General features: G+C 46.6%; 46 protein-coding genes and 2 tRNA genes (2 of these 48 running past the window's edge). 24 read left to right on the forward strand and 24 right to left on the reverse strand.

Translation table 11 applies throughout. The features are described 5' to 3' along the window. The 6 genes from ABIE50_RS12045 to ABIE50_RS12070 all read left to right on the forward strand — a co-directional run. Window positions 1–398: the 3' portion of a Crp/Fnr family transcriptional regulator gene (locus tag ABIE50_RS12045; protein WP_209861304.1), read on the forward strand. The gene continues 307 nt to the left of window position 1, outside the view; the window shows 398 of its 705 coding nt (coding positions 308–705); its start codon lies beyond the left edge, outside the window; its stop codon occupies window positions 396–398. A gap of 105 nt (window positions 399–503) precedes the next feature. Further along, the gene (locus tag ABIE50_RS12050) at window positions 504–1,655 is read left to right on the forward strand and encodes an MBL fold metallo-hydrolase (protein ID WP_209861301.1); all 1,152 of its coding nucleotides are present in this window, start codon (window positions 504–506) and stop codon (window positions 1,653–1,655) included. Between the two features lie 599 nt (window positions 1,656–2,254). Next, complete coding sequence (locus tag ABIE50_RS12055; protein ID WP_209861299.1) at window positions 2,255–5,410, forward strand: SusC/RagA family TonB-linked outer membrane protein; 3,156 nt, start codon at window positions 2,255–2,257, stop codon at window positions 5,408–5,410. A 19-nt stretch (window positions 5,411–5,429) separates the two neighbouring features. Further along, window positions 5,430–6,989 (forward strand): RagB/SusD family nutrient uptake outer membrane protein, encoded by a 1,560-nt coding sequence (locus tag ABIE50_RS12060; RefSeq protein ID WP_209861290.1) that lies wholly within the window; start codon window positions 5,430–5,432, stop codon window positions 6,987–6,989. A gap of 25 nt (window positions 6,990–7,014) precedes the next feature. Then, window positions 7,015–7,689, forward strand: coding sequence for a fasciclin domain-containing protein (locus ABIE50_RS12065; RefSeq protein WP_209861288.1), 675 nt, complete (start codon window positions 7,015–7,017; stop codon window positions 7,687–7,689). A gap of 23 nt (window positions 7,690–7,712) precedes the next feature. After that, on the forward strand, window positions 7,713–8,702 hold the full coding sequence (locus ABIE50_RS12070; RefSeq protein ID WP_209861286.1) for a DUF5007 domain-containing protein: 990 nt from the start codon (window positions 7,713–7,715) through the stop codon (window positions 8,700–8,702). Window positions 8,703–8,755: 53 nt separating this feature from the next. Here the strand turns inward: ABIE50_RS12070 and ABIE50_RS12075 are convergent, their stop codons facing one another. The 4 genes from ABIE50_RS12075 to ggt are packed head-to-tail and all read right to left on the reverse strand — an operon-like array spanning window position 8,756 to window position 12,492. Continuing rightward, window positions 8,756–9,832 (reverse strand): aminotransferase class I/II-fold pyridoxal phosphate-dependent enzyme, encoded by a 1,077-nt coding sequence (locus tag ABIE50_RS12075; protein WP_209861284.1) that lies wholly within the window; start codon window positions 9,830–9,832, stop codon window positions 8,756–8,758. After that, window positions 9,814–10,236, reverse strand: coding sequence for a hypothetical protein (locus tag ABIE50_RS12080; RefSeq protein ID WP_209861282.1), 423 nt, complete (start codon window positions 10,234–10,236; stop codon window positions 9,814–9,816). Before ABIE50_RS12080 ends, ABIE50_RS12075 begins: the two co-directional genes overlap by 19 nt. A 6-nt stretch (window positions 10,237–10,242) precedes the next feature. Beyond that, window positions 10,243–10,770: a DUF1572 family protein gene (locus ABIE50_RS12085; RefSeq protein WP_209861280.1), complete on the reverse strand. Its 528-nt coding sequence runs from the start codon at window positions 10,768–10,770 to the stop codon at window positions 10,243–10,245. A gap of 15 nt (window positions 10,771–10,785) precedes the next feature. Continuing rightward, window positions 10,786–12,492: a gamma-glutamyltransferase gene (gene ggt / locus ABIE50_RS12090; protein ID WP_209861278.1), complete on the reverse strand. Its 1,707-nt coding sequence runs from the start codon at window positions 12,490–12,492 to the stop codon at window positions 10,786–10,788. A gap of 127 nt (window positions 12,493–12,619) precedes the next feature. Between ggt and ABIE50_RS12095 the strand changes: the two genes are divergently transcribed. Beyond that, a complete protein-coding gene (locus ABIE50_RS12095) occupies window positions 12,620–15,151 on the forward strand; it encodes a M14 family metallopeptidase (RefSeq protein WP_209861276.1) in 2,532 nt (843 codons plus the stop codon). 62 nt (window positions 15,152–15,213) lie between these two features. Here the strand turns inward: ABIE50_RS12095 and ABIE50_RS12100 are convergent, their stop codons facing one another. From ABIE50_RS12100 to ABIE50_RS12145, 10 genes are all read right to left on the reverse strand, one after another. Then, the gene (locus ABIE50_RS12100; protein ID WP_209861274.1) at window positions 15,214–15,822 is read right to left on the reverse strand and encodes a redoxin family protein; all 609 of its coding nucleotides are present in this window, start codon (window positions 15,820–15,822) and stop codon (window positions 15,214–15,216) included. Between the two features lie 145 nt (window positions 15,823–15,967). Next, window positions 15,968–16,873: a YihY/virulence factor BrkB family protein gene (locus tag ABIE50_RS12105; protein WP_209861272.1), complete on the reverse strand. Its 906-nt coding sequence runs from the start codon at window positions 16,871–16,873 to the stop codon at window positions 15,968–15,970. 67 nt (window positions 16,874–16,940) lie between these two features. Beyond that, complete coding sequence (mltG, locus tag ABIE50_RS12110) at window positions 16,941–17,996, reverse strand: endolytic transglycosylase MltG (protein WP_209861270.1); 1,056 nt, start codon at window positions 17,994–17,996, stop codon at window positions 16,941–16,943. A 134-nt stretch (window positions 17,997–18,130) separates the two neighbouring features. Next, complete coding sequence (secG, locus tag ABIE50_RS12115) at window positions 18,131–18,490, reverse strand: preprotein translocase subunit SecG (RefSeq protein ID WP_209861268.1); 360 nt, start codon at window positions 18,488–18,490, stop codon at window positions 18,131–18,133. A gap of 5 nt (window positions 18,491–18,495) precedes the next feature. Further along, complete coding sequence (locus ABIE50_RS12120) at window positions 18,496–19,704, reverse strand: DUF8458 domain-containing protein (protein ID WP_209861266.1); 1,209 nt, start codon at window positions 19,702–19,704, stop codon at window positions 18,496–18,498. Window positions 19,705–19,737: 33 nt separating this feature from the next. Next, window positions 19,738–20,259, reverse strand: coding sequence for an LPS assembly lipoprotein LptE (gene lptE, locus ABIE50_RS12125; protein WP_209861264.1), 522 nt, complete (start codon window positions 20,257–20,259; stop codon window positions 19,738–19,740). Between the two features lie 24 nt (window positions 20,260–20,283). After that, complete coding sequence (locus ABIE50_RS12130; RefSeq protein ID WP_209861262.1) at window positions 20,284–21,522, reverse strand: sigma-54 interaction domain-containing protein; 1,239 nt, start codon at window positions 21,520–21,522, stop codon at window positions 20,284–20,286. 55 nt (window positions 21,523–21,577) lie between these two features. Next, window positions 21,578–22,990: a tRNA (N6-isopentenyl adenosine(37)-C2)-methylthiotransferase MiaB gene (miaB, locus tag ABIE50_RS12135; RefSeq protein WP_209861260.1), complete on the reverse strand. Its 1,413-nt coding sequence runs from the start codon at window positions 22,988–22,990 to the stop codon at window positions 21,578–21,580. 201 nt (window positions 22,991–23,191) lie between these two features. Next, a complete protein-coding gene (locus ABIE50_RS12140) occupies window positions 23,192–23,698 on the reverse strand; it encodes a hypothetical protein (protein ID WP_142682967.1) in 507 nt (168 codons plus the stop codon). 23 nt (window positions 23,699–23,721) lie between these two features. Further along, window positions 23,722–24,501, reverse strand: a complete 780-nt coding sequence (locus ABIE50_RS12145) for a (Fe-S)-binding protein (protein ID WP_142682966.1) — start codon at window positions 24,499–24,501, stop codon at window positions 23,722–23,724. Window positions 24,502–24,696: 195 nt separating this feature from the next. On the opposite strand from ABIE50_RS12145, the gene ABIE50_RS12150 reads away from it, so the two are divergent. From ABIE50_RS12150 to ABIE50_RS12200, 11 genes are all read left to right on the forward strand, one after another. Beyond that, window positions 24,697–25,275, forward strand: coding sequence for an RNA polymerase sigma factor (locus ABIE50_RS12150; protein WP_142682965.1), 579 nt, complete (start codon window positions 24,697–24,699; stop codon window positions 25,273–25,275). 108 nt (window positions 25,276–25,383) lie between these two features. Next, window positions 25,384–26,427 carry a FecR domain-containing protein gene (locus ABIE50_RS12155; protein WP_209861258.1) on the forward strand — a complete coding sequence of 348 codons (1,044 nt, stop codon included), beginning with the start codon at window positions 25,384–25,386 and terminating at the stop codon, window positions 26,425–26,427. A gap of 125 nt (window positions 26,428–26,552) precedes the next feature. Continuing rightward, the gene (locus ABIE50_RS12160) at window positions 26,553–30,032 is read left to right on the forward strand and encodes a SusC/RagA family TonB-linked outer membrane protein (RefSeq protein ID WP_209861256.1); all 3,480 of its coding nucleotides are present in this window, start codon (window positions 26,553–26,555) and stop codon (window positions 30,030–30,032) included. 10 nt (window positions 30,033–30,042) lie between these two features. Then, complete coding sequence (locus ABIE50_RS12165; protein WP_209861248.1) at window positions 30,043–31,497, forward strand: RagB/SusD family nutrient uptake outer membrane protein; 1,455 nt, start codon at window positions 30,043–30,045, stop codon at window positions 31,495–31,497. 10 nt (window positions 31,498–31,507) lie between these two features. Next, on the forward strand, window positions 31,508–32,347 hold the full coding sequence (locus ABIE50_RS12170; protein ID WP_209861240.1) for a DUF4843 domain-containing protein: 840 nt from the start codon (window positions 31,508–31,510) through the stop codon (window positions 32,345–32,347). A gap of 18 nt (window positions 32,348–32,365) precedes the next feature. Beyond that, window positions 32,366–33,772, forward strand: a complete 1,407-nt coding sequence (locus ABIE50_RS12175; RefSeq protein ID WP_209861232.1) for a PKD-like family lipoprotein — start codon at window positions 32,366–32,368, stop codon at window positions 33,770–33,772. A 377-nt stretch (window positions 33,773–34,149) separates the two neighbouring features. Next, window positions 34,150–34,590 carry a hypothetical protein gene (locus ABIE50_RS12180; protein ID WP_209861230.1) on the forward strand — a complete coding sequence of 147 codons (441 nt, stop codon included), beginning with the start codon at window positions 34,150–34,152 and terminating at the stop codon, window positions 34,588–34,590. 82 nt (window positions 34,591–34,672) lie between these two features. Continuing rightward, window positions 34,673–35,095: a hypothetical protein gene (locus tag ABIE50_RS12185; protein WP_209861228.1), complete on the forward strand. Its 423-nt coding sequence runs from the start codon at window positions 34,673–34,675 to the stop codon at window positions 35,093–35,095. 240 nt (window positions 35,096–35,335) lie between these two features. Next, the gene (locus ABIE50_RS12190) at window positions 35,336–35,764 is read left to right on the forward strand and encodes a carboxypeptidase-like regulatory domain-containing protein (protein ID WP_209861226.1); all 429 of its coding nucleotides are present in this window, start codon (window positions 35,336–35,338) and stop codon (window positions 35,762–35,764) included. A 164-nt stretch (window positions 35,765–35,928) separates the two neighbouring features. Next, window positions 35,929–36,495, forward strand: coding sequence for a hypothetical protein (locus ABIE50_RS12195; RefSeq protein WP_209861224.1), 567 nt, complete (start codon window positions 35,929–35,931; stop codon window positions 36,493–36,495). A gap of 25 nt (window positions 36,496–36,520) precedes the next feature. Further along, window positions 36,521–37,117: a hypothetical protein gene (locus ABIE50_RS12200; protein ID WP_209861221.1), complete on the forward strand. Its 597-nt coding sequence runs from the start codon at window positions 36,521–36,523 to the stop codon at window positions 37,115–37,117. 371 nt (window positions 37,118–37,488) lie between these two features. On the opposite strand, the gene ABIE50_RS12205 is transcribed toward ABIE50_RS12200, so the two are convergent. Then, window positions 37,489–38,805, reverse strand: coding sequence for a 4Fe-4S dicluster domain-containing protein (locus ABIE50_RS12205; RefSeq protein WP_209861219.1), 1,317 nt, complete (start codon window positions 38,803–38,805; stop codon window positions 37,489–37,491). Window positions 38,806–39,009: 204 nt separating this feature from the next. On the opposite strand from ABIE50_RS12205, the gene ABIE50_RS12210 reads away from it, so the two are divergent. After that, window positions 39,010–39,507, forward strand: a complete 498-nt coding sequence (locus tag ABIE50_RS12210; protein ID WP_209861217.1) for a phosphoribosyltransferase family protein — start codon at window positions 39,010–39,012, stop codon at window positions 39,505–39,507. 4 nt (window positions 39,508–39,511) lie between these two features. Here ABIE50_RS12210 and ABIE50_RS12215 read toward each other — a convergent pair whose 3' ends face one another. Both ABIE50_RS12215 and ABIE50_RS12220 read right to left on the reverse strand, forming a co-directional pair. Continuing rightward, window positions 39,512–40,507: a DUF2279 domain-containing protein gene (locus ABIE50_RS12215; protein ID WP_209861215.1), complete on the reverse strand. Its 996-nt coding sequence runs from the start codon at window positions 40,505–40,507 to the stop codon at window positions 39,512–39,514. Window positions 40,508–40,542: 35 nt separating this feature from the next. Beyond that, a complete protein-coding gene (locus ABIE50_RS12220; RefSeq protein ID WP_209861213.1) occupies window positions 40,543–42,267 on the reverse strand; it encodes a phospho-sugar mutase in 1,725 nt (574 codons plus the stop codon). 124 nt (window positions 42,268–42,391) lie between these two features. Between ABIE50_RS12220 and ABIE50_RS12225 the strand changes: the two genes are divergently transcribed. Next, window positions 42,392–43,045, forward strand: coding sequence for a protein-L-isoaspartate(D-aspartate) O-methyltransferase (locus tag ABIE50_RS12225; RefSeq protein ID WP_142682952.1), 654 nt, complete (start codon window positions 42,392–42,394; stop codon window positions 43,043–43,045). 33 nt (window positions 43,046–43,078) lie between these two features. Here the strand turns inward: ABIE50_RS12225 and ABIE50_RS12230 are convergent, their stop codons facing one another. From ABIE50_RS12230 to ABIE50_RS12250, 5 genes are all read right to left on the reverse strand, one after another. After that, window positions 43,079–45,547, reverse strand: a complete 2,469-nt coding sequence (locus tag ABIE50_RS12230; protein ID WP_209861211.1) for a TonB-dependent receptor — start codon at window positions 45,545–45,547, stop codon at window positions 43,079–43,081. A gap of 168 nt (window positions 45,548–45,715) precedes the next feature. After that, complete coding sequence (locus tag ABIE50_RS12235) at window positions 45,716–48,286, reverse strand: TonB-dependent receptor (protein WP_209861209.1); 2,571 nt, start codon at window positions 48,284–48,286, stop codon at window positions 45,716–45,718. Window positions 48,287–48,478: 192 nt separating this feature from the next. Further along, window positions 48,479–49,066 carry a DUF445 domain-containing protein gene (locus ABIE50_RS12240; RefSeq protein ID WP_209861208.1) on the reverse strand — a complete coding sequence of 196 codons (588 nt, stop codon included), beginning with the start codon at window positions 49,064–49,066 and terminating at the stop codon, window positions 48,479–48,481. Window positions 49,067–49,188: 122 nt separating this feature from the next. Next, window positions 49,189–49,262, reverse strand: a tRNA-His gene (locus tag ABIE50_RS12245). Window positions 49,263–49,389: 127 nt separating this feature from the next. Next, window positions 49,390–49,463: transfer RNA gene (locus ABIE50_RS12250), tRNA-His, on the reverse strand. Between the two features lie 424 nt (window positions 49,464–49,887). Between ABIE50_RS12250 and ABIE50_RS12255 the strand changes: the two genes are divergently transcribed. After that, the gene (locus ABIE50_RS12255) at window positions 49,888–51,093 is read left to right on the forward strand and encodes a hypothetical protein (RefSeq protein WP_142682948.1); all 1,206 of its coding nucleotides are present in this window, start codon (window positions 49,888–49,890) and stop codon (window positions 51,091–51,093) included. A gap of 227 nt (window positions 51,094–51,320) precedes the next feature. Then, complete coding sequence (locus ABIE50_RS12260) at window positions 51,321–51,863, forward strand: DUF8685 domain-containing protein (protein WP_142682947.1); 543 nt, start codon at window positions 51,321–51,323, stop codon at window positions 51,861–51,863. Here the strand turns inward: ABIE50_RS12260 and ABIE50_RS12265 are convergent. Continuing rightward, on the reverse strand, window positions 51,860–52,960 hold the full coding sequence (locus ABIE50_RS12265) for a lipase family protein (protein WP_209861206.1): 1,101 nt from the start codon (window positions 52,958–52,960) through the stop codon (window positions 51,860–51,862). The two genes, ABIE50_RS12260 and ABIE50_RS12265, sit on opposite strands and share 4 nt — an antisense overlap. Before the next feature lie 135 nt (window positions 52,961–53,095). On the opposite strand from ABIE50_RS12265, the gene aspA reads away from it, so the two are divergent. Next, a complete protein-coding gene (aspA, locus tag ABIE50_RS12270) occupies window positions 53,096–54,499 on the forward strand; it encodes an aspartate ammonia-lyase (protein ID WP_209861204.1) in 1,404 nt (467 codons plus the stop codon). Between the two features lie 222 nt (window positions 54,500–54,721). Here aspA and ABIE50_RS12275 read toward each other — a convergent pair whose 3' ends face one another. After that, complete coding sequence (locus tag ABIE50_RS12275; RefSeq protein ID WP_209861202.1) at window positions 54,722–57,181, reverse strand: MG2 domain-containing protein; 2,460 nt, start codon at window positions 57,179–57,181, stop codon at window positions 54,722–54,724. A 121-nt stretch (window positions 57,182–57,302) separates the two neighbouring features. Here ABIE50_RS12275 and ABIE50_RS12280 point away from each other — a divergent pair, with 121 nt between their 5' ends. After that, a protein-coding gene (locus tag ABIE50_RS12280; RefSeq protein WP_209861200.1) for a BaiN/RdsA family NAD(P)/FAD-dependent oxidoreductase crosses the window boundary here: on the forward strand, window positions 57,303–57,671 show its 5' portion. 876 nt of this gene lie beyond the right edge of the window; only the first 369 of its 1,245 coding nucleotides appear in the window; the start codon lies at window positions 57,303–57,305; the stop codon falls past the right edge of the window.

The raw sequence follows: 57,671 nt of genomic DNA on the forward strand, positions 1-57,671 counted from the left end.
ATGAGAAAGGCGCAGAGCATATTCTTTATTTTGCCCCGGAAAACTGGTGGTTGGCTGATATCGATAGTTTCCATAACAATGTGCCGTCTATGCTATACATTGAAGCCATCGAGGACTGCGAAATTCTGGTCATTTCTCAATCAGATAAGGAATATGCTAACCAAACATTGCCATCCATAGAAAAGCTTTTCAGAATAATGACGCAAAAAGCCTATGTAAATCTTCAACGCCGGATGATCCGCAATCTTAGCAAAACTGCAGATCACAGATACCAGGATTTCATTAAAAGCTATCCGGATCTGGCAGTTCGGTTGAACAACCTGCAAATTTCAGCTTATCTCGGCATCAGCCATGAATTTCTTAGCAAAATCAGAAAAAAAATGGTTCCCAAAAAATAACCGGGATTATTGAACTTGTTCAATTTTTATCTGAGACAGAATTTTCAATTTTGTATTGTAATTAATTTAAAAGCAATGAAAACAATGCGAAAATTCTTTCTTACTATGATTACTACAATAAGTTTGGGTGCATCGGTACAAGCCAGCGGCCTCCATCTAAAGGTGTACAATCCGGGAGCAAAAGCTATTTTTCCGGTAACATCTACTATCATCTATGGCGATAAAGATGCTATACTGATAGATGCGCAATTCCAGAAGCAATTTGCGCTGCAACTGGTACAGGAAATTACCGCGACTAAAAAAAATCTGAAAGCCATCTATATTTCACACAGCGACCCTGATTATTACTTTGGCCTGGATGTAATTAAAAAAGCTTTCCCTGATGCCCGGATTATTTCAACAGCACAAACAGCTTACCTTATCGGAGCATCCAAGGATGAAAAGTTAAAGGTATGGGCTCCCCAAATGAAAGGCGATGCACCGGGCGAACTGATAGTTCCTGCTGCAGTTAACAGTATTCCCGATTTGGAAGGTAACAAGATCGAGATTATACAAACTGCGGATGATCCTGCCCATAGCTTTCTTTATATACCTTCGCTGAGAACAGTTTTGGGCGGAATCTCGGTTGCTGAAGGCAGTCATTTATGGATGGCTGACACGCAGGATATGCAGGCGCTGAATAATTGGATCGGGCAAATAGACAAGATGAAAAGCCTGACACCGTTAAAGGTAATCCCGTCACATTTTGTGACCAGTGATTATTCGCCAAAGTCATTGGATTTTATGTACCAGTATCTTAATAATTACAAAGAAGCGGTTACAAAGAATCATACTTCGGCAGGAATTGTGTCCTTCATGGAAAAGAAATATCCCGGTTTGCCTGGCAAAGACGCTCTGGAAATGGGCGCAAAGGTTTTTACAGGAGAAATGGCCTGGGCGGTTAAATCGCCTTATCCTCCAATCGGACACAAAGTTATTGTAAATTTTGAGGGCAATGTGTTTGAGCTCACCTTCCGGGACAACAGGAAAATGTCCTTCATCGGGTTGGATGGAGCTTTCAAAGGGACTACAGACGATGTGGAGTATACAGCGGTAGAAGTTGCAAAAAATGTATTCATGGTGTACTGGCAGGAACCCAAAACAACTACCAACGTGACCCATGTGCAGAATTATAATACCCATCAGGTATGGACCAATATCGCCGGCAAAGATGGTAGTTTTGTACACCTGAACGGAACGATAAAAGTATTAGAATGACTAACCACGGGGCTAATTTTGCCTGGTTGTTTCAGGGGCTGACCGGAAGGGAGTCCCTTTCTTTTTTATTCCAGTACGTGATCATGTTTGCTCTTGTTGTTCGCCGGAGCAATGGCATGTGAAAATGCCCTGCAAGGTTTATCACGAAATTGTCGGCCCTCTTCTTTTCAAGTAATATTATATTATTATTTAGTAATGCTATTTTATCTTTGTAAGATCAGTAAATAAATTCATATCGTTTTCTTCAGTCTAATTCTCAAGCATTTAATAGGAGATATGTTTATTTTTTATAGTGTGAAAATTTCCGTCATCCTAATGTCACTAATTCTCCCTACCCCTATTAGGAAAACTTTAACATTTCTAAATTTCCTCCCAGAACAATGAAGTACGAGTGAGCAACAACAATGTAGCATTTCAGTGAACAAACATTTTTAGCAACCGGATTTATTCAACCAAATTTATAACGTACCAGCAAACAATTGCAATTCACCCGTTCCAGTAACACAGCAACAACGATTATTTCACCAGTGAACAAATTACCGTAAAACATTCAGTCGACCAGTCTGATAATTCCAGAATAATTCAATAAACCAGAATCTATGCACAAAAAGTTGCTACTACTAGTGCTGATGGGATTCCTATGCCTGCAGGCATGGGCCCAGGAGCGAAAAATTTCAGGTACAGTTACAGATGATAAAGGCGGGCCTTTACCCGGCGTATCTGTAAAAGAAGTAGGTACCAATAACGGTGCAGCCACCAGTCCCAACGGCGAATTTACGCTTACCCTGAAAGGCAATTCCAACAAACTGTCTATTTCATTTATAGGTTTTGAAACGCAAACGTTGGTGTTGTCGGGGAAAGCATCTTACACTATTTCCCTGAAACCGGATGCCAAAAGCCTGAAAGATGTGGTGGTGATCGGCTACCAGGAGGTACGGCGTAAAACGGTAACGGCAGCGGTTTCCAGCGTAAAAGGCAAGGACATTGAAAACCTTCCTTCCCCGAGCTTCGACCAACTGCTGCAGGGCCGTGCCGCAGGTTTGAACGTACAGAACTTTACAGGCGAACCGGGAGTAAGAGGCTCCTTCGTGGTAAGGGGAAATACCTCCATCAGCCGCGATGCCAGCGCCGCCCGTACTTTGAGCTCCCCGCTGTTTGTGATAGACGATATCCCCGTATCACTGGATGATGCCGCAGCATTTGACAACACCGGTACCAACTATATCGCCGGCCTGAACCCCAACGATATTGAATCCATCGACATTCTGAAAGACGCGTCGGCTGCAGCTATTTATGGCTCCCGCGGCGCCAACGGCGTAGTGATCGTAAAAACCAAACGCGGTAAACAGGGCAAGCCGCAGGTGAACTTCTCCACCTATGCAGGGCTCACCCAGCAACCAAAATTTGAAACGGTATACGGCGGCGCGGAAGAAAGATGGTTCAAAATGAACTACCTGCAAAAGTATCTTTCCGACCAGCAGAAAGTGAATAATATTCCCATGATGCTGACAGACAGCCTCAATCCCGCTTTCAGCGGAGCAGTCGACTGGCAGGATCTTTTTTACCAGAACGGTATCATCCAGAACTACGACCTGTCTGTTTCCGGTGCATCAGAAAATACCAACTACCGCATCAGCGGCAACTATTATAATGAAGATGGAACCATTCGCGGAACCGGCTTTAAACGCTATACCATTTCCGCTGCCATGGGCGTGAAAATGTCGTCCCGTTTGAATGTTTCTTCCCTGTTCCGTTTGAGCCGTGGCGACAGATCCCGCGGCCGCGGCGTATTCCCGGGAGAGAATGTGATCCCACTTGTAAACGGCCAGTATCTTTCTTCTCTCTTCAATATCTCTGAAACAGACCGCAAAAACTTCACCGGCGACCTGGAATCCGGCCGTGATAAAAACATCAACGATGATATCACTGCCAGTCTTACCGTGAACTACGATATTTCCAAAAAGCTGCGCTTTTCCTCTATAGGCTCTGTTCAGTCCAGCATCAATACCCGCGATATTTTCAGGCCGGGAGAGCTGAACACCGCGGGCTTATCCTATGCGCAAAGCGGTAAATCGCGTTATGAAAACCTGAACCTCGATAATACTTTGAGCTATTCTACGGATGTTGTTACGAAAGATCATCATCTGAATGTGTTGCTGGGTAATACGATCAATAATATCAGGAATGAGTTTACCGGTATTGGCAGCGGCGCATTGAGCAACGACAATGTGAAAGTGGTGCAGGGGTATAATCTCAGCTATATGATGTACAGGGATGCGTATGGTAACCTCGTTTCCGGGTCCGATTACCAGTCGTCCGGTATGTTGTCTTTTTTCTCCCGCGTGAATTACAACTATAAAGAGAAATACCTGCTGTCATTTGCCTATCGTGCAGATGCCTCTTCCCGTTTTGGCCGTGCCAGCCGCTGGGGTTATTTCCCCTCCGTATCTGCCGGCTGGAACCTTTCAGACGAACCATTTATGGCGCCTTTCAAAAGCTGGGTGGAATATTTCAAGATCCGCGGCAGCTATGGCGTAACAGGAAGCTTACCAAAACAATATTATCTCCAGTATAATAACTACAGCATCAACCAGGGTACCTATGGCGGATCTACCGGCGGCACCTACAACGGTGTGAATGCCGTAACGCCTAACTTCTCTGATGGTGTGGCGCAGGACGGGCTTACCTGGGAACAGGCCATTCAATCCAATATTGGGGTAGACGCAAGTTTCTTTAGCGGAAGACTGAACGTTACTGCAGACGCGTTTAACAGGGGAACTTCCAAACTGCTGTTTAACCTGCTGCTGCCATCTACTTCCGGGTATGATAAGGTAAATACCAACGCGGTGGATGTACGCAACACCGGTGTGGAATTTACCATACAGGGCCGGATCACGCCGCCTACCAGCAAGTTCCAGTGGAATTCCACCCTGATCTTATCTTTCATCAAAAACCAGATCGTTAAATTACCCAACGGTAACCGCGACCTGATGGTGCCGGATAACAACACCGGTATGACCTACGTGCTTACCAAAGGCCGCGCTATCAACGAATTTTACCTGATTAAGAACAAAGGCGTATACGCCAGCGAAAAAGATATTCCGTTTAACCCCTACACCGGTGAAAAGCTTACCTACTGGAATGGTAACCATACCGTGCAGGCGGGCGACTTTATCTGGGAAGACCAGAACGGCGACTATGACGTGTGGGACTGGAACGATAAAGTGCGCAGCGGTAATCCTAACCCCGCCTGTACCGGCGGTTTTACCAACGCATTTTCCTATGGCCCCTGGAGCCTGCAGGTATACATGACGTTTACCCTTAAACGTGATATCTACAACAAGTATATGTCCGACAGGCTTATCGGCCTAACCAATAACTACGCAAATATTGCTGCTATAGATCCTTCTTCTATCGACAGCTGGCACAAAGAAGGAGATAACAGCAAGTATGCAGAAGTGATCCCTTACAGTGAGCATTATTACTACCAGTTCCTTCCTTTTTCATCTGCCTTTGTGGAAAATGGTTCTTACCTGCGTATCAAATACCTGAACCTTGCTTACCAGTTCAGCCCTAAGTTCCTGGAACGTACTAAGCTCAGCAAGCTGCAGATCTATGGCGTGGTAGACAATGTAAAGATGTTCCAGAAATCAAGTGTTCCCGATGCGGAAGCAGTGGACGAAAAAGGTACTTACACCGGTGGAGGTTATCCTATACCACGTAAGTTCACCCTGGGTGTAAATGTTGGTTTTTAATTTTTAAAAAGAAGAAGATATGAACTGTCTGAAAAATATATTCACGGTAATAGCTGCAGGACTGCTGTTGTCGCCGTTTGTTTCCTGTAAGAAGCTGCTGGACCAGGAGCCGATCAATTCTCCCTATAATTCTGTTTTCTGGACAAACCAGCGGGATGCGGAACAAGGGGTGGCAGGCGGTTATGCCTTACTGCGCAGGGCGTTAACTTCCAATACGGACTATGATCAGAACATGTCGCATTTTGCGTATGGTTCGTTGCCGGCATATGAGTTCTCGGACTATAACCAGTATGATGTAAGGTTCCTGGTAAAAGGTGGAGATGGTATGAATACGGCTGATTTCCTGGGCTCTTATTTGGAGAAGTATCACGACTGGTCGCCCTACTACAAAGTGATTACCCAGGCGAATATTATGATGCATAATATTCCCAATATCCCGGATGCGCAGTTCACGGATCAGCCCACCCGCACCCGTAACCGTTTCCTGGGAGAAGCCTATTTCCTGCGGGCTTTCAGCTACTTCTATATGGTGCGTATCTGGGGCGATGTGCCATTGGTGACGAAGTATGATCCTAACCCGGTAACATCGGAAAATATCCCGAGAACCAATGAAAAGATCATCCTCGATACCTGTATTGCCGATCTTAAAAAGGCCATCAGCCTCTTGCCCTGGGAATATAAGAACGGTACTGAAAGAGCCGTAAGAGCTAACAGGGGCGCTGCTTTTGGGTTACTGGCGCACGCTTACATGTGGAGGAACTTCCTGAACAAAGGACAGGTAGTATCTGATGTAACCAATGCGATTGCCGCTATTGATTCCGTAGAGAACAGCGGTCAGTACCAGTTGCTGCCGGCAGAGATGTACCCGAAGATCTTCCACGGAAAATCAATGGAAGGCATATTTGAAATCAATATGCAGGTAGCTAACGGAGAGCAACAGGTGGAGAAAGGATTTTATTATAACATCCTGAAAACGCCTTTTATCAACAACAAGGACAGTAAAATAGATGCGCCGAATATTGACCTGATCAATTTGCTGTATGAAGAAGATGGTACTGATCTGCGCCGCCATTATTACTTTACCAATCTCGACGCAGCAGGACAGTATGATGTACTGATCTGCAAATTTGCAGGCCCTAACCGGGAAAATATCAACTACCGCAACCCGGGTAATTTCACCGATGCTGCTGTAGACGCCAATATCATCCTGATGCGTTATGCCGACCTGCTGCTGCTGCGCGCTGAGGCCTATGCCGACCAGGGAAATACAGGCGCCGCCTTACAGGATATTAACCGTGTGAGGGCCCGCTCCCAGGCCAGCCCCATTTTACCCGAAGACGTAACCGATATTAAAGTGGAAGCATTCCTGGAACGCTCCCGCGAACTATATGCAGAAGGCCAGCGTTGGTACGACCTGGTGCGCACACGCATGCTGATGAATGGCGACGTGAATGCCGCTGCAGGTTTCCCGCAGGACCGCTTTGATGCCGGTGGCTGGAAATGGCCGGTAGGGCGCGCGTTGTTCCTCAACAACAGTGTGCTCAAACAAAATGATTACTGGCTCGGTAAAGTGAAATAGCATCCTGACACTTAAATGAACTGACATGAACAAACTGAAAATATTTACTGCGAAGGCTGGCTGGGGCTTCTTACTGATCTCCCTCTTATTTACCGCCTGTAAAAAAGACGATCATTTCCTGGGCGGTAGTCCTACCAATGATCATACAGATCTTACTACTTACGATTATCTCAAAGCAAATTCAAACTTTGATACGCTGATCCTGCTGATCGATAAAGCAGGGCTTAAAGAAACCATCAACAGCGATGTGACCTTTGTGGCGCCTACGGATTACTCGATCAAACAGTTCCTGGGCGTGCGGACCACGCAGCTGCAAAAGGAGTTGAATGATGAAAACGTGAAGTACACCATCGATAGCCTGAAGGCCCCCGAACTGCGCGACTCGCTGCTGGCCTATGTTTTTAGCGGGAAAATTGTACGTGCCGATCTTTCACTGGAATCGCAGGTGTATAAAAATAAAGTGAACGAGGACTTTGCTTTCAAGCTGATCAAAGCAGGCGGTTATGATGATATTTTTTCTGCCGGTGTAAAGTATATGGCGCTCACCAAAGTGATCAACGGCCTGGACCCTGATCCCCGCCCGGATGATTATCCTGAAGAAGACAGGGACATCCAGTATACCCTGCAAACCACCGGTATCATTACAAAAACAGGCGTATTGCATGTATTGCAAAACAACCATGTGTTCTACTGGAAATAGTCATCATCATTAAATTGAAAACTATGTTGCATCAATATAAAGGAAAAAAATGGCTCACCTCCGCTATGCTGCTTGGGCTGCTGATAGCGGGATGTAAAAAGATAGAAGAAGGCTTCCTGAGCGATGGCCTGTATGTGCCGGATACCCCGATTAAGGTACAACGTGGTAACGCGTTCCAGAAAACAAGCGCTATCCTTGCAGATGGCACTACCCAGCCCATGACCGTGAAGCTGCTGGACATCAGGAGAGCGGATAATAAAAAGCATGCCGATGAATTTTATAAAGAATATCCTGTTTACGTATATACGGCAGCGGTAGATCCTGCAAAGGATACTACCATTGAGCTGGTGAATAAAAAACGGGAGCTGAAAAAAATGCAGCCTTATGTATTCCTGTCCAGTGGCCAGTTTGTGTTCAACGGCGCTACGGATAGCTTACCCCTGGATGTAACTTACGAGTATGATGTGGAGGTATCCAACGTGGCCGGTTCAAAAGTGTACAAGAACATTGGTACGCTCACTACCGTTGATCCGCCACTGGTTACTGAAACCACCGCCAACTGTAACTTCTTCCCGGATGATGGTTCTCCTACCGTGCCAATGGGCGCGCCGGTAATGACAATTACCAGGGTCAATGAAAGCGGGGCTTCCGTGATCCTGAAAATAACGGATAAAGATGGTAAGCCATTCAATCCGAAAAAGGGAGAGATCATTAAGCGTGGCGACCGTCCCATTTTTGAAAACTATGCCAGGTTCCATCCTATTGAATATACGGATACGGCTATGATCTGTAATTTCGAGATTGCACCGTTCCCGCTGAGCCGTTACTCCAGCGGCGGTACCAACTGGAACTACCTGATGTATTACCGCATTCCTTCTGCCTTTGTATCGGTAGATAAAAACGTATCGGCCAAAGTAGGTAGTGTAAATCCTTTGTTTGCCTTCCGGTTGATGAAAGCCGGTACCTATGTGGTGGAGCTGAGGATGCCTAAAACAGTGAAAGTAACGCCTTAACTGGCAGGTATAACAAGAGAAAACGGGAGGGCAACTTCCCGTTTTTTTATGGCCTATACTTTCGTGATCCCAAATTCCTGCAGGAACTGGTGCAGCGTTGCAATATCTTCCTGCAGATGCAGTGCAGAAACCACGGCCCTGTTGATCACCGGGCTATGCGGCTGCGGATAGGGAAAGCTGGAAATAATAACGTCCCGGTCGTGCAGGTAATGCACCAGCGCGTCGCCCGGTGGCAGGATGAACATGGGGAGGCCATGCGGGTTATGCACAGTGGTATTGGCGGTAAGATGAAGGAAGTAAGCGATGTTTTGTTGTAATGACCTGCGCATCTTTGCAGCGAGATCTCCCGAGTGCAGCCAGGCATGGGCATGCGCCGGTATCATGGGAGTACTGCCTGAAAAGACGGGCAGTTTTTTCACTGCCGTGATATCTGCAGCATGACCGGCAACAACCCCGCCGGCAACGCTGTAGGCCTTTGCCAGTGAGGCGGAGAGCAGGTATCTTACATATGGGGTTTCTGGTAAAAAGTGAATAGCGCCCTGCCCGTCTGGACCTAACACGCCGATGCCATGGGAATCATCTGCCAGTACCAGTACCTTGCGCTGCAGCTCCTGCAGCCAGTGGAAAGGATGGATGGCGCCTGTAAGAGGATTCACGGTATCAGTGATGATCACAAAATGATGATCCGGGTGTGCATTCACCTGTTCTATTGTACGGATGATCCATTCTTCCCGGCTCATATCCGGCAGCACAGGCTGCTGGTACCACAGCGAAGGGTGCGCATCCGGTGCATACAGTGGCTGCCTGTTGCTCACTGCGTATTGTACGGCGGCCTGGGAGGCCAGGTAGCCGGAAGAAAAAACGGCTGCTGATTGCTGCTTTAAATGTGTGCAAAGGGCATGCTCTGTTTCTTCGTATATAGATAGCCGTAAGTTGCCGGACCTGGAAGAGGGGAACAGTGCGCCATACTTTTCAATACCTTCTGCCAGCAGTTGTTTGAAGGCAGGCAGTTGGTGCAGCCCGAGGTAGGCAAATCCTGAAAAGAAAAGACAGCTGCGGCCTTCCTGTAAAACTGTTCTTCCGGGTGTATGATCCGTATACAACATAGCCGTTATTCTTTCTTCGTACATAAAATAAACTGGAAGTCGGTAGAGGTTACCTGCATATCGAAATAATCTTCCGTAAGCCTGGTAACCGTAACGAGGTTTTCCACTTTGCGGTCGCCGTTTTTCGCCGTAACGGAGATCATGGCGCCGTTGCTGAGAATAAAGTATTTACCGGTGTCGGACCTGCCGGCAATGGTGGCCACAAATACATTATTATCCAGGAACTGGTAATAAGCATCCCGGTAATAACCTTTCTTCAGGTCCTGTGCCTGTATGTACTGCGTATTGCTGATGGGCGATTCCGGTGGAATTTTCACATCGTATACCCGCCACTTTTTATTCATCAGCAGTTCATTGTTCTTTTTCCCCTGGCAGGCGGCGAACAGGAGGAATGCCGTAATAACGGCAAATAGGTGACGTATTTTCATGAATGATCAGTTCCCTGTTTTTGCTTTATTGAAAGCTGCCGATCCGCCTTTGGGGATGGACAGGCTTTCCCATTTATCTTTCAGGATCATTTTCCCGATATATACTATCTGGCCGACGTGATAGGGCACATGTGCCAGCTGCCGGTTGATAGCGTCTATTACAATATGAGGCTCGTTGCGGATAAATACGGTCCTGTCGAGATCTGTGTCCTGCAGGGCACGGATGGCGGCAAGCATACAATCCCAGCCCTCATCCCACAGTTGCAGGATCTGTTCATAACTGTAGTTGTCTTCCTCAAATTCCTGGTCGCGGTTACGGCCTGGCTTTTCCCCGTCTGTGGTAAGGAAATCAGTCCAGCGCGACAGCATGTTACCATGCAGGTGTTTAATGATCATGGTAATGCTGTTGGGCGCTCCTTCGGGTTGCCAGTTGAGCTGGTCTTTGTTCAGTCGCTGTATGGTTTTAAAGCCCAGCTCCCGGTGTATTTCAAAACGTTTTAGCACGCTTTGCAGATAAATAGATTGAATAGACATGTCAGTATTTTTAAATTAATATCCTGCAGCGCTGTCGTCACCGCGCTTATCACCGGAAGCTTCCAGGTAGCGGCTTTCAGGCGCTCTTTTAATAATTTCTGTACGGCCTATGGGGCCGCGTTTTACCACTTTGTAGCCCATTCCTTCCAGCGCCTGGATGGTGCTGTCGGGGAACCCGTTTTCCACGGCAATTTCATCGGGTAGCCACTGGTGATGGAACTTGGGTTCGTTGATGGCTTCTGATGGCGTGAGGCCAAATTCCAGTGTATTCATCAACGTTTGGAAAACCGAGGTAATGATGGTGGAGCCGCCGGGTGTGCCCAGGGAGTACAGCACTTCATTTTTTTGCAGTACCAGGGTTGGCGTCATGGAACTGAGCATGCGTTTGGCAGGAGCAATGGCATTGGCTTCTGTGCCCACCAGCCCGTACATATTAGGCACGCCTGGCTTAACGCTGAAGTCGTCCATTTCATTATTCAGCAGGAAGCCCGCTTTACCTGCTACTGTTCTGCTGCCGAAGTGGCCGTTGAGGGTAGTGGTTACCGCTACGGCATTACCATCGGCATCTATGATGCTGAGGTGGGTGGTTTCTTCGCTTTCAGGAAGTACCCCTGCTTTTGTTTGTTCGCTGGAACCGGCTTTGCCAGGCGTAAAGTCCTGCATGCGGGCAGCGAGATATTTTTTACTTGTGAGCTGGGAGAAAGGTACTTTCACAAAATCGGGGTCGCCGAGAAACCGGGCCCGGTCGGCATAGGCGCGTCTTTCTGCTTCCACCATCAGCTGAACGGCCTGTGGCGACTGGAAGCCCCATTGCGAGATGGGGTAGTTTTCCACCATGCCCATCAGCTGTTGCAGGCAAATGCCGCCGCTGGATGGCAAGGGCATGGTTACAATCGTATAGCCTTTATAGTTAAAGGCTATGGCGGTCCTTTCTTTTGCTTTATAATTTTTGAGATCCTGCAATGTTATGATGCCGTTGCCACGTTTCATTTCTGCTACTATGCTGGCAGCAGTTTCTCCCTGGTAAAATCCTGCGGCTCCTTTATTTCGTATAAGCGTGAGCGTATGAGCCAGTTCTTTCTGCACCAGGGTATCGCCGGCTTTCCAGGGTTGTTCTCTTACAAAGGCGGTTTTGGTGGTGTTAAGTCTTTCGAAATCGGCCCTGGCGCTATTAAGTCCTGCAGCCTCCAAGGCGGTGATCGCAAAGCCTTTTTCTGCCAGGCGTATGGCGGGATCTATCAGTTTGGAGAAAGGCAGTTTAGCATATTTCATGGCGGCAAACAAACCGGCCACAGTGCCCGGTATGCCGGCAGAGAGGTGTCCATCCAGGCTTAACCGGGTGATGGGATTACCGAGAGAGTCCAGGTACATATCCCTGTGTGCCTTTGCCGGCGCGGTTTCCCGGTAGTCGATGGCAATATTGCGCCCGTTTTTCAAATGGCCTACAAGAAAGCCGCCGCCGCCAATATTACCGGCGCCGGGATATACCACGGCCAGCGCCAGCTGGGTGGCAATGGCAGCATCTACAGCATTGCCGCCCTGTTGCAGTATAATGGCGCCTACGCGGCTTGCCAGCGGATGTGCAGATACAACTGCGCCGTGTAACACCTTAATATCTTTCTCAATACTATAGTCGTAAGGATGTAGTTCATCTGTTGTTTGCTGGGCACAGGCGGTGTGTAATGTGCATACCGTCATTCCCAGCATGATAAGGAAACGCATGGGTGTCTGTTTTTGCATCGAAATTAACGATATGGGCTGAATTATGGGAAATTTAATAATTTAAGCGGGTTAATAATTATCACCGGAAAACAATTCCTAACTTACAGTATCCAATTGCAGGCTTTATATGCGTAGATTTTTATTAATGGCTTTTGTTATGCTGGGCGTTCTTTTTGCTGAGGCCCAGGTGCCAACACCTGACCAGTTTCTCGGCTATCCCCTGGGCACCCAGTTTACGCCACATTACAAGGTGGTGGATTATTTTAAGCAGGTAGCAGCTACAGCAAAGAATGTAAAGCTGGAGCAGTATGGCACCACCTATGAGGGCAGACCGCTGCTGATGGCTATTGTAGCCTCACCTGAAAATGCCGGCCGGCTGGAGGAGATCCGGCAGCACAGCCTGGATATGTCTAACGCAAAAGGCAACAACGCCGGTAACCAACCGGTAATTGTATGGCTAAGCTATAACGTGCATGGTAATGAGGCGGTTTCCACGGAAGCTTCCATGAAAGCGCTGTACGAGCTGGTAAATAACGGGAACGCACAAACGCAGCAATGGCTGAAGAATACTGTAGTGATCATTGATCCCTGTCTTAATCCCGACGGCCGTGAAAGATACGTGAGCTTTTATAACAATACCCGCAGCGTTACGCCCAATGTAAACCGCTGGTCGAGGGAGCATAATGAGCCCTGGCCGGGCGGCAGGGCCAATCATTATTACTTTGATCTGAACCGCGACTGGGCCTGGCAAACGCAAAAGGAATCGCAGCAGCGGGTGGCAAAATACAACCAATGGATGCCGCAGCTGCACGTGGATTTCCATGAGCAGGAAATAGAGGCGCCTTATTATTTTGCGCCGGCGGCGGAACCTTTTCATGATGCCATTACTCCCTGGCAGCGGCAGCTGCAGGTGCTCATCGGGAAAAATAATGCGAAATATTTTGATGAACAGGGCTGGCTGTATTTTACCAAGGAACGTTTTGATCTTTTCTATCCCAGTTATGGTGATACCTATCCTATGTACAACGGTGCTATTGGTATGACGTACGAGCAGGGCGGGAGCGGAAGGGCCGGCGTAGCCGTACTGAAAAGGGATGGTGATACGCTTACTCTGACCGACCGGATTGCGCATCATTTTGCTACCAGCATGTCTACCGTTGAAGTGGCATCACAGCAGGCAGCAAAGATCCTCAGCGAGTATGCACAGTACTTTGAAGCCGCGCAGAAAACGCCGCAGGGCGGGTATAAATCGTACGTGGTGAAAGCCGGGGGCAATACAGAGAAGCTCAATACGCTGGCGGAGCTGCTGCGTAAAAATAATATCAGCGTTGGCTTCGGCGCCAGTACCGGCAGTGCCAGTGGATTTAATTATTTTACAGGTAAAACGGAAACGTTTACCATTGACAAGGAAGACCTGGTGATCAATGCCTATCAGCCGCATTCCAATATGCTGCGCGTGCTGTTTGAACCGGTGTCCCGCTTAACGGATTCTGTTACTTATGATATCACCGCATGGGCTTTGCCTTATGCATACGGATTAACTTCCTATGCGGTAAAACAACCGTTAACACCGGTGGCAGATGCACCGGCAGTGCGTAATAACACGCCTTTGTCGGCACAGAAACCATATGCTTATCTCGCTAAATGGAACAGTTTACGCGACGTGAAATTCTTATCGTCACTACTGCAAAATGATATTAAAGTAAGATTTACGGAAACGCCCTTCACCGCTGGGGGTAAGGATTACCCGGCGGGAACGCTTGTGATTACCCGTTCGGGAAACACTGCAAAAGGCGACCAGTTCGATCGTTTTATTACCATGCAGGCCAATCATTTCAAGATTTCACTGGATGCAGTCACCACCGGTTTTGTAGATAAAGGAATGGACTTTGGCTCCGATAAGATCCGCTTTATCCGTAAGCCGGAAGTTACGCTGCTGGCGGGAAGAGGCATCTCCTCCCTGGGTATGGGAGAAATATGGCATTTCTTTGAACAGCAGCTGGGTTTCCCCATAACGGTAGTGGATGAACGAAATGTGGAAGATATCAACTGGGATCAGACAGACGTGCTGATTTTAGCCGACGGGGATTATAAAATATTTGAAGATAAAGCCGCCACTGATAAACTGAAAGAGTGGGTGAATAACGGAGGGAAGCTGATTGCACTGGAATCAGCAGCGGTGCAGGTGGCCGGGGCCGACTGGGGCATTAAGCTGAAGAAAGAGGAAGAAAAGGATAAAGAAGCAAAAGAGAAAGCGGCTGCTGCGCGCCCGTATGAAGCCTTGAAATCGTATGCCAACAGGGAACGGGAAAGCATTAAACAGTTTATTCCCGGAGCTATCTACAAAGTGCAGCTGGATACCACGCATCCGCTGGCATTTGGTTATCCTGCATTTTATTATACGCTGAAGCAGGATGCCCATTTGTATGAGTTTATTGAAAACGGGGGCTGGAACGTAGGCGTGTTGAAGAAAGACAGCTACCTCGCGGGCTTTGTAGGCGCATCCACCCGGCAACAGTTGAAAGATGGTTTGTTGTTTGGTGTGAAGGAAATAGGCAGTGGTTCCGTCATTATACTGGCAGATAATCCTTTATTCAGAAGTTTCTGGGAAAACGGCAAACTGTTGTTCAGTAATGCAGTTTTCCTGGTAGGTCAGTAATATGCCGGTGATTTTTCAGGGAGATGGTATACGGCAGTATCTCATCTCCCTGAAAAAGAATTTTAAAGATTCCTTTTTATGTTGCACCCCATGCTGTGGGAAGTGTTTACGCTAACGGGTTTGCCCGCCAGCATTTCATTGATGGCGTTTTGTAATAAACGCGTTTTTACAGCTTCCGCATTACCGGGGCTGTCATCAATTCCTCCCTTATAGGCGAGCCGGCTGTTTTTATCGAACAGGAAGCATTCCGGGGTATGGTTGGCGTCGAAAGCGTTGGCCAGTACTGCATTTCTGTCTACCACATAATACCATTTGAATTGTTGTGCAGCAGCATACTGTTTCATAGCGGCAAAAGATTCATTGCCGGTGCGTGCGGCTTCATTGGAGTTGATCATAATTACACCGATGCTGTTTTTTGATGCATACTGGCAGATATTGCGCAGCCGTTCCTGGTTACGCAGCATATAAGGGCATTGATTACTTCCAAAGATCACCAGCAGCCCGTTATTTCTCTTTGCAGCGCCTAATGAGATTTCTTTCCCGGAAATATCTGTACAGGTTATTTCTGATTTTGGTAAGGGAGATCCTGGTTCCAGTGGTACTTCCCGGGTTGGCTGAAAGGAAGAAAATAAAATAGTACAGCAGGATAAATAAAAGGTGGCCTTAATCATAGCGTATGGTTTTCAGGTCCTGACTAAATATAGTAAAATGCAACAGTATATTTCTGTCTTTTTTCAAGATAAATAGCCGTTCAAGTTATGATAAATAATAATAAGATAAAAATATTTATCAGGGAGAAGGAGCTGATAATATGGATTATGCAGAGAGTGAATGTTTTTTTTCCTCCTGTTTTGCATCGCTGACGGTTCTGATACTGGCATTCAGTTCAAAGCCTACAAGGAGGATAAAGGAGTTGAAGAAGATCCAGAGCATGAGCACCAGGATGGTGCCGATAGATCCGTAGATTTTGTTGTAATTGCCGAAATTATTGACAAACCAGGAGAACCCGATGGTAACGAGGATCATACATATGGTGGCTACGGCGGCGCCGGCGGTGATGAACTTCCAGCGTTTGGTGGTAGCGGCCCCGATGCGGTACAGCACTGCATTAACGGAATAGAAAAGCATGATGATGAGCACCCACCGGGCAATGTCGATCACGTTCCTCAGTAATGTACTGTGGATGCCGATGATGTTGAACAGCCAGCGGAGCGTGGCGCCCTGGGCAATGATCAGGGCAACAGTGATAAGCAGCAGCAATACCAGGATAGCAGTGAGTTGCAGGGCAATGAGCCTGTTCTGCCACCATTTTCTTTTCCGGAATCCGGCGCCCTGTATTTTACCAAATGACCGGAGTATGCCCATTACGCCGTTGGAAGAATAGAAATATCCCATTACGAATGCGATAGAGAGCAGCCCGTTGCGGTGTGTGTAGAGGAAGTCGTGGATCATTCCCCGTACAATCATATAAGTATTATAGTTAGGGGTAAGGTCCTCGGCCAGGTCATAGAGGGTAGGCTCTATATTGTGCACGGGGATGTATGGCACTAGTGTGAACAGGAAGATAAAGAACGGCGGAATGGCCAGGAGGAAGTTAAAGGAGATGGCCCTTGCCCGGTCGCCAAGTCCGCGGCTTTTGGTTTCCTGGCTGAAGTGTTTTAATACGTCGTATAACGGGATGCCTTCAAACCCGGGCAGGATCAGGGTTTTAGTCCTTTTCACCAAACGGCGGTAGGGTTTTGAACGAAAGATGATGTTTTCGGGTCTGAAGGCCAATTTGTTGTTTTATTTAGAAACCTCTTTTATTCAGTTCTGTCTGGTATTTTTTTGCGTTTACCAGGTGCTCGGCATAGGTGGCTGCAAAAGCATGGTAGCCGGAGAAATCGGCCCTGGCGCAAAAATAAAGGTAATCTGTTTCCGGAGTATTCAACACGGCATTCAAAGTTTTTTCGGAGGGTGTGCAGATCGGCCCCGGTGGGAGCCCGGCATAACGGTAAGTGTTATACGGAGAATCGAAAAGGGTATGATTTTCCCGGATCCTTTTCAGGCCGAAATCCTGCAGGGCAAATTTCACTGTAGGATCTGCCTGCAGGCGCATGCCTTTGCGGTAGCGGTTAAGATACACGCTGGCAATGATGGGCTTTTCGTCGTTTTTATTGGTTTCTTCTTCCACGATGGAGCCAAGCACGGTTACCTCGTTTATGGAAAGGCCCAGTTTTGCAGCTTTATCTTTTCTCTCCGGTGTCCAGAATTCTTCCCTTTCCTTTTCCAGTTTTTTGAACACGGCTTCAGCGCCGGTGTTCCAGTAGAACTCAAAAGTGTTGGGTATAATAGCGCACATCACGGTGTTGGTATCCAGGCCAAACTGGCGGAGGTATACCGGGTCGTTCATCAGGGAGCGCATTACATTGGAATCTGCCTCCAGGTTATTGGAGATCTTCCGGACGAAATCGTTTTTGGTGCGCAGCTTATTGATAACGAGTACCACTGGCGACTGCTTTCCTGAGCGGAGCAGGCGGGCGATCTCAAAGTTGCTCATACCGCGGGTAATTTTATAGCGGCCTGCTTTTACGCGGTTGGGATAGTCCAGCTGTTCTGCTACCCAGTTAAAGCTGTTGCGGTTGCGGATGATGCCCTGTTCTTCCAGTCCGTCGAGTACCGCGGAGTAAGTGCTGTTGGTGCGCACATAAAAGTATTTGCTGTCGCCAAAAGCTTTGGTATTGGGCCCAAATACGCGGTAAGAGGTATATACCAGGGCGCCTGCCGCCAAACAGCCGGCAATGACCAGTATCCGTCTTATCCATACAGATTTAGCGCCGGATTGTTTGCTTTTCTTCTTCGCCATAGATAGAGTTGGAAGTTACAAGGAGGCAAAAGCGGTGATCAGCCAGGTTTTTCAATGTGCTCTGCCGGTTGCCATTAAAAAAAACCTCGCTTTTAACGGCGAGGTTTCAAATATTATTATTCTGATAAAATTAATTACTTGCCGGGAGCAGGCGCAGGTGCCGGAGCAGGAGTGCCTGGTAACGGAGTAGAAGGAGCCTGGGGCGTAATTGGCTGGCCGGCGGATGCTTTTTCAACCGCACTTGGCGCTACCTGCTGCACTTTGCTGCCTTTACCAATAAAGAAAGGAGAGGTCAGGCACAGTATGGCAATAATTGTAGCCAGTATCCAGGTACCTTTTTCCAATACGTCAGTTGTCTGACGCACCCCAATCACCTGATTGCCCACACCACCGAAGCTGCCGGAGAGCCCGCCACCTTTGGGGTTCTGGATCAGCACGAAGAAGCCGAGCAACACACAAGCTAATATGATCAGGATACCGAAAATTATCAACATAGAAATTACTGTTTATTTTTATCTGTTTTTGACTTTAAGTCTAATATCTTTTGCGCAAAATAAGCGTTTTTGTCGGGATTAAGCAAACTTAATTTTTGATATATCTTAATCGCATTGCCATATTGCTGCTGCCGTACCCAGATCTCAGCCAGGGTCTCGGAAACGATGTCGTTGTTGAAAACAATGGAGTCCATTGCCATTTTTTCCACTGTTTCGGAAACTTCCGGTTCTTCATCTTCATCATATAACCGGTGTAATTGCTGGTGATACCAATCCTTATTGGTTTTGCCGGCAAAGTTGTCTTTCATTTGCCTTAACCAGGAGGTAAAACTTCTCATTTCTGCCACGCCCTGTTCATTTAAATCATCTGCTTCTTCCGGGTTTTTAAGCCTTTTGTAAGCAAAGTAATCATCAGTGTATAAAGGTTGAAATACCAGTTCTGTTTCTTCTTTTGCCGTAGCCAGCGGGAATATCCTGATCGGGCCGGTAGATGATTCTTCTCCATCAGCGGCGTTGATCTCTTCTGCAGCATCCAGCCCGTTGGTTGGGGATGGCACTGCCACCGGCGGGGGCAGTGTTTCCACTGTGTGACCCGGATCTCCGGGTTCAAAATCGGCTACCGCAATGGGGGCGGCTGTTTCCGGTGCTGTTGTATGATACCCGGGTGTAGTTGCTGTGGTTGCTGCCAATGCTGTATTTTCTTCTTCCGGAGCTGTAGTTTCAAATTCCGATGTAAAAGTGTTTGTTTCCGGTGATGCCTGTGCCAGTACTTCTTCTTCAGAAGTTATGGTCTGTTCTTCAGCATTTTCAGGAAGTGTTTCCTTTTCCGGTTCGGGGATTATAGCCTGATCTTCAGCAGGTTGAAGGAATGTTTCTTCCTCTTCCCGGTTTACATCCGGTTGCTGTTGGAGTGTGTCTTCCTCCGGCAGCGTGTCTTCCGGGATAACGGCGGCTACACGATCTTCCACTTCCTGCAGTACCTGTTCCTGTGTGATCAACTGATAAGCATAGTGACGCTGATCGGAATACAGCAGCGCCTTTTTAACAGCAGGATGATGGAGGTTGCCGGTTTGCTGGTAAGTTTTCCTTGCCAGCAGGAGGCGGGCTGCGGAAAAATACGGATGATCCGCGACCAGTTGCTCCATTGCCGCTTCGTTTACCAACTGAAGGGAGGTTTGTTGAAACACATGTGCTATAATCCTGTTTGCCGTCATAGGTTGCTAATGTAATAAATTAATGATTACACACTACCAGTTTGCAAAAGCCCTGTTGAAGATATCATCTGTGATACCCGGGATGATATTTTCGTCCAGCAGGCGATTTTCAACGCTGCTGGGCAATTGGGTGGCGGGGAACTCTGCAGAGCGGGAAAAGGATTGGGTAAAGCCTTTTTTATCGCCTATGCGTTTAATAAAAGTAACGTTTACGGTAACATTCAGCCTGGAAGTGGCTGCCTGGTCTACATTGGTCACTGCCGCATTGGAAAAGGAGTATCCGGTAATGGTTGCCTTGAACTCATAATCGGCGCGGGGCTCTGTTTCGTTCACCTGTGTAAGACGGGTTTGAGAAGTGATCTTGTCGCGCAGCTTCATGGTCAGCTTCTGGCTCAGGGTCGGGTTATTGATGGGCGCCCTGTTTTCAATAAAGCGAACGTTCACGGTGGTGGCCCCCTGGTCTATACTGGCGCCGGTGGTAGAGTATTTTACGCTGCAACCTGCCAGTATTGCCGTCATACCGATGGCTATAAATGCTTTGATATTGCTGATCATTGTGGTGCTAATATTAAAATTCGTTTATTCAGCGATGTTATATTCCTTGAGTTTGCGGTAAAGCGTTCTTTCAGAAATTCCCAGGTCCAGCGCGGCATCCTTGCGTTTACCTTTATGTTTTTTCAGCGCTTTCACAATGAGCTCTTTTTCTTTATCGGCAATCGACAGTGTTTCTTCTACTTCTTCGTGATGGTCAATCTTATTATCCGGCAGGATAATGGGCTGTTGAGCTGGTCCGAGGCCGGCGCCCGGAGGTGTATTCATTTCGGCCACGCCGGGGTAGTTGTGCATCACATGATTATCCGGATGATATTCCGCTGCATGGGCCATATTGGGGTTCTGGAGGATATCGAAGAACATTTTCTTCACCTCCGTCACATCTTTCTTCATATCGAAGAACAGCTTGTAGAGGATATCCCTTTCGCTGTTGAAATCGCTGGTCTGCTGAGGCGCCGCCAGCATCGGCAGGCGGTTTACCTCCGGCTGATCGGGCAGGAAACGTTTCAGGTCGTTGGCGGTTACCAGTTTGTCTGAAGACAGTACGGAGATCTGTTCTGCAATATTTTTCAGTTCACGGATATTACCTCTCCAGGGATAATTTACCAGGATGTTCCTGGCTTCTTCATCCAGCTGTATGGAAGGGGTTTTATATTTTTCGGAGAAATCGACCGAGAATTTTCTGAACAGCAGCGGGATATCTTCTTTACGGTCGCGGAGCGCCGGCACCCGTATGGGGACGGTGTTGAGCCTGTAGTAAAGATCCTCACGGAATTTTCCCTGCTGGGTGCGCTCCAGCAGATCGCGGTTGGTGGCCGCTACTACGCGCACATCAGTTTTCTGTACTTTGGAGGAACCTACGCGGATATATTCGCCGGTTTCCAGCACGCGGAGCAGCCGGGCCTGTGTGCCCATTGGCATTTCCCCGATTTCATCGAGGAAAATAGTGCCACCGTTAACGGTTTCAAAATACCCCTTGCGGCTGTCGACCGCACCGGTAAAGGATCCTTTTTCATGTCCGAAAAGCTCGGAGTCGATGGTGCCTTCGGGGATAGCGCCGCAGTTCACGGCAATAAACGGATTATGTTTGCGGGCGCTCAGGGCATGGATAATCTGTGAAAAAACCTCTTTACCAACACCGCTTTCCCCGTTAATAAGTACTGTGAGATCGGTATTGGCTACCTGAACAGCCACCTGCAATGCGTAATTGAGTGCAGGACTACTACCAATAATGCCAAACCTGTTTTTTATAGCCTGTATGTCCATAAGCGGTTATTCATATGTTTGATGGTTTAAAATACAGACAGTATAATGCTGTCTGCTATTGTACAGCTTTCCCTATCAAAGTACCTGATGTGCAGCTTTCCACTTTCACCATCACATAATCGCCTTTCTTAAAGTTTTCCTTTGGAAACACGATTACCTTATTCTGATCATTCCGCCCGAACAACTGTTCATCGGAACGTTTGGAAGTGCCTTCCACTAATACCTTGAAGGTTTTGCCAACTTCTTTAAGCATATTTTCCTGTGAGCAATCGCGATGCAATGCTACTATTTCTGCCAGCCGTCTTTTCTTTACTTCTTCCGGAACATCATCTTTATACCGGCGCTCTGCCAGTGTACCAGGGCGTTCGGAGTAGAAGTACATATAGGCCAGGTCGTAGCCAACATAACGCATCAGGCTCAGGGTTTCCTGGTGGTCTTCTTCCGTTTCCGTGCAGAAACCCGTAATCACATCGGTAGAAAGGCCACAGTCGGGAAGCAGTTCACGGATACGGTTTACCTTTTTGATATACCATTCGCGGGTATACGTACGGTTCATCAACTGCAAAATGCGTGAGCTGCCGCTTTGTACCGGCAGGTGGATATAGTTGCAGATATTGTCGTACTTCTGCATAGTGAAAAGTACCTCATCTGTAATATCTTTAGGATGGGATGTGCTGAAACGTACGCGCAGCAAAGGAGTGATGAGCGCTACTTTTTCCAGCAGCATGGCAAAGGTGATGGTTTCGCTGCCGTCGTTGCTGGTCCAGTAATAGGAATCAACGTTCTGCCCCAGGAGCGTTACTTCCCGGTAGCCGTTGGTAAAAAGCTCTTCTGCTTCCCTGACAATGGAATAGGCGTCGCGGCTGCGCTCACGGCCCCGGGTAAACGGCACCACGCAGAAGGAGCACATATTATTACATCCCCGCATAATGGATACAAAGGAGGTAACCCCGTTGTTGTCCAGTCGCACCGGGCTGATATCCCCGTATGTTTCTTCCCGGCTCAGCAGCACATTCACTGATTTCTGGCCGGTACCTGCTTCTGCGATCAGGGCAGGTAAACTGCGGTATGCATCGGGGCCCACCACCAGGTCTACCAGTTTTTCTTCTTCCAGCAGTTTGCCTTTGATGCGCTCGGCCATACAACCTAACACACCTACCAGCATACCCGGGGTTTGCTGTTTTATTTTTTTGAATTCGGTAAGACGTTTACGTACGGTCTGTTCTGCTTTCTCACGGATAGAACAGGTATTCAGCAATATCAGGCTCGCTTCTTCGGCGTTGCGGGTAGGGCCATAGCCTTCTTCGCCAAGGATGGAAGCAACAATTTCACTGTCGTTGAAATTCATTGCGCATCCATAACTTTCAATGTAGAATTTTTTAGTATATGTTTGGGTGCCAGTCGTTGCAGGAGCAAAAGCTTCTCCCTGGCGACTTTCATCATGCACTTTGGTATCCAGATCAAGCATCCTGACAAAAATTTTGGAAGGCAAAAATAGGTAATAAAAATAACAAAATGACAGAATGGCAGAAAATAGATTTCCGGATCTTTAGTACCCCTGTAATGAATACCAATGACCCGGAAACAGGCTTGTATATGAGCAGATTACGATTAGAACACGAATAGGCCAGGCATGGTGCGCAGAGTAAAGGTGGACCTGAAGTGTCCTTTACGCGGTTTTAACCTTTAGCTTTTTCGCCACCCAGCTGTCTTTCAACGGCTGTAACCAGTTAGTATCCAGTTCCTGCCGGGTAAGTACAGTATTATTAAGATAGATCGTATTTTCATTGATATAGCCTTTTTCCAGGGCATAAGCCACCTGGGCCATAGGCAGAAGCTCTATTTTATCTTTTACAATAAAGCCCAGCAGGAGGCGGTCAAACAAATTTACCCCGTACTGTTGCTCTATACTTTTGATAATACGGACGGAACTATCTGTACTGCAGCCACTTACCGTGGTCTGCGATTCATCTGCCATCAATACGATCACCTGGTTCAGCACTACCTGTCCCCAACCTTTAACCGGAGCGCCGTGTGCGTTCCATTGGCTGGTGAACTGGTGCAGCTGTTCATTAATTTCCAGTATCTCCTGTTCATTGAATGGTCTGTTGCTCTGGTATATCCAAACCCTGGAGGCGGGAGAAAAGCCTGCAGGGAAGATGTTGCTGGTATTCATGACACAAATTTAGGTAAATGTATTCATTTCATGCTCCCGGCTATCAGCTCTGCAATGTCCATCACCTTTACGGAGTCTTCCTTACCGGCATCTTTCACACCGTCTGTCAGCATGGTCATACAAAAAGGACAGTTGGAGGCTATTACAGTGGCGCCGGTAGCTACGGCTTCATGTCCGCGCTCAAAATTTATACGGGTATTGCCTTTTTCCTCTTCCTTGAACATTTGTGCGCCGCCTGCACCGCAGCAAAGCCCTTTGCTTCTGCAGCGTTTCATTTCTACCAGGTCGGCATCCAGTGTTTCCAGTACTTTACGGGGTGCTTCATATATATTGTTGGCCCTGCCCAGGTAGCAGGAATCGTGATAGGTGATTTTCTTTCCCTTGAAAGTGCCGCCTTCCTGCATCTTTATTTTTCCTTCATCAATGAGCGACTGGAGGAAGGTGGTATGATGTATAACTTCATAGTTACCGCCCAATGCAGGATACTCATTTTTCAGTGTATTAAAACAATGAGGGCAGGCAGTAACAATCTTCTTCACTTCATACATATTCAGCAACTGGATATTATTCTGCGCCATCATCTGGAAAATAAACTCGTTACCTGCTCTTCTTGCCGGATCGCCGGTGCAGCTTTCTTCTTTTCCTAAAATGGCAAAACGGATACCTACTTTATCAAGGATGGTAGCAAATGCCCGGGTAATTTTCTGGGCACGCTGATCAAAACTCCCTGCACATCCCACCCAGAACAGTACTTCCGGGGTTTCTCCGTTTGCGGCATATTCTGCCATTGTCTTAATATGCATGCTAGTTATTTTAAATTAATACCAAATTTGATTGCATGCAATCAAATGAAAAGCCTAAAAGTCATGCAACTGTCTAAAATTCCGGTGTATCCTTTAAATTCCGACACTTGCTTACTAATATTACTGTTTATATCTTTAAGACGAATTGAATATAAAGATAAAAAATAGAACCGCACAAATTTTAAATCTACTGAGTTGTACGCCAGCCTGAATGATAAGGAGCTATGGATCAAGGTAATGGAAGGCGATAAGCATGCATTGTCTTTCATTTATACACAGCATTTCCCCGCACTGTTCAACTATGGCATGAAAGTTCACCCAGATGAAACCATCGTAAAAGATTGCATCCACGATCTTTTTGTAACGCTGTGGTTCAGCCGGGAACGTTTATCCATTACTGATACTATCCGTTTTTACCTGCTGGCCAGTCTTAAAAGAAATATTCTCCGCAGCCTGAAACCCCTTTACGTGCCCAGGATGTTTGACCAGTCGATGGACAAAGCCGACTTCAGCACCAACCCGGAGCGCATCATCATGGACAGGGAATCGGAAAAGGAACAGCAGCAGAAACTGGTAAAGGTGATCAACCAGCTGCCCCGGCGGCAGCAGGAGGTATTGCACCTGCGCTATTTCCAGGGACTGGATACAAAGGAAGCCGCCGCGCTGATGTCGCTCAGCGTAAATGCCACCTATGTACTGTTATCGCAGGCGCTGCGCTTCCTGAAAAAGCACAGCGATAAACTGGTCACCCTCTTTTTATTGTGGCCGTTTTAATGAGTGTTGAACAGACAATTGAAGAGGCCCGGGAAAAAAAATAAAAAAAAGTAGCAACGGAACGCTAAGATTTTAACACCGGTTTGCTTTACATTATAAGTATTGAAGATGAGATTCAGGGAATTCACTATTTCAGATTTTATGCAGGAGCCTTCTTTCCGGAGCTGGGTACTGGACAACGATGCCGGTGCTGCCGCTTTCTGGGAAGAATGGATGCGCAGTAATCCGGATAAGTGTGAAGAAGTGACGCAGGCCAGGCAATGGCTGCAGGTAATCGGGGCGCCCGACCGGGTACCCGGTGAAACCGCCGCAGCAGATACCTGGAACCGCATTGAGCAAACGATCGATAAAACAGAACGATCAGGCAAACGGGGTATTTTTGCCCTGCAACCGGTAGTGGATACTATCAAAAGCAGGCGATGGCTGCCTTATGCGGCTGTACTGGCCGGGATCGCGGTGTTGTATGCAGCAGCCTTTTTCCTGTTCTCCGGCGGGGAAATACACCAGGCCACTGCCATGGGAGAACTGAAAACCATACTGCTGCCCGATAGCTCGGAAGTATGGCTGAATGTAAATTCTTCCGTGAGATATGCGGATAAATGGAATGAGGAAGATGCCCGGGAAGTATGGATTGAAGGAGAAGCGTTTTTTACGGTAACGCATAAACGTAATCATCAGCGCTTTGTAGTACATACACGCGATATGGACGTGCAGGTAACAGGCACCGCTTTTAATGTTAATACCAGAAGGGTGCAAACCCAGGTGGTGTTGAACAACGGTATAGTGAAACTGGCGCTGCGCCCGCACGGGCGTGATACGGTAGCGCCTATTATCATGAAGCCGGGAGATATGATCACTTATTCAGCCGCCACCAATGAGCTGACCAATAAAAAAGTAGACCCGGAAGTTTATTCTTCCTGGCAAAGCAAAAAGCTTTTGTTTACAGATACGCCAATTACGGAGGTAATTAAATCCCTGCAGGACAACCTGGGCATCACTATTGAGCTGCAGGAAGAAAGCCTGGGCCGGCAAACATTTACAGGAACAGTACCTACAGATAATGTGGAAGTATTTTTCAAAACATTATCCAGGTCGTTACAGGTTACCGTTACAAAAACGGGCGCCCATACTTACAGGATCAACCAGGAGTAGTATTTAAATGATGTCATAAACAATGCCTTGCCCGACAAATGAGGAGGGGAACTTATGTACCAATGGAATTATAATCAGCCATAATAAACGAGGTAAGAATTATTCAACCAACCTAATCTATTGCTATGATAGAATTTTACGCCAGGCGTGCTGGCGGAAGTATGGCTATGGCCCTGCTGCTACAGCTTTGTGTGTTGCCGGCTACAACGGCGCCCCTGCATCGTCAGCACGATAAATTGCATGCCGCCGCCCACCCGGTTACCCAGCAACAGCCACTTCCCCTGAAGGAAGTATTTGCCATACTGGAAAACCGCTACAAGATACGCATCAACTACACCGGCAACACCATTAAGGACCTGAAAGCAACTGTTCCTGCGCCTAAAACAGCTGCAGTTAAAATGGAGGATTACCTGCACCGCTTGTTGTTGCCCTTAAACCTGGAAGTGGAAGAGGCAGGTGCAAACAATTATATCATTTTCCGGAAAGAACCGGCCAGGCAGGCTGCTACCGCTCCCAGGCAGCAGGAAACAACAGCTGTACCGGCTGCTGCGGCAGTAACGGAAGCTGTAACGCGCATGCCGGAAGCGCCTGCACAACCACCGCTGAAAGGCCAGGTAACACAGGAAGACGGTATGCCCATTCCCGGTGTAACCGTAATGGTAAAAGGTACCCGTATTGGCGTGCAAACCAATGCCGACGGACGCTTTGAACTGAGGGATGTACCCGATAATGCCATACTGGTATTCAGTTACATCGGTTTTAAAACGCAGGAGATAAAAGCCGGAAAACGTACATCCTTTGCCGTTACACTGCTCACTGATATGCAGTCGCTGAAAGATGTGGTAGTAAACGGTTACCAGAATATCAAGAAAGATAACTTTACCGGCTCGGCAGTTACTATTACGGGAGAAGAGCTAAAACGGTTTAACCCGCAGAACATCCTGGCCAGTATCCAGTCGTTCGACCCTTCTTTTAAACTGGTGGAGAACAACTTCTCCGGCTCTAATCCCAATGCCCTGCCAAATATCAATGTAAGAGGCACCACGGCGTTACCAACCGGGAAAACAACAGAGCTTACACGCAACCAGATCAACAGTACGCCCAACCTGCCATTGTTCGTGATTGATGGCTACCCGGTGCCTGTACAATCAGTATATGACCTTGATCCCAACAGGATCGCAGCAGTAACATTGCTGAAAGATGCCGCTGCTACAGCAGTATACGGTTCCCGCGCAGCCAACGGCGTGCTGGTGATCACCACACGCCCGCCGAAAGAAGGGAAGTTGTCGCTCACCTACGGCTATGAACTGAACGTTACTACACCAGACCTTACTGCCTACCACCTGCTCAACGGGGAACAGAAACTGGAGTACGAGAAACTGTCAGGCGTATACGAAAATGCGCTGGGGCAATCGCAGGACGATCTGCAGATGCAATACTACGCCAAACGCAGGAATGTGCTGGCCGGAGTAAACACCTACTGGCTGTCGCAACCACTGGCCACGGATTTTGGACATAAGCACTCCGTAACCCTGGAAGGAGGATCGCAGGCGCTTAAATACATCATCGATGGCCGTTACCAGACCAATGCCGGCGTTATGAAAGGCTCAGGGCGCGATCGTTACAGCCTGGCCACCAACCTGCAATACAACCTGAAAGATAACAAAGTGCTGTTCCGCAACCAGTTCACCATTTCACAGGTAAATGGGCGCGAGTCCCCTTACCGCGAATTCTCCACCTATGCCCGCATGAACCCCTATTTCCCTAAAACGGATTCCACAGGCAAACTACTGCGTGAACTGGATAGATGGAATGTGCCCGATTACCAGACCAACGGCATGAAGCTCAATACTGTATTGAACCCTATGTATGAAGCTACACTGGCCAGTTTTAATAAATCGGAATACCTGGAGTTTACAGACGCATTCTCCGCAGAGTATAATATTACCAACACCTTAAGGCTACGCGGTGATTTCAGCTTAACAAAGCGGCGCTCTACAGGGGATCAGTTTATTTCTCCCTATAGCAACGACTTCTTCGATAAAACCGGCGATGACCTGAAAGACCGTGGTACCTATACATTCAGCGATCGCGATGAGATCCAGTACAATGGTAACGTAGTGCTGAACTATAACAAAGGAATAGGCGATCATTTCTTTAACTCATCATTGGGCCTCAATATGCAGGAGTCGAAAAGCTCGCTGAAGGTCTTTAAAGCACAGGGCTTTACCAACGACCGCTTTACAGATATCACCTTCGCGCGGACTTATGAAAAAGATAAAGCGCCAACCGGTGAAACCTATGAAGAACGGCTGGCCGGCGCATTCGGAAGCATTAACTATTCCTACCAGAACCGACTGCTGATGGACGCCACCCTGCGTGTGGACGGATCTTCAAAATTCGGGGCAGATGCACGTATGGCCCCTTTCTGGTCATATGGACTGGGATGGAACCTTCACAATGAGAAGTTTTTGCGCAACACGATTGTATCCCAGCTGAAACTGAGGGCTACCACCGGTTTAACAGGAGAGGTATCTTTCCCTGCCTATCTCTCCAATACTACGTATGAGTATTATACCGGCGACTGGTACTCCACCGGCGTAGGTGCGCATTTCAAAGCATATGGTAACTCCAACCTGAAATGGCAGCGCACACAAAACTACGATCTCGGCGCTGAACTGGGCCTGTTCCACGACCGGCTGTATATAGCGCCCCGCTATTATTATAAGCTCACAAAAGATCTGCTGGCAGACATCAATGTAGCGCCTTCCACCGGCTTTTACCAGTATAAGGAAAACCTGGGGGAAATGGTAAACAAAGGATATGAATTCAACATCCGCGGCAACGTATACCGTAACCGTGATATGTCGGTAAACCTTTACGCCAACATGGTGCATAACACCAACGTAATCACCAAAATTTCCAACGCGCTGAAAGCATACAACGATGATATCGACAAGCAACAGAATGAAAAAGATGAGCTGAAATCCTTGTCGCTGCTGCGTTATAAAGAAGGGCAGTCCATGAACACCATCTACGCAGTAAGGTCACTTGGCATTGACCCGGAGAACGGTAAGGAAATTTTCCTGAATCCCGACGGCACCAAAACCTATATCTATGATGTGAAAAATACCGTACCGGTGGGTGATCAAACACCAAAGCTGGAAGGCTTTTTTGGCGGTAACATGGTGTATAAGAACTGGATGCTGGAAGTGAGCTTCTATACTAAATTCGGCGGCGATTATTATAACCAGACCTTACTGGACCGTGTTGAAAATGCTGACCCCAGGTTTAATGTGGATGCCCGTGTATTAACTGATAGGTGGAAGCAACCAGGCGATGTTACCTTCTATAAAGATATTGCCGACCAATCACTTACCAGGGCTTCTTCCCGTTTTGTGCAAAAGGAAAACAGGCTGGAATTTAAATCGCTTTATCTATCGTACGAAGCGCCTGCTACTTTCTACAACCGCCTGAAAATGCGGAGCCTGCGCCTGTCGCTCAATATGAATGATATCGGCTACTGGTCTACCGTAGAAGCGGAAAGAGGTATCGACTACCCGTTTGCCAGGAGCTTCACTTTTTCACTTCAAACAAGGTTCTAAATCATTATATATGAAAAGATATTTAGTCCTCATTTTATTATTCGCCACTTCCTGCAGTAAATGGCTGGACATTAAACCTATCTCGGAAGTATCCGGAGATGAGCTGTTTCAAACGGAAGACGGCTTCAAAGACGCCGTGAACGGCCTTTACAGTCTTTGTTTGAATGAAGATATCTATGGCAAGGAACTGATGGGCGGATTACCGGATGTACTGGCACAGAACTACTCCGTTCCTGTTACCGACAACGCCGGCTACCGGCAGGCAGCTATGTATAATTATAAAGACAAAGAGCTGATAGGCAGGAAAGACAGGATCTGGCAAAGATTGTATGAGGTGATTGCCAACAGCAACCTGATTCTTTCTAACGTTGATCAGAAGAAAAATATCCTTTCCAATGTTAACTACGGGTTAATCAAAGGAGAAGCCCTGGCTATGCGCGCCTGGTGTCATTTTGATGCGTTGCGGTTATTCGCGCCATCATTTGCCAGTAAACCGGCTGCTAACGGAGTGCCCTATGTCACGGAGTTTTCAAAGAATGCCGCAGCTATGCAAACCGTAACAGCGCTACTGGATTCCGTGATCAAAGACCTCACCACCGCAAAAGCAATACTGCGTGGCACAGATCCTATCCTCAACCCGGGTTATAAAGTAGGCTACATGATCAGGGATTCTACAACGGAAGACCAGGGAGAGATGTTTGTGCAACAGCGCCGTCACCGTTTAAATTACTATGCCGTATGTGGCGAACTGGCAAGAGTGTACCTGTATAAGAACGATAAGGTGAACGCATTACAGAACGCGCTTGAAATCATTGCATCAAAAAAGTTCCCATGGACCCGGCAGGAAGATTTCATGAACGGCAATGATGCAAAAAAAGACAGGATCCTGTACAAGGAACTGGTATTTGGTTTTTATATGCCTAACCGAAAGGACGCCATGAACGATCTGTTCAGGAAAGGCAACGGGCAGGGGTTGTTTATATCTGCTACAGAAGGAAAGAATATTTATGAAGTAGCCGGAGTGGGCGGGGAAGATTTCCGTTTTAAACAATGGTTCAGTGAGCAATCGGTCAGCTCGGTCACCTACCTGCAACTGGAAAAATACAAACGCACAGATGATAACCTGCATTATCTTATGGGGCCTGCATTACGCCTGAGCGAAATTTACTACATCGCGGCGGAATGCACCTTTGCAAATGATCCTGCCAAAGCATGGGCTTATTTCAATGAAGTGCGCCTGTACCGCGGCATCGGGCCATACAGCGGGCCGGAAGATGCCCAGAGCTTTTATACTGAACTGCTGAAAGAAGCCCGCAAGGAACTATATGGAGAAGGACAGCTGTTCTATATGTACAAACGCTTAAACAGACCCATACTTGGATTAGGCGGAAAGCCGGTGGCCGCCTCTGATGGCGTGTTTGTACTGCCGCTTCCTGATGATGAAATCGCATATGGTAACAGATAAAATTTTGTACATGAAAAAGATAACAGCGATAAGTATGTTCAGCTGCCTCCTGCTGATGGCATGCAAAAAGCAGGACGAGCTGCTGTTCCGTGAGAATAGTAATGTTTATTTCGATTTTACAGATGATAAAAAGAGCACAAGGGTAGATAGCTTCTTTTATTCCTTTGCCCTTTTTCCTGAAATATCAACAGATACGCTTTTGCTCCCGGTAAGGATTTCCGGTGAGCGTACGCCGTACGACAGGTGGTTTAAGGCAAGCATCGTGGCCAATGGCTCTACCGCCGTAGCAGGACTGCATTACAAGGCATTGGATACCGCATACAGGATCCCTGCGGATTCAGGCAAAGCTTACCTGCCACTCATCATTTACGGGAGCGATCCGTTGTTGCTGGATACTTCTGTGGTGCTTAAACTGAAGATAGCGGCTTCTTCTTCTTTTGGTAACGACTTTCCTTCCTATGATACCGCAAAGGTTACTTTTTCCAACCGGCTGGAACAGCCGCTGTGGTGGGTGGTATGGGAAAGTGAGCTGGGGGTTTATTCCCGTGTGAAGCACGAGCTGTTTATCCGCACCTCCGGCACTACGGAGTTGCAGCTGGATAACAGCGACTGGCAATCGACTCCCAAAACCCTGTTTTACCTGCGGCAGTTCCGCGCCTTTATGATGGATCCCATCGCCCGTACCGCAGATTATAAAGACAAAGGCTATGCGATAGGACAGGAGCCCAATGGAACCTATTATTTCTATAACACAGGTAATCTCAATAAAAAATATCCACTGGAATACAGCGCCGCCGATGGCAGGTATTACTTTCATGATGAACATGGTAACCGGATAGTACCACAATAACCAAAATCGCATTCGCATATGAAACATACATTTCTATATATCATTGGCATGCTGGTATTGTTCACCGCCTGCTATAAGGACAAAGGCAATTACGATTACCATCCGCTGGCAGAGCCGGTGATCACGCAGCTGGATACTGCCTATACCGCTGTGGTGGGCGATAGTTTCATTATATCGCCAAAAGTGTTGCTGGCCTCCGGTAATAAAAATTACCAGGGATTATGGAAGATCTCCGTTCCCGGCCAGATGGGCACACAGGATTACACCGGCCAGGAACTGCGTATTGTATTCGGTTTGGGGGCATCGCGTTACCCGGCGGTGTATATCGTGTACGATAGCATTACGGAGATGAAGTACTATTATAAATTTGTGATCAACGGAACAGCTGCATTTACCCGTGGTACCATTGTGCTGAGCGACGATGTTACTTCTTCCAAAATATCTTTTATTAAGGAAGATGGAACAGTACAGTCCGACGTATATACGAACATCAACCAGGATACCCTCCCTGCCGGCGCATTGCAGCTTACCATGATGAAGAATGTGAACTATGGTAATCTCATTACCGGTTACTGGGCTACCTATAAAACAGGGGGTGTTTATATTGATCCGAATAATTTAAAAAAGATAAGAACGCTGGCAAAGAACTTTTATTCAGATCCGGGGCCGTTGCAGGTATCTTCGTTTATACCTACCAGTCTTGGTGTACCCGCAGGTATTATCAATAAACAATTATACCGCGGCGCTACAGAAACCGCTCCATTTGCCACTTACTACGGTTATATGGGTATACCATTATCGGGCACATATAGCCTGGCTCCCACTATCATCGCCAGCGATCCTGATAACCGGGGCTATTTTCTGGGCTTTGAAGAAACAAAAAGAAAGCTGGTGAGAATGGATTGGGGGAATTATCTTGATACAAATTATATCGTAAAGGATTCCGCGTTTACGCCCAAGAACCTGAAGATGGATATGCTGCACCTGGGCCGTTTTTCAGATAACGAATGTTATGCGTTCTGCGACAGCGCCGGGCAGATCAGGGAGCTACGGTTTGGCGTAGAGTTCAGAACGGGCCAGGACCCTGTGTTCCATGCGCTGGAAAAAAGGAAGCCCGTTATTGCGGATAAAATCAGTGCAGCCACGTTATGGCAGGAGTCGCCCGTTGGGGTATTTTATTTTTCACAGGCAGATAAAGTATACCGGTATAACCCGTTGAATAAAGATGTGAAGGAACTGGCTTCGGGCTTTGGGGGCAAAACCATTACGATGCTGAAACTGCTGGAGAATGGAAACCAGTTGCTGGTAGGAGTGCAGGGCAGTATTTATTACCTGAACGTAGGTACAGGGCATAACGGCGAAACCACCAGACAGGTAAATGGGATTCCCGGGATGCCGAAGGATGTGATTATAAGAGCGGATTAAAAAAGTTCCAATAAGAAAGAAGCCGTCTCATAAACAAAGGGGACGGCTTCTTTTTTATGATGTATGCTGCGCCTTACCGAAAACGGATCGCTTGTCAATAATTCAATTTCAGAACTTCATTGCTTAATGATCCTTGCTATTCTTGGTTAAGAGTAAAGCTCCCGCCAAAACACAGTATGTGTACATAATCCATTTTTAAGGCACCGCTGGCCCCCAATTCTATCTACTATAGCAATAGTCCCAAATGTAATGAATTATCTAGTGTGTTAATTTGTATGATCCATTTTGTCCATATCAGTCGAAACAAGTTATTTTGATGCAAATTTTGTTTGAGAGTAATTTTTTAATTAACCCGCCCCACCTTAATTATGATTGTTATGCAACCCCTCAAGTCGCACGTGACTGCGCTTGTTCTTTTGGTTTTAGCTATGTCCGGCTGCCAAAAAGAAACCTCTGAATTAACCCAAAATCGGCCAACCGATATTTCGATTGAAGAGGCGAAGAACTGGCTTTCACTCGGACCATCAGGCATTCAGCCGATAACGCTGCAACACCGTAATCCTGGAACTCCGGATTGGGGAAATGCCCGGTTTTTTAAGTTTCAGGATAAATCGAGCATTTTAAAAGTTCCATTAATCGATTATTATCTTCCGGTCGGCTACCGGGACATTTTGTTTCAGAAAGATTCAAATGGGATTATCTTAGGAGCTATTCAGGAAATACGGCCGGGTAAAGCATATCTGGCTGCAAAAAGTAGGGATGGAGATGAAGACATGAGGCAATTTGTGACCAATGAGGATTTTACCGGTGACTCCTAACAATACGATACCTATTGGTGGAGGGAGGGCAACACCTGTATCCTTTACAAGGAAAATTGATGATTCAAAACTAACGCCCTGCATGCAGAAGATTTTGGCTGCTTTAAAAACTCTATCTAAAGGCTCGGTTGCTAATATTGTAACTAAATTTGCGGGTAATACACCAGGTTACAATTGGACTGTGCAAGATGGGCGTTTGCCATCAAATACAAATGGCGAAACAAATAACTTATATGACTCCGAGACCGGAACAGTTACTACTACTTTTGATTCAAAAAAGTTTACTGGTGCAACGGACCTTTCAATAGCAAGAACAATATTACATGAATCTGTTCATGCGTACTTAGTTTCATTTTTTGGATACAATAGATTAAACGCGAATGCAACATATCCTACTATGTTGCAAGATTGGATGAACTCTAAGAAACCCAATCTTAATACAGTTCAACATAATGAAATGGTAAGAAGTTTTATTATCGATATTGCTAATGCATTAGAAGAATAAGGACGTAACAAGGGGTATAATCTCTCCCGTCAATTTTATGATGATATGGCTTGGGGGGGATTAACCGGTACTTCTGCTTTTAAGGCACTCTCGACATCAGAACAAGACAGAATTAATAACATACTAGTAATAGAACAATCAGGTCTGGATACAAATGGAGACCAGACAAAGCAATCAGGCAAACCGGGGGGATGTTAATTGAGAAATCCAACCGAATATATAAAAACAAATACTTAAAGAATGAAGAATAACGTAGTCATAACCTTTTTTGCATGCTGCTTAATTAACCAGTCCTGCAAAACACAAAATACGTTTTTAACAAAAAAGAATGTTCATAATTCTGATTGTGGAGGATTCCAGATTACTTATGATGGAAACTTAAATTCAAAAGATAGCATTCTTATATGGGGTACTGTCAAAGAATGTAAATTTGGTAAGAACGTACCATTTACCTGGATAAAAATATTGAATGAAAATGATAAAGTAATAGATACGGCTATAACCAATACTGCGGGAAAATTTAAAATGAGTGTCATTCCAGGCACATACAGCATATCTGCCTTATGTATAGGTACTGGTGAGTTTCAATCAGGATGTATAGATTTTGAAAAGGGAAATTCTTTTGAACTTAATATATTTCTAAATCGAAGTCCAAGCTCAAAGAATTGATGCTTATACTTGTAAGTTGAAATACGTTTAAAATTATCATAAGAAGGCACCGCTGGCTCCCAATTATTGGCGGAGGAGGTGGTGGAAGTTCCACATCCGCTACCTCTGGTGACGTAACGGTAAAAGATATCAAGAATAATCTTTCAAATTCATGTTTGCAGGCAATGCTTAATGCAGCGATCTCTAAGCAACTGAAAAGCTGGGTGGCTAACACTGTTAATTCGCTGGGGAGTAATGGTGGTAATTACGATTTTATCTTCAGAGAAAAGCCGGTTGGATCGTTTGTAAATGCTGATGTATTGGGTGAATTTGATCCCGTTGATAGCAAACTTGGCGGAGACACGGCGAACCCAAGAAAATATGGTGTTATCTACATTAATTTAAATCAGGATAGTTTGCCAGGCAAATCCAAAGAAGTTATTGCTACTGCCATTTATCACGAAATCATTCACGGAGTATTCGCTATCAACAATGTACCAATAATTCTTCAGCACGAAACAATGGCTGAGAGCTATCGTCAAAAGATAGCGGAAGGGTTAAAGGCTTTGTTCCCTGCTATGAGCGACGAAGATGCTAATGCGCTGGGATGGATAGGTTTGGTTAAAACGTATCAGTTTTCAAGCCTTAGGACGAAGGATTTTCAGAATAAAACTGGGACAGCTTTGGATATATTGAAGATTGCTGTAGCATACCAAACGGGACAAAAAGGAACACCCTCTGGTTGTAAATAGTTAAATAATTAGTAAATTTAGATTTATGAAGACCAAGCATTTTGTAGTGTTGATTTCTATCTTTTTTATGTTTACTCCATCTGGATTACATGCGCAGAATAAGTTATTAGATAATCAAATTGACACGCTGACAAGGTTCTTTTTTTCGCAAGTGCCCATGTCCCCCTCTTTTGTAATGGCTGGAAAATCAGCTCTTTTTGCCGTGTTGGTAACAGTTAACCAGAGCGGAACAGTTACTTCCATTAAGCTATCGGAGAATACTCCCAAAGAGTTTAAAGATAGTCTGTTAAAATTGAAACGGGCTAACGTTAAATGGTCTGCATTCCTGCGTGGACAACCTCCACGGAAAAAGTATGATTTGCTACTTACCATCTATGTGATAATAGAGGCAGTTTATTTTGGATTTGCAGCCCCTGAAAATGGTCGTGGTCCGTCGGATTACTTTGCACATATTTATGATTTCAATGACGCGAATTGTGACTTAAGCTCAGCCATTTTTGTGCCTCCTTTTTTTAAGAGTGCTTCGAATATAAGAATAGATGAGAGTCAACGACTAGACACTAATGATATATATCGCCCCGACAAAGTGCATCTTCCCGTCTTCCCTAGTGTCATCAAATGATCTAATTTGTCATCACTAATATTTAGAAAGCAAATTAGATCATTTGATGACACTAGAGAAGATACACTTTGCCGGGAGATACATTTATTTAAACAAACGTTCCGATGGATCTGTATTATTTGCGAATGGAAACGACCTTAATCGCGGATTCGCAGATAACATTCCGATAAGTTTTCACGATGCTTAGGTTGAAAAACCTTGGTATTAGTGATAAAAAATCAAACGGAGTGTTAAGATAACTGTGTAAACTTCATATGGTGATCTGATCAGTTACATCCCTCCCAATAAGATATTTTTAGAGGTATGAAGATCACATAAACTTCGGGTATCAGCTAACAATGAGAAGTGGGTGAGAATTACTTTTATATCCTTTATTCCCCGGTCCATTTATCCCGGTCGTCCATACTGAACTTCCAGGGGGCCATATTATTTTCAATGTTACTGAACATACCCGTCCATTCGGCTGGGGCACTGGATTCTTCCATTACCAGGTGGCGGCGCAGCTGGAGGATAATATCCAGCGGGTTGATGCTCACCGGGCATTCCTGTACACAGGCATTGCAGGTGGTGCAGGCGCGCAGTTCTTCTTCCAGGATATAATCGCGCAACAGGGCTTTGCCATCATCTTTGAAAGAACCGCCATTGGCTTTGATATTGCGGCCTACTTCTTCAAGGCGGTCGCGGGTATCCATCATTATTTTGCGGGGCGACAGGAGCTTGCCTGTAATATTAGCCGGGCAGGCGGCGGTGCAGCGGCCGCATTCCGTACAGCTGTATGCATCCAAAAGATTTTTCCAGGTAAGGTCTGTTACGTCTTTAGCGCCGAATTTAGGCATGGTATCGGAGGAGGGCGCATTGGCAGCCAGTTCCGGTTGCAGCATCAGCTGAACTTCATGTTGTACTGCGGGCATATTCTCCATTTCGCCTTTGGGTTCCAGGCTGGCATAGTATGCATTCGGGAAGGCGAGGATAATATGCAGGTGCTTGGAGTAGGGGAGATAGTTAAGGAAAGCAAGCACGCCTATAATGTGCAGCCACCAGCAGCCGCGTTCCAGCGCTACCAGCGCACTTTCAGACATACCGCTCAGCAGCGGGGCGAACATACCTGATATCCAGAAGTTACCGGTTGCCACATAATGCGTGGCGCCTTTTGCCTGCAAAGCCTGGTCGGCCGTGTTCATGGTGAGGAACAGCAGCATCAGCACTATTTCGGTGATCAGGATATAGTTGGCGTCCGACCGGGGCCACCCGTTCAGGTCCCGGCTCATGAAACGTTTCAGCTTTAATATGTTCCTGCGTACCAGGAAAATGGCGCAGCCGGCAATCACCAGTACGGCGAGCACTTCAAATAAACCGATGAGCACCGGGTAAACGGCGCCTAATACGGGAACGAATAAACGATGCGTACCAAGAATACCATCGAGGATGATTTCCAGGATCTCAATGTTAATGATCAGGAACCCCGCATATACGAAAAAGTGGAGTACAGCTACCAGTGGGTTACGGAACATCTTTTTCTGGCCAAAAGCCAACAGCAGGAGGTTTTTCCACCGCAGATCCGGATGATCGCTAAGGTCCTTATCACGCCCCAGTAATATGTTTTTCCTTATCCGGCTTGCCTTTTGGGCAAAAAGATATACCGCGGTTCCGAATAGGATCACAAATAATAATTCTTGTACGATTCGCATTAGCTCAGATTTGACTCCCTAATTTATGTCTTTTTTGGTTAAACGCGGGGGATCGCCTCCGGCGATGCGGAGTTTGTCTGACTCAGGATTAGAATGATTATGCTGATTAGCCTGATTTTTATTTTTTGTTAGTTGTTACTACAAGGTATTTGATTTTTTGGCGAAGTGCTGACTGCTAATGGCTAATTGCTTATTTTTGCACTCATGGAAAGCAGGAACATCATTCTAACACAGGATATCATTCAAAAGAAAATTGAGCGTATCGCTTATGAAATTTATGAGCACAACAGCGATGGTACCGATATTATATTAGCCGGTATCTGGGACCGTGGCGTGATCATTGCCCATAAGCTGGCTGCTATCCTGGAACAGATATCTCCCCTGAAAATCCATATAATAGAACTGCGCCTGGATAAGCAGCATCCCGGTGAAGTGATCGTATCCGAGGAAATAGACTTTAATAATAAAGTAGTGGTAGTGGTAGATGATGTGGCCAACTCCGGCCGTACCATGCTGTATGCGTTGAAACCGCTGCTGGAATTCCTGCCCAAAAAGATCCAGACAGCCGTGCTGGTAGACCGTAAGCATAAATCCTTCCCTTTATCCGTTGATTTTGTCGGGTATTCACTGGCTACTACTTTACAGGATATGGTGCTGGTGGAGATGAACGGGGAGGAGATCGTATCCGCTTATTTTGAATAAGGGATCAGAAATAAACGGCGTGCAGCCTTACATTCCCTTTTGAATTGATTTCAAAGGCAGGCGCAGGGAACTTCAGCATATTCAATACCTGGAATATCACTTTAACGCCTTTTTTGCGGGTGGGTATTTTCGTGAAATCCACATCCGGTGAAAGGTAGAACTGCCGCACACGCTGAAGCTGGCTGTAATCGTGGCGGATGCCATGTTCATCTGTCCAGGTGTTATCGCGGCCTCCTATCATTCCCTGTGAGCCGTATCCCACAGCTATGTTCAGCCATCTGGGGAGGCGGCTTTCTTTCCGGAAAGAATACAGGTTTACAGATAACCAGTATGTTTGCCCGTTATAGTCCTTCAGGGTCCTTTCCCAGAAAGTGGTGCCAAACAGCTGATCTGCTTTGTGCTGCAGCACGGGATCGTCGTAATGCCGGGGATGCGCGGAAAACTTAAGCTGGATGCGTTGTTCGTTCCAGGCAAGTTCCTGGCCGATGAGCAGGGCTGAGCCAACGGCGTTGGCGCCCATATCTCCCCAGGAAAATCCCCACTCGGAGGAGTAACCGTCCAGTACTTCCACCACCGACTGATAGGCAAACCCGCTTAGACCACCGATCCATATCTGTTTTTTTCGTGGTAACCCCGACCAGCGCCACATCTCCCGGCTGTATTTACCAATAAAGTAAGCGCTGAAAATATGCCCGGCTTTATCTACCTGGTTCCATTCTCCCATATCATTAAAAAAATGGAAGCCTTCCCTGGGGTATCCTTTATACCAGGCGGTATTGAGGGCTGCCAGTCCAGCGCCATAAAGGGCTGCAGTAGCACCACTAAGGATCCATACGCGTGAGGTGATGGTGGTATCGGGTATAGTGGAAAAAGGCACTTTTTTTTGTGCCATGCTGCCAATGAAAGGCAGTAACAGGATCAGGATAAGCAGTGGTTTTTTCATGCGGGCATCAAAACAATACCGGGAATGCTGAAAAGGGCGGAGTTCTTTTTTCAACATTCCCGGGTTGTATCATCATTCCAGATGACGAGGGCTTATTTCAGTTTCAGATCCTGAATAATGCCGTTTATCTTCTGATTCAGTTCAGCGGTCACCTTGTCGTATTCACCTGCGTTGGCTAACGGGGCGTTTACGCTGAAGTAAAATTTGATCTTTGGTTCAGTACCCGACGGACGGGCTGATATTTTGCTGCCATCTTCCAGTACAAACTGCAGCACATTGGATTTAGGGAGGTCCAGCGCTTTGATGTTGCCGGTTCTGATATCCCTGATCTGCTGCAGCTGGTAATCGTAAAGGGTTACAACCGGTGAGCCGTTGATGGTAACCGGTGGATTTTCGCGGTATCCGCGCATCATTTCGGCGATTTCCTCGGCGCCTCTCATGCCCTTCTTGGTAATGGAGATCAAACTTTCCATGTAATAGCCATAGCGTACATAGATGCCGATCAGCTGCTCAAACAGGGTTTTACCCTGACTGCGTGCATATGCGGCCATTTCACAGATCATGGCTACAGAAGCAATAGCGTCTTTATCGCGCACATTCTGGCCAATCATGTATCCGTAAGATTCCTCACCACCGCAGATAAAGTTTTCTTTTGGCTCTTTGCGGCGGATCAGGTCAGCGATCCATTTGAAGCCGGTGAGCACATTATAGCAGGTAATATTGTTTTTAGCGGCAAAAACATCGATCAGGTCGGATGTTACCACGGTTTTGGCAATATAGTCGTTTGCTTTGGCGAGGCCTTTGCTTTTACGGTTTTCCACGATGTAGTTAAACAGCAGTACGCCGGTCTGGTTACCATTGAGCAGGATCCATTCGCCTTTCAGGTCTTTCACGGCAATGCCTACACGATCTGCATCGGGGTCGGTGCCCAGGAGGATATCCGCATCCAGTTCTTTGGCTTTTTTGAGGCCCAGGTTCATGGCTTCGGATTCTTCAGGGTTAGGATACACTACGGTAGGGAAGTTACCATCCGGGGTAGCCTGCTCCTGTACAATGGTTACATTGGTAAAACCGTATTGTTCCAGCAGCTGGGGTACCTGGGTGATACCGGTACCGTGAATGGGCGTATATACTATTTTAAGATCGTGTTGTTGTTTGTTGATGTCCGGGTTGATGGACAGGCTGAGCAACTCTTTACGGTAGGCCTCGTCCACTTCTTTACCGATGAGGGTGATATTGGCTTCGCCGCCGGTCCATTTCACATCATCCGGGGAAACGATGTTCTCCACTTCACGGATCACGTTGTTATCGTGCGGTGGTACCAGCTGGGCGCCATCGTTCCAGTAGGCCTTGTATCCATTGTATTCCTTAGGGTTGTGAGAGGCGGTGAGCACTACGCCTCCCTGGCATTTCAGGTGGCGGATGGTGAAAGAAAGCTCCGGGGTAGGGCGCAGGCTTTCAAAAAGAAACACTTTGATATCGTTGGCAGCAAAAACATTGGCAACGGTTTCGGCAAAAAAGCGGGCGTTATTGCGGCTATCATGTGCAATGGCTACCTTGATTTCGCCGGTAAAGGTTTTTTTGAGATAATTGGCGAAGCCCTGGGTGGCCATTCCAAGAGTATATTTATTCATGCGGTTGGTACCAACGCCCATAATGCCCCTGAGGCCACCGGTGCCGAATTCGAGGTTACGGTAAAAGGCGTCGTTGAGTTCATCGGGGTTTCCCTCCTGCATTTTCTTCAGTGTGGCAACGGTTTCAGCGTCGTAATTACCGTTGAGCCATTGGTCTACTTTGCTTTGAATATTTATATCCATGGTCTTTTTTTTGTGAGCCGTAAGTGCTAAAATGGATTGTAAAGTAAAAATAAAAAAATGAATGTGTGAAATTACCGATTTCAAAATACATTGAAAATCCCTTGTATTGGTTAATTTTGCGGCCATGAGGCGGTATGAAGATACTTATAAACAAAAAGGATTACGTAAACAGCTAGTTGATAGTATCCGTCAGAAAGGTATTACAGATGAAAGCGTCCTGGCGGCTATTGGCAATATTCCCAGGCATTTTTTCCTTGATACGGCTTTTGAAAGTATAGCCTACGACGACAGGGCCTTCCCTATCGGGGAGGGGCAAACCATTTCACAGCCATATACAGTAGCCTATCAAACGCAGCTCCTGGAGGTTAAACCCTACGAAAAGGTGCTTGAAATAGGCACCGGCAGCGCCTACCAGGCCTGTGTGCTGGCTGAGCTGAAAGCCAATGTATTTACAATAGAGCGGCAACGCAAGCTGTTTGACCAGGTAAAGCATTTTCCTTTTAAAGCCCAATATCGCAATCTCCGTTTTTTTTATGGAGATGGTTATGAGGGCTTGTCTACCTATGCGCCTTTCGATAAAGTGCTGGTTACTGCCGCCGCGCCGCATATTCCTGAAAAATTACTGCAGCAGCTGAAAATAGGGGGGAAGATGGTAATTCCTGTGGGCGGGCAGGAGGTGCAGCGTATGCTGCGGATCACAAAAATCAGTGAAACCGAGAACGAGCAGGAACTGTTCGATAACTTCTCTTTTGTGCCTATGCTGGCGGGAAAAAAATAAGGCAGGGGCATGATCCCCTGCCCCGAATGCTGATCAAAGCCGGCCTGTGCCCTCTTTGGGCTTTTCTTCTTCTTGTTTTTCTTCTTCTTCCTGTGGTTTCTTTTTCTTGAACAGGTTTGGATCCATTTTCCCGAAGCGATAACGTATGTTCAGGCGGATAAAGCGGGTAGCGCGCTTCCGCTCGTAATCCTGTATGAAGGTATTGGTTTCATAATGAGAGCTGAACTGTTGTGAGTTCAGCAGGTCGGAAATATTGAGCGCCACCACCAGCTTTCTTTCCAGCAGCTCCTTACGGATTCCAAGGTCTATTCCGTTCATCGCCTTGAAAGTTCCCTGGGGCTGGATACGGGGGGAACGGAAATGCCCTCCCAGTTCCACACTAAACTTACCGGGTAAACGAAATTGCGTATTTCCATTTAAGCCGTAGCTGAAGTTTTCATTATTTACAGAAATGCTGGTCAGTTTACTGTACTCTACGTTCAGGTTGGCCCATACTTTCCACCATTTGGTGAGGTTTAGGCTGTAGGAAACATTCCCGCCCATATTCTGCTGGGTAGCCAGGTTCATGGGTTTGGTGGTGGTAACGCCGGAAATGGTATCCAGGGTACTGATGCGGTCTATATTATCGTTGGTTTGCGCGAAATAAGTACTGGTGCTCAGGTAATTATTGGTTTTCGGGTAATACACCGAATAGCTGATCTCAAATTTATGCGACAGGGCAGGCTGCAGCTCCGGGTTACCGGTACGGATATTCTGGGGATCAGAATTATTGATATACGGCAGCAGCTGATCAAAATTGGGCCGGTCTATCCGGGTGGAGTAGTTGAACACCAGGCTCTGGTTCTGGTTCTTCGGCATATTGTATTTCAGGAATACGCTTGGGAACAGGTTAAAGAAGCGGTTATTCACCGTGGTATCTTTGGTAAAGGAATATCCTTTGAGCTGCGATTGTTCAGCACGCACACCCACCTGGTAGCCGAGGTTACCAAAGGCATTGGCAAAGTTTATATAACCGGCGTATATGTCTTCCTCGTAATTATATTTATTAGACAGGGTTGGGCTTACCAGGTAATCGTCTGTATCCCAGTTGAACAGGGTAGCCAGGTAATCATTGTCGATATGCCGCATGGTGGCTTTCACACCTGCTTCCAGCTTGCCTTTTTTGCCTAGCGGTGAAGTGTAATCCGACTGCAGGTTCCAGAAGCGGTTGCCGTTTTTCCCTTTATTGAGCTGGCGGTCTGCATTGGGAAGGGTATCTACTGAAGCGATGTGATATTGTGTATTGTAGCTGCTTCCGCTGCTGCTGTTATTGCCGCTGTAGCTGATATAGGCGGTGAGCTCCTGGTTGGGCTTATCGAAAGTATGTTTGTAACTGAGATTGGTATTTTTATTATTGCTGCGGTTATAGCTGTTATTGGCGCGTTCCCCGTTGCGCAGCGATTCCATTTTCTGATCCATATAGTTCAGGAGGATATTGTCTTCATTCTCGCTGTGGTTAAAGTTCAGCCCTTGGGAGAGGGTGAATGTATTGTGGTCGTCCATGAAGAAATCAAATCCGAAACGGGCGCCGTTATTGGTATTGCTGTTTTCATTTTTACTTTTTTGGGAGAAGAACCATGTATCGCTGCTGTCTGCTACCAGGTTCTGGCGGAAGCTGTTCCCGCTGCCGTTCACCTGTTCATAGCGGCCGTTGTAGTTGCCAAAGAAGTTGAATCTTTTTATGCGCAGGCTGGCATTGGCGCTTCCAAAGCCTTCCCCGCGGGTGGCGCCGCCTACGTTGAACATCACGTTATAGCCGATCGCTTTGTCCTTTTTCAGTACGATATTGATAATACCGCCGCTGCCGTTGGCTTCAAATTTTGCGGAGGGATTATTGATCACTTCTACACGGTCTATACTTTCGGCAGGGATCATTTGCAGGGCAGTTTTAGCATCCCCGAAAGGAGAGGGCTTGCCATCTACATAAATGGTCACGCTTTTGCCGCGTAGTGTAATGTTATCATCGATATCAACATCCACACTGGGAATATTTTTTAAGATATCGGTTCCAGTGCCGCCTTCTGCATTGATCATATTTCCGGCGTCAAATACCTGCCGGTCTATCTGCATGGAAAAGGCCGGTTTTTCAGCTTTAATTTCCACGGCATTCAGCACTTTTCCTGCTGGTTGTAAACGGAGTGTGCCGGCAAGTGTATTTTTCCCTTCCGTTACCCGTACTGCTTTTTCCAGTTTTTCATATCCCATGAAAGTGATGCGCACTACATAGATACCTGGTGTAATATTATTGAGTGAAAAAGTACCTGCAGGAGAAGTATAAGCGCCGGTAACCATAGAAGAGTCTGCCTGTTTCAGCAGTACTACGGAAGCATATTCAATTGGTTTCCCGGTAACGATATCAGCCACTTTTCCCGTTATTTTCAGGGGAGTGGGAATTGGCGTTTGTGCGTTAACGTTATATGACGCAACGAACAGCACGACCATGAGTGAGAAAAAATTTCGCATGCGTGGATTTAGCAACTTTAATAATGATACAACAACAGCGTAAAAGTAACAGGAGTATGTTTAAACATCCACGAAATATGATGAGTGGTAGCTAAAAAAACATGGCCGGCAGAGTGCTGTAGCACTGCTAACCGGCCTGTGGTTTGCATTCACCTTCTTTAGTATGTTTTAGAAACTTTGCATAGGGTCTACCATTTGCGTGTCGTTTCCGGAGTCTCTTTTTTTCTTCTTAAACAGGGAGGCATCGAATTTCCCGAAGCGGTAACTGAAGTTGAGTTTAAGGATCCTGGATTCGCGTTTGCGGATGTAATCCTGTGCAAACTCAGGGGAGGCCTGGTTCAGCTCATACTGCCTGGTATTGAAAATATCGGATAAGCTGAGTGTTACAGAAGCGGCCTTGTTTTTCAGGAAATCTTTTTTTACGGCTACATCCACAGTGCTGAATCCTTTAATGGTGCCCTGTGCGGAGCTTGGGATCTGGTTAAACCCGCCGCCACCGCCTCCGCGGCCTCCTCCGCCACCTGAAGAAGGAAGTGCAATGGTAGGCGCCTGGTAAGTGGCGTTTACCTGTAGGGTAAAGTTGGCCGGTAGTTTTGTTTCAGAGTTTATTTTGGCGAACCAGCTGAAGCCGCTGTTATCATAGTTTTGTCCATTTGCGTTAACCTTCATATCTGTTTGATACAGGTTTACGTTAGTGGTGAGATCCCATCCTTTAAGCACCTGGTTTTTCATGGTAAGCTCAGCGCCGTAGGAGTTGCTCCTGTTGGCATTGATATACTGTGTGAGCAGCGTATCTGCTCCAATGGGCGTACTGATAGTGGAGATCATGTCGTTGGTATTCCTGAAGTAAACGCTACCCAGGAAGTTATTATTCCCCCAGTTTTTTACATACGACAGCTCAAAGCTGTTGGTATACTCCGGTTTCAGGTTGGGGTTACCTTCGCGTTGATTCTGCGGATCGCTGTAATCGCGGTAGGGAATCAGCTGGAAGAAATTAGGCCTGTTCACGCGGCGGGAATAGTTCAGCTGCAGTTCCTGGTCGTTCTTTAACTTTTCCGAAAGGAAGATACTGGGAAAGAATCCCGGTACAGGCCTTGTGGGCTTGTATTTGGTGCCCTCATTCTCACCGGCGTACACATATTGTTCCACACGTAAGCCTGCCTGGTAGCCAAAGTTGCCGATGGTATTGGCGAAGTTGGCATAACCTGCATAGATCTGTTCGTTGTATTTGTAGTTATTGGAAAGTTGTGGGTTGTTGATAAATTCACCGCTGATGGTATCTTTATCGTACACGTTATACATACTGGTATAATCGCGTAAAGTGGCTTTGGCGCCTAGTTCCAGCTTGCCGTTCTTCCCGATGGGATTAGTGTAATCCGTCTGGAAAGTAACGAATGTGGTTTTGCCGTTGGTGGTATTGTTTTGCAGCAATGCCTGGCCGAGTGGCGATCCCGCAGCGTTTTGCGCCTGTGTGAGATAGTCACCGTTGCGGTTATTTTTGCTGGTGTTATAGTTAATGTCGGCGGTCCATTCTTTATTAGGCTGTGCAAAGGTATGCTTGAAACTCAGTGTAGTGGTGTAGTTGCGGAAGCTGAAATCATTATTGTTCAGCCGGTCGCTGATACCGGTCACTGTATGATTTTTATCAGCAAAGGTGCTTCTGAGGTCTTCATTATTTTTAAAATCGCCCGCTACAATATTCTGTGAAATGGAAATAGTGTTCCTGTTATCGAGCATATAGTCCAGCCCGAACCTTCCGAACTGGAACAATGGTTTGCTGGTGCTGTTGCTGTTCTGGAAAAGGTAATTGGTATCCGATTTTTGGCCGTTGCTGTAGTTGCTACGGTTGGTGGTACCATCTGCCCAGTTCCGGTTGGCGTTGATATTATAATTGGCAAATACGTTGAATTTGCCCTGGCGGATATTGATATTGCCACCTCCGTTGTATTTGTTGCCGGTGCCTATACCTGCGTTCACGGCGCCGTTGAATCCTGCTTTGCGGTTTTTCTTCAGCACAATGTTCAGTATACCCGACATTCCTTCTGCATCATATTTTGCAGAGGGGTTGGTAACAAGTTCAACGCTTTCTATTGCATCGGCCGGGATCTGATCAAGAGTAAGGGTAGAGGGTTTACCATCTACAAAAATATTGGGAGAAGCATTGCGGACCGTAACGTTTCCATCGAGATCTATATTTACAGAAGGCACATTTTTCAGTACATCCTGGGCGGTTCCGCCCACGCTGCTCAGGTTCCTGTCTACGTTAAATACTTTTTTATCGATACCCATGGCAAATGCGCTTTTCTGCCCGGTGACCTCCACGCTTTGCAGTGTTTTTACATTCTGCTGCAATTTGATATTGCCAAGATCCTGTTCCGTAGCCTGTGGTGTGATACTTACTTTCTTTTGTACGTTCGTATAGCCCATGAAGTTAACACGCAGTATCATGGTGCCGAATGGGAGATTCTCCAGGCTGAAGTCGCCATTGGGTTTGGTAAGCATACCTGTTACCAGTGAAGAATCTTTTTGTCTTAACAACGTAACGGAAGCATATTCTATCGGCTTCCCTGTTTTAGCGTCCACCAGTTTGCCATATAAGTGGCCAATCTGAGGCATATTGGGTCGTCCCTGTTGTCCCTGTCCTTGTCCCTGCCGGGGAGCTGTAGATCCGGGCGCCTGTGCAAAAGCATGCGCCTGCCACAAAAGTATACCAGCAAGAATTGCGTAGCATTTTTTCATCTTGTCATTTTTTATCCGGACTTTCTTCTCAGATATGGACAAAAGTATCGGGGTGCAGGTATGAATGGTTTGAGATTGTGATGAGTGGAATTATTATGCGCAGGAAATCGCAAATATAAGCGCTAAGAGGTCTTAACAGTAGTTAACAAAGGGCGCTTATTAACAGTAGTTAACAGAGTGTTTTCAGGTGGATTAAAACAGGGAGATGGCCATGGTGATAAGCCCTGTAAGGAGGCCGCTGATGGCGCCGAGGAGTTTAAAACGGCTTAATTCCCGGCCGAGCAGGTTATGGGTAATGGTTTCCAGTTGTGCGGCGGAAATACCTGCTATTTTTCCTGAGACCATTTTCTCCAGGTTGAGGTCTTGTTCTACGTTATCGAGATACTGGCTGATCAGCACGGGGAACAGGGTGTCCAGTTCTGCTACCAGGTGTGTTTTTATCTGGTTTACAATGCTGTCGCCGATGAACATGGAGAGCACAGGCATTGCTTTTGGTAATCTTTCCCGCAGGAAGCTATCGAGGTGCGCTTCTACCAGCGGAATAATTTTTTTGATCTTCTCCGGGTCGGTCATTTTGCTTTTGATGTCTTCGAAGGAAAACTGTTGTGCTACCAATGTTCCTATACTATTTGCAAGTTGTGTTTGTTTTTTGGGAAACAATCCCTGCAGGGTGATAAAGCCCAGTTTAACGGGTTTATAAGGACGGAAAAGGAGGGTAACAGCCAGGCTATTGAGCAACCAACCGATGAGCGCAGCGATGAGGGGAAGGAAAAAGATCATTGAATGAATTGATTTTCACAAATGTAAAAATTCAGAGATCAAAAAGGAATAAAACAGACAGGGAAATGAAGATGATTGAAAATAAAAAAGGCTTCTTTTTACAGAAGCCTTTTTGCTTTTTGGGTGATTGAAGGGTTTCGAACCCTCGACCCTCAGAACCACAATCTGATGCTCTAACCAACTGAGCTACAACCACCATATTCAACGGTTACCCCGTTTTTGGGAGTGCAAATATAAGTGAAACTTTTATCTGGCCAATAATTTTTTTATACTTTTTAAAAATAAAAAAGGCCTCTTTTTACAGAAGCCTTTTTTGCTTTTTGGGTGATTGAAGGGTTTCGAACCCTCGACCCTCAGAACCACAATCTGATGCTCTAACCAACTGAGCTACAACCACCATTTTTAGTATTATTTCTTCGTTGGGAGTGCAAAGATAAGCGAAACTATTTTTAAATTCCAAATACTTTGAATAAAAAAAATTCAAGGAATTATATATAGATCATATTCCCCAAATGAAGCACCCGGCGCCCGATATTATGATCCTTTTCATTTGTTAATACCCGCCGGTAGTAACATTAACAAGCGCCTCTATTGGATCTTCCGGAAAAGATGTATCTTTGCGCACTTTCCCATTCCATTCCCATTTTTATAAGTGATTAATAATCAGTAGGATGTTAGTTTATGGCATCAGAGAAACTCCTGATTTCAGGTGGTTTAATGCCTTTTAGACCGGATAAGTTAACCAAGAGAGGAAAAATTTAACAAAATCCCTTTGCCAATAAATTAGTAAATAAGTATTAATATTTAATTGTATATACATTATGGATCAGCTTAAACTGAAGTTACAGGAGTACTATCAGCGTTACCAGCAAATGGACCAACGGGTAAAGCCTGGAAAGGAGGAGCCTGGTTTTGAGGACGTGCTGGACATGGAAAATGATATTCTTTCACAATTTGGATTGCCCGCATCCCGGCGCTTTGTGCAGATACTGCATGATTTTGTGCATCATGGTCATGTGAGCGACCAGTTGCTGGATTATGTAAGCAAGAAGTTGCGCACAGCTGCACGCAAGTACCTGCTGGCGCCTGTTATGTCGGACATTGACTTACTGGAAAGCGCCCGCGAACAGAAGCGCAGCGCTTACGATGTGTTGCCTGAACTGGGATACCCGGCACAGGAATATGCTTTATTTCTCATCGGTGAGCTGTTTTATCGCAGGAATATGGCCGCCGGCGATATCCTCGATGAATTAAAGAAAATGCAGCATTTCGACAGCTGGAACGACCTGATGCTGCTTAGTAAGATACATAACCATACCACTCATGAGCTGTATGCAAAACTGAAAAAACATGAGCTGCGCTTTATTGATGAGTTCATCCAGTTCACACGCCGCCAGGAACCATCCAGGCTGGTGAATAAACGCGCTACACCACTGGAAGACGGGTATACGCCTAACTATAAAACCATTACCAAAGTACAGGTAGAGGATATCATCTTTGACGAACAAACCACTCCCAGTCTGTTTGGTAAAATAAAAAGCGGCAGGGGATATGCCCGGATCACTATCAGCCTGGAGTTTTCAGAGCTGAACCAGATCCTTATGAGCAGCGATGAACTGGGCGTTGAAATCAGCAACCATATTAAGAAACGCCTGGCTAATCCTGCTGCGGAAAAACCAACGGTGATAGATATACGCGCTGAATTCGGTGATGTATTAAAGCTGGACAACTGCTACCTGGAAGTATATAAGCCGCAGCACAGGGAAGGAAATAAATGGGTGGAAGATAAAGATCACTTCTACTTTGTGGATAAAATCCTTACCAAGAAAGAATTTGAGAAACGTACCAAAGAAGCGGAAGTAAAACGTAAAATACAGGAATGCCTGGAGCTTATTGGCGGTTCCTATGTATACTATCAGCGCCTCCGCCGTTTGGGTATTACAGACGAGGAAGCCAAACTGCGTGCTGGTTTACAGGACGAGCTGTTGTTTAAATTGTCTTACTTCCTTAACAAAGTGAAGGAGTAAGCGGATTTTGTCTGACTCAGGATTTTGATGATTTCGCTGATTTTATTATTTTGGATTTAAAATGATTTGGGGAGATTTAAGCGGATACTTTCGCTTAAATCTCCCCAAATCATTTTAAATCATTTATAAAATCGAAAAAATAAAATCAGCGAAATCAGCGAAATCATCAAAATCCTGAGTCAGACAAAATCCGCGCAGAATTTTTTATGTTTACATAAAAAGAAGCAATGGAAGAACTTACTCTCGGTGTTGGCTCCCGGGTACAGCACGCACACTTTGGTCCAGGGGTTATTGTGGCGGTTAAATATGCCCAGTACCGCGTTACATTTATGGATCATGGTATTAAGATGATTGATAAAACAGATCCTTTATTTGAAGTGCTGGTTGCCGAAAATGCGACCCCGGAAGTGGAAACCACTTCTGATGTGGAAACATCGCTGTTAAAAATACTGCGCCTTTGGGGAGGTATTACGGAAGTGGTGCCGCTGGGTGATCGCTGGAGAGGCGGTCAGCTTATTCTTCAACCAGGGGATGCTTCACTGAAAGCAAAGGAACTGCCTATTGATACTTTCTTTCATAAAATAGTAATGCTGCGCGACCGTCTCCGTGTGCTGGAACAAAATATCAACAGCCATAAGGTGCTCACCGATGAAGAGAAAGTGAACATGCAGCAATACATTACCCGCATCTATGGTTCCCTTACTACTTTCAACGTATTATTCAGGGATAAGGAACATTGGTTCACGGGTGAAAAAAGCGGCAATGATTAATGCGCGTCTATATGATAGATCTGTTCCAGCTCCCAGCGGTATGCCTGGGGGAGATGATTGATAAAGATATTTTTTCCATCGAACGGGAACTTTTCATCGTAGCCTTCCACGGGGTATAAGATCACAGGTGTGCCTGCCGGCGTATAATTGTGACTGGTCACAAAATCCGGTCGCTGATACTCCGGCAGCAGCTTTTTTACCCGCTTGTAGGCCAGGCCGCCCAGTATACGCTGCATACGCCTGGAAGCCCTTTTGGCGGGGCGGTCCAGCCGGCCGTACATATAGCTCAATGCGCTCCGCACCGGCCATTTCTGCTTTTTTAATGTGCTTTTGATGTCGGTAAAAGGGCTCACCGTGTTGAAGTCGCGGGTTGTTTGCAGTGAGAAGGGTGTTTCCGGTACCCAGTCGCGCGTATTCACCACACGTAATCCCCATCCATCGCGGCAAATGTAATCGAAGTCGTATGCATAATACAGGTTGCCCGGCTTGGGCGCTGCACTGGCATATGTTTTAAAAATGATGTCCTTAGGCAAACCGGTAGTATATTGAAAATAAGAACGCATTAGGAAAGAAATAACACCACCCTGGCTATGCCCGAAAATGATAAATTCGTGTACCCCTTCCCGGTAGTAGTCATTAATTTTCCGGATCATTTCCGGTCCCATGGAAGCTACTGCCAGCATCCAGCCGGCGTGTACATAGGCCCTGGGATCTTCCGCCACTTTATAGGGCACTGAAGTGCTGTCGTTTAGCTTTACGATGCCTTGTGCAGGTATCATGCCGGCATAGAAATTCTCCAGCCATGAAGCTGCGGTGCCATTGGTACCGCGGATCACGATAATACCAACATTATCTTTTCTTTTCCACAGGTCCCAGCGATTTACCAGTCCCGATTCAGCAGAGCGGTATACCAGCTCGCAGTCGCGGGGCGGTGTACTGGTTACTTTGGTCCATGGCGTATCCCTGGAACGCTCGGCCAGCTTCAGTAATTCACCATATTCTGCTGCATTGAAGTGGGGCGACAGATGCTGTGCAAAGCAATGACATCTTATTGAAAATAAAATTAGAAAACAGAACAGTGAAACACGAAACCCCATAGAAAATAACAAATTATAAATGACCAATGACGAACGAATAGTAACAAAAGTGCCGCACTTTAAAATAAACTAAAACAATTAAGATAATACTGTTGTTCTAAATGCGTTTAACTTTCAGCCTAAATTACTTTAAATATGGCAAAGAGAATTGAGCATGATTTCCTCGGGGAAAAAGAAATTCCTCATGATGTATATTACGGCATTCAAACGCTTCGTGCAATAGAAAACTTTCACATTACCGGTATTCCCCTGAAGGTAGAGCCTATGTTTGTACAGGCCCTGGGCTATGTTAAAAAAGGTGCAGCCATGGCTAACCGCGATCTCGGCGTGCTCGATAAAAATATAGCAGAATATATTATTAAGGCAGCAGACCGTGTGATTGCCGGTGAGTTCAACGACCAGTTCCTCAGCGATCTTATACAAGGTGGCGCGGGCACATCTGTAAACATGAACGCCAACGAAGTTATTGCCAATGTAGCGCTGGAAATGATGGGCAAAGAAAAAGGACAGTATGAATTCTGCCATCCCAACAATCATGTGAACTGCTCACAATCCACCAACGATGCTTACCCTACCGCCTTCCGTATTGCACTGATCAATAAGCTCACTGGTTATAAAACCACCCTGGGCGACCTGGCAGATGCATTCCATGCGAAAGGGGAAGAGTTTAAGGATGTACTGAAAATGGGCCGTACCCAGCTACAGGACGCAGTGCCCATGAGCATGGGCGATGAGTTCAAAGCGTTTGCCACTAATATCAATGAGGAATTGTCGAGGGTGGAAGAAAGTAAACGGCTTATCTCTGAAATCAATATGGGAGCTACTGCTATCGGTACCGGTGTGAATACCCCCAGGGGCTATTCTGAACTGGTTACCAAGCACCTTTCGGCTATCACCGGGCTGGACCTGGTGCTGGCGGCTGATCTTATTGAAGCCACTGTAGACACCGGCGCATACGTACAATTGTCTGGTGTGTTGAAACGTACTGCCGTAAAGATCTCTAAAATATGTAATGATCTCAGGCTGCTTTCCTCCGGCCCACGTACAGGGCTAAACGAAATTAACCTGCCGCCTATGCAGCCCGGATCCTCCATCATGCCAGGGAAGGTAAACCCGGTGATCCCTGAAGTGGTGAATCAAACGGCCTTTTATGTGATCGGCGCTGATCTGATGGTGACGATGGCCGCGGAAGCAGGACAGCTGCAGCTGAATGTAATGGAGCCTACCATCGCTTTTGCCCTTTTCACAGCTATCACCTATATGAACAATGCCTGCAGGGCGCTGAAAGACAAATGCGTGGTTGGTATCACTGCCAATGCAGACCGCACCAGGGATATGGTGATGCATAGCATAGGCATTGTTACGCAGCTCAACCCTATTATCGGCTATGAGAAATGCTCCGCTATAGCACGGGAAGCATTGGAAACGGGCAAGTCTGTACACGACCTGGCAGTAAAAGAAAAGAAATGGGTAACACAGGAGAAGTGGGATGAAATTTTCACTTTTGATAACCTTATAAGGCCACAGTTCATACAGTAGCGGATTTTGTCTGGTGCGAATTTTGTCTGACTCAGGATTTAGATGATTTCGCTGATTTCGCTGATTTTATTACTTTGGATTAAAAATGATTTGGGGAGATTTAAGCGGATACTTTCGCTTAAATCTCCCCAAATCATTTTTAATCATTTATAAAATCTAAAAAATAAAATCAGCGAAATCAGCGAAATCATCTAAATCCTGAGCCAGACAAAACCCGCGTGTTTAGAACTCCTGCTCCAGGTGTCCTACGCTGCCATCTTCGCCAATGCCTTCTGCTACGAGGCGGAAACGTTTGGTGAAGTCGTTGTTATAGAATTCCACCCTGGCAGTATGCGTGAGCGTGTCTATCACTACGTTTGGATTCCAGTAAAGCGTGAGGCGTTTATCAGGTAGTGCGTGCACTTCTTTTTTCACGGAGTAGTCTGGTGAATAGAATTGTTTCACGATCTGGTAGCCGGCTTTTTTATATAGCTTGAAGCCCCGGATGCTCGGATCATTTTTGGGCGAGTTATCGCCACCTTTTTTGGTGTATACAGCGATGGCGCCGTTAGCGCCGCCGAAGCCACCCATAAAGGGAGGGCGGAATACTTTAATGAGCGCAATGTCCTGGATGGAGAGGGTGCTCAGCATACTCACGTCCGATTGCATTTCATTGAGGTATAATCCCGGTGCGCCTCCACGCCAGGAGAGGGTTGGATTGTTATAGTCGCCCGTAATCTGCAGTCCAGCTACTTTTGATTGCAGGTATTGGAATACGTTGAGCGCAATAGGTGTTTCTTTTGTTAGGTCGAAAGTGTATCCATCGCCGCCGGAGAACATGCCGGAGGTATAGCGTTTCTCCGTGGTTTCTTCCGGCTTCACTTTTTTCGCATTTACATTTACTTCCTGCAGGTATACTGTTTTATTGTTGATAGAACGGTTCACCTTATTTCCTTCTGCGGCATTGGCAAGGAATTGTTTCAATGCATTATTATCCACCGCAGGTGGTACCCGCAGCGGGAAAGGAATTTTAATTTGGGTAGGGCGTTCAAAGAAGTGATTGTCGAACTTCACATTCACATCCACTCCTTTTTTTACGAGGTCGTTGCCCTGGTAGTAGATGTAGGCGGTATCCGGGAATATCATGTTGGCCATTTCAAACTGTCCTTTATCGTTGATGGGTGTAGAAGCAAACATGGAGGAGCTGTCTATCGGCAGGCGGATGATCATATCCAGTTTACCGGTAGGCATCGGGCGTCCATTGAGCATGGTGGCTACACCTTTCATAAGCAGACCTTGTTCGTAAGGGAACCTTACTTCAGGGAATTCGTTGTTAACAATTTTTTCCCAGCTGAACCGTCTCCATCCGTTGGTCATCATTACGAGGTCCAGTGCTTTCAGTGTTGAATCGGCATCGTTGCGGAAATACCAGGATGGGTTATAGATATATCCTTTGATGTCGGAGGTAAGCAGGAAGCTGGAAATGATATTGTTCGAGTTTTTATCTACCGGCACCGCGTCCGCATCCGTGATGGATACAGAGATATTGGTTTGCATAGTGTCGGGCAGTCTCAGTTCAAAAGCATTCTTTGTTCTCGGTTCTTTATGGATATCAGCGTCCAGTACATCTATCTGCATCAGATCATTTTTACGGACAAAGGCCAGTCGCTCTGCGAGCGGCATACCTGATTTCGCAAAAAGGGTGATCTGGACAATACCAGAGGGGAGATGATCAGCTGGAATAAATCCGCTGATGCGGCCTTCCCCTGCATCGAGGTTGGCTTTGTATACCAGCTGGCTGCCCATCTGGCCAATGATCACCAGGTCATTTATGGAAGTATCGGTTACATTGCCGAGTACGGCCTGGTAAAATATGCGGTTACCTTTATTGAATACCTTCAGGGAGGCGCCGGCGGCTACTGCAGCGGGAAGAGACACTGTTTTTGTTTGGCCCCTGCTGCTTTTTACCGTTGCCTGGAAGATGTCCTGTGCGTTGGCAGGAGTGATTTCAAAGGAGCCCATACCGTCATGTACGGTTTTGATCACTGCGGTGCTGGCGCCTTTGGCGTCTTTTACGGCGCCTGATATCTCTATCGGGTACCCGTTGTTATCGATAGCTTTAAATGCCACTACGTTTGGCTGGCCTACGATCAGGTTGCCACCTTCCGGGAAAAACTGTACTGCAAAGTCGGGAGCGGTGGCGCTGTCTGTTTCCGGCTGTGTTTTCTTTGAAGGGTCAAAGATCTCGATGGTCCGGGTATAACTGAAGGCGGGATCGAAGTTGAGCATCCAGGCGGTATAGGCCCGGAGCTGATATACACCTGCTTTTTGGGTTTCCGGCAGATCGAAGTTACCGGGTGCGCCGGCGTTGCCAACGGCAAACAGTTTCTTCTGCACAATGTTGTTATTTTTATCCAGCAGCTCCACATACAGGTTAGTAGCCGTAGTGGCGGGCATTCCCTGTAGTGTGAGGTAGGCTTTGAACCAGATGGTTTCGCCGGCTGCATAGTAGTCCTTATCAAGATGGAGGTATACCTTTTCGGCCGGGTAACGGCTGCCGAATGTTTGTAATGCCTTTATAATGCGGTCGGACCAGTCAGTAGGACGCGTTTGTATAGCTAGTGCACTCATTACGCCGCCTAACATCACGGCTGGTATTATCCATTTCAGAAATTGTCGCTTTTTCTTCAGGTTCGATTGCATGCAATATAGTTTGAGCGGGTATAATATATGTCAAAAATATAAACTTTGGAAGATTAATCAGTAAGATTACGGCAGGTTTGTTATTATTGCGTGTTCAACCTACGGTTTTAACAAGATTTTAATGAGCTCAGGAAAGAAACGTTTAGTGATAGCTGGCGGCGGTGCTGCCGGTTTTTTTTGTGCAGTGAACGCCGCGCGGCTGAGCCCCGGGCTGGAAGTGGTGCTGCTGGAAAAAACGGGAAAGCTGCTATCGAAAGTAAAGGTAAGTGGGGGCGGGCGTTGCAATGTTACGCACAATGCACCGGATATTACGTACATGGCTAAACGCTATCCCCGGGGGCAGAACTTTGTAAAGAAATCCTTTTCACGCTTCTTTGTGCCCGATACCATTGCCTGGTTCAGGGAAAGAGGTGTATTGCTGAAGGCGGAAGAAGATGGCCGCATGTTCCCGGTAACAGATGATTCGCAGACGATCATCGACTGCCTCCTG

Origin of the sequence: Chitinophaga sp. OAE865, assembly GCF_040546735.1 — a bacterium.
GTDB classification, from domain to species: domain Bacteria; phylum Bacteroidota; class Bacteroidia; order Chitinophagales; family Chitinophagaceae; genus Chitinophaga; species Chitinophaga polysaccharea_A.

What these genes read in the sequence shown, in the direction of transcription:
- ABIE50_RS12095 (WP_209861276.1), top strand. Translation starts at nt 12,620, where the DNA reads ATGCGTAGATTTTTATTAATGGCTTTTGTTATGCTGGGCGTTCTTTTT.
- ABIE50_RS12120 (WP_209861266.1), bottom strand. Translation starts at nt 19,704, where the DNA reads ATGACGGCAAACAGGATTATAGCACATGTGTTTCAACAAACCTCCCTT.
- ABIE50_RS12050 (WP_209861301.1), top strand. Translation starts at nt 504, where the DNA reads ATGATTACTACAATAAGTTTGGGTGCATCGGTACAAGCCAGCGGCCTC.
- aspA (WP_209861204.1), top strand. Translation starts at nt 53,096, where the DNA reads ATGGCAAAGAGAATTGAGCATGATTTCCTCGGGGAAAAAGAAATTCCT.
- ABIE50_RS12275 (WP_209861202.1), bottom strand. Translation starts at nt 57,181, where the DNA reads ATGCAATCGAACCTGAAGAAAAAGCGACAATTTCTGAAATGGATAATA.
- ABIE50_RS12100 (WP_209861274.1), bottom strand. Translation starts at nt 15,822, where the DNA reads ATGATTAAGGCCACCTTTTATTTATCCTGCTGTACTATTTTATTTTCT.
- ABIE50_RS12225 (WP_142682952.1), top strand. Translation starts at nt 42,392, where the DNA reads ATGAGGCGGTATGAAGATACTTATAAACAAAAAGGATTACGTAAACAG.
- secG (WP_209861268.1), bottom strand. Translation starts at nt 18,490, where the DNA reads ATGTTGATAATTTTCGGTATCCTGATCATATTAGCTTGTGTGTTGCTC.
- ABIE50_RS12185 (WP_209861228.1), top strand. Translation starts at nt 34,673, where the DNA reads ATGCAGAAGATTTTGGCTGCTTTAAAAACTCTATCTAAAGGCTCGGTT.
- ggt (WP_209861278.1), bottom strand. Translation starts at nt 12,492, where the DNA reads ATGCGTTTCCTTATCATGCTGGGAATGACGGTATGCACATTACACACC.
- ABIE50_RS12235 (WP_209861209.1), bottom strand. Translation starts at nt 48,286, where the DNA reads ATGAAAAAATGCTACGCAATTCTTGCTGGTATACTTTTGTGGCAGGCG.
- ABIE50_RS12170 (WP_209861240.1), top strand. Translation starts at nt 31,508, where the DNA reads ATGAAAAAGATAACAGCGATAAGTATGTTCAGCTGCCTCCTGCTGATG.
- ABIE50_RS12160 (WP_209861256.1), top strand. Translation starts at nt 26,553, where the DNA reads ATGATAGAATTTTACGCCAGGCGTGCTGGCGGAAGTATGGCTATGGCC.
- ABIE50_RS12180 (WP_209861230.1), top strand. Translation starts at nt 34,150, where the DNA reads ATGCAACCCCTCAAGTCGCACGTGACTGCGCTTGTTCTTTTGGTTTTA.
- ABIE50_RS12255 (WP_142682948.1), top strand. Translation starts at nt 49,888, where the DNA reads ATGGATCAGCTTAAACTGAAGTTACAGGAGTACTATCAGCGTTACCAG.
- ABIE50_RS12070 (WP_209861286.1), top strand. Translation starts at nt 7,713, where the DNA reads ATGTTGCATCAATATAAAGGAAAAAAATGGCTCACCTCCGCTATGCTG.
- ABIE50_RS12220 (WP_209861213.1), bottom strand. Translation starts at nt 42,267, where the DNA reads ATGGATATAAATATTCAAAGCAAAGTAGACCAATGGCTCAACGGTAAT.
- ABIE50_RS12240 (WP_209861208.1), bottom strand. Translation starts at nt 49,066, where the DNA reads ATGATCTTTTTCCTTCCCCTCATCGCTGCGCTCATCGGTTGGTTGCTC.
- ABIE50_RS12075 (WP_209861284.1), bottom strand. Translation starts at nt 9,832, where the DNA reads ATGTACGAAGAAAGAATAACGGCTATGTTGTATACGGATCATACACCC.
- ABIE50_RS12140 (WP_142682967.1), bottom strand. Translation starts at nt 23,698, where the DNA reads ATGAATACCAGCAACATCTTCCCTGCAGGCTTTTCTCCCGCCTCCAGG.
- ABIE50_RS12145 (WP_142682966.1), bottom strand. Translation starts at nt 24,501, where the DNA reads ATGCATATTAAGACAATGGCAGAATATGCCGCAAACGGAGAAACCCCG.
- lptE (WP_209861264.1), bottom strand. Translation starts at nt 20,259, where the DNA reads ATGATCAGCAATATCAAAGCATTTATAGCCATCGGTATGACGGCAATA.
- ABIE50_RS12230 (WP_209861211.1), bottom strand. Translation starts at nt 45,547, where the DNA reads ATGCGAAATTTTTTCTCACTCATGGTCGTGCTGTTCGTTGCGTCATAT.
- miaB (WP_209861260.1), bottom strand. Translation starts at nt 22,990, where the DNA reads ATGCTTGATCTGGATACCAAAGTGCATGATGAAAGTCGCCAGGGAGAA.
- ABIE50_RS12065 (WP_209861288.1), top strand. Translation starts at nt 7,015, where the DNA reads ATGAACAAACTGAAAATATTTACTGCGAAGGCTGGCTGGGGCTTCTTA.
- ABIE50_RS12215 (WP_209861215.1), bottom strand. Translation starts at nt 40,507, where the DNA reads ATGTTGAAAAAAGAACTCCGCCCTTTTCAGCATTCCCGGTATTGTTTT.
- ABIE50_RS12080 (WP_209861282.1), bottom strand. Translation starts at nt 10,236, where the DNA reads ATGAAAATACGTCACCTATTTGCCGTTATTACGGCATTCCTCCTGTTC.
- ABIE50_RS12165 (WP_209861248.1), top strand. Translation starts at nt 30,043, where the DNA reads ATGAAAAGATATTTAGTCCTCATTTTATTATTCGCCACTTCCTGCAGT.
- ABIE50_RS12205 (WP_209861219.1), bottom strand. Translation starts at nt 38,805, where the DNA reads ATGCGAATCGTACAAGAATTATTATTTGTGATCCTATTCGGAACCGCG.
- ABIE50_RS12265 (WP_209861206.1), bottom strand. Translation starts at nt 52,960, where the DNA reads ATGGGGTTTCGTGTTTCACTGTTCTGTTTTCTAATTTTATTTTCAATA.
- ABIE50_RS12055 (WP_209861299.1), top strand. Translation starts at nt 2,255, where the DNA reads ATGCACAAAAAGTTGCTACTACTAGTGCTGATGGGATTCCTATGCCTG.
- mltG (WP_209861270.1), bottom strand. Translation starts at nt 17,996, where the DNA reads ATGGCGAAGAAGAAAAGCAAACAATCCGGCGCTAAATCTGTATGGATA.
- ABIE50_RS12155 (WP_209861258.1), top strand. Translation starts at nt 25,384, where the DNA reads ATGAGATTCAGGGAATTCACTATTTCAGATTTTATGCAGGAGCCTTCT.
- ABIE50_RS12060 (WP_209861290.1), top strand. Translation starts at nt 5,430, where the DNA reads ATGAACTGTCTGAAAAATATATTCACGGTAATAGCTGCAGGACTGCTG.
- ABIE50_RS12210 (WP_209861217.1), top strand. Translation starts at nt 39,010, where the DNA reads ATGGAAAGCAGGAACATCATTCTAACACAGGATATCATTCAAAAGAAA.
- ABIE50_RS12085 (WP_209861280.1), bottom strand. Translation starts at nt 10,770, where the DNA reads ATGTCTATTCAATCTATTTATCTGCAAAGCGTGCTAAAACGTTTTGAA.
- ABIE50_RS12195 (WP_209861224.1), top strand. Translation starts at nt 35,929, where the DNA reads ATGCTTAATGCAGCGATCTCTAAGCAACTGAAAAGCTGGGTGGCTAAC.
- ABIE50_RS12190 (WP_209861226.1), top strand. Translation starts at nt 35,336, where the DNA reads ATGAAGAATAACGTAGTCATAACCTTTTTTGCATGCTGCTTAATTAAC.
- ABIE50_RS12175 (WP_209861232.1), top strand. Translation starts at nt 32,366, where the DNA reads ATGAAACATACATTTCTATATATCATTGGCATGCTGGTATTGTTCACC.
- ABIE50_RS12130 (WP_209861262.1), bottom strand. Translation starts at nt 21,522, where the DNA reads ATGGACATACAGGCTATAAAAAACAGGTTTGGCATTATTGGTAGTAGT.
- ABIE50_RS12260 (WP_142682947.1), top strand. Translation starts at nt 51,321, where the DNA reads ATGGAAGAACTTACTCTCGGTGTTGGCTCCCGGGTACAGCACGCACAC.
- ABIE50_RS12200 (WP_209861221.1), top strand. Translation starts at nt 36,521, where the DNA reads ATGAAGACCAAGCATTTTGTAGTGTTGATTTCTATCTTTTTTATGTTT.